General features: G+C 51.4%; 46 protein-coding genes and 1 riboswitch (2 of these 47 cut by a window edge). Of the genes, 33 read left to right on the top strand and 13 right to left on the bottom strand.

The features are described from left to right. The 4 genes from HH215_RS19690 to HH215_RS19675 all read left to right on the top strand — a co-directional run. Positions 1-1,075, top strand: partial view of a DUF4838 domain-containing protein gene (locus HH215_RS19690; protein ID WP_169281443.1) — the 3' portion only. It extends 896 nt beyond the left edge of the window; the window shows 1,075 of its 1,971 coding nt (coding positions 897-1,971); its start codon lies beyond the left edge, outside the window; its stop codon occupies positions 1,073-1,075. Continuing rightward, a complete protein-coding gene (locus HH215_RS19685; RefSeq protein ID WP_169281442.1) occupies positions 1,062-4,151 on the top strand; it encodes a glycosyl hydrolase in 3,090 nt (1,029 codons plus the stop codon). The genes HH215_RS19690 and HH215_RS19685 overlap by 14 nt, the downstream gene beginning before the upstream one ends. A gap of 244 nt (positions 4,152-4,395) precedes the next feature. After that, a complete protein-coding gene (locus HH215_RS19680; protein WP_169281441.1) occupies positions 4,396-4,698 on the top strand; it encodes an AbrB/MazE/SpoVT family DNA-binding domain-containing protein in 303 nt (100 codons plus the stop codon). Beyond that, entirely contained in the window at positions 4,695-5,033 is a 339-nt protein-coding gene (locus HH215_RS19675) for a type II toxin-antitoxin system PemK/MazF family toxin (RefSeq protein WP_169281440.1), read from the top strand. Before HH215_RS19680 ends, HH215_RS19675 begins: the two co-directional genes overlap by 4 nt. A gap of 47 nt (positions 5,034-5,080) precedes the next feature. On the opposite strand, the gene HH215_RS19670 is transcribed toward HH215_RS19675, so the two are convergent. Next, positions 5,081-6,604, bottom strand: coding sequence for a VanW family protein (locus HH215_RS19670; protein ID WP_169281439.1), 1,524 nt, complete (start codon positions 6,602-6,604; stop codon positions 5,081-5,083). A gap of 244 nt (positions 6,605-6,848) precedes the next feature. On the opposite strand from HH215_RS19670, the gene ftsE reads away from it, so the two are divergent. From ftsE to HH215_RS19635, 7 genes are all read left to right on the top strand, one after another. After that, positions 6,849-7,535 carry a cell division ATP-binding protein FtsE gene (gene ftsE / locus HH215_RS19665; RefSeq protein ID WP_169281438.1) on the top strand — a complete coding sequence of 229 codons (687 nt, stop codon included), beginning with the start codon at positions 6,849-6,851 and terminating at the stop codon, positions 7,533-7,535. After that, complete coding sequence (ftsX, locus tag HH215_RS19660; protein WP_169281437.1) at positions 7,525-8,442, top strand: permease-like cell division protein FtsX; 918 nt, start codon at positions 7,525-7,527, stop codon at positions 8,440-8,442. Before ftsE ends, ftsX begins: the two co-directional genes overlap by 11 nt. Before the next feature lie 54 nt (positions 8,443-8,496). Next, positions 8,497-9,666, top strand: coding sequence for a murein hydrolase activator EnvC family protein (locus HH215_RS19655; protein WP_169281436.1), 1,170 nt, complete (start codon positions 8,497-8,499; stop codon positions 9,664-9,666). A 137-nt stretch (positions 9,667-9,803) separates the two neighbouring features. Beyond that, on the top strand, positions 9,804-11,276 hold the full coding sequence (locus HH215_RS19650; protein ID WP_169281435.1) for a S41 family peptidase: 1,473 nt from the start codon (positions 9,804-9,806) through the stop codon (positions 11,274-11,276). Positions 11,277-11,396: 120 nt separating this feature from the next. Next, positions 11,397-12,809 carry a PDZ domain-containing protein gene (locus HH215_RS19645; RefSeq protein WP_169281434.1) on the top strand — a complete coding sequence of 471 codons (1,413 nt, stop codon included), beginning with the start codon at positions 11,397-11,399 and terminating at the stop codon, positions 12,807-12,809. Positions 12,810-12,850: 41 nt separating this feature from the next. Beyond that, positions 12,851-12,961, top strand: a riboswitch (guanidine-I (ykkC/yxkD leader). A 128-nt stretch (positions 12,962-13,089) separates the two neighbouring features. After that, positions 13,090-13,428 carry a DMT family transporter gene (locus HH215_RS19640; RefSeq protein WP_169281433.1) on the top strand — a complete coding sequence of 113 codons (339 nt, stop codon included), beginning with the start codon at positions 13,090-13,092 and terminating at the stop codon, positions 13,426-13,428. Continuing rightward, the gene (locus HH215_RS19635; RefSeq protein ID WP_169281432.1) at positions 13,428-13,745 is read left to right on the top strand and encodes a DMT family transporter; all 318 of its coding nucleotides are present in this window, start codon (positions 13,428-13,430) and stop codon (positions 13,743-13,745) included. Before HH215_RS19640 ends, HH215_RS19635 begins: the two co-directional genes overlap by 1 nt. Before the next feature lie 17 nt (positions 13,746-13,762). Here HH215_RS19635 and HH215_RS19630 read toward each other — a convergent pair whose 3' ends face one another. The 5 genes from HH215_RS19630 to HH215_RS19610 form a co-directional block, all read right to left on the bottom strand. Continuing rightward, on the bottom strand, positions 13,763-15,451 hold the full coding sequence (locus HH215_RS19630; RefSeq protein ID WP_169281431.1) for an alpha/beta fold hydrolase: 1,689 nt from the start codon (positions 15,449-15,451) through the stop codon (positions 13,763-13,765). A 39-nt stretch (positions 15,452-15,490) separates the two neighbouring features. Then, complete coding sequence (locus HH215_RS19625) at positions 15,491-16,177, bottom strand: SdpI family protein (RefSeq protein WP_169281430.1); 687 nt, start codon at positions 16,175-16,177, stop codon at positions 15,491-15,493. Continuing rightward, positions 16,161-16,448: an autorepressor SdpR family transcription factor gene (locus HH215_RS19620; protein WP_169281429.1), complete on the bottom strand. Its 288-nt coding sequence runs from the start codon at positions 16,446-16,448 to the stop codon at positions 16,161-16,163. The genes HH215_RS19625 and HH215_RS19620 overlap by 17 nt, the downstream gene beginning before the upstream one ends. A 203-nt stretch (positions 16,449-16,651) precedes the next feature. Beyond that, positions 16,652-17,752, bottom strand: coding sequence for a hypothetical protein (locus HH215_RS19615; RefSeq protein ID WP_169281428.1), 1,101 nt, complete (start codon positions 17,750-17,752; stop codon positions 16,652-16,654). Between the two features lie 12 nt (positions 17,753-17,764). After that, the gene (locus HH215_RS19610; RefSeq protein WP_254450151.1) at positions 17,765-18,820 is read right to left on the bottom strand and encodes an SPFH domain-containing protein; all 1,056 of its coding nucleotides are present in this window, start codon (positions 18,818-18,820) and stop codon (positions 17,765-17,767) included. A gap of 149 nt (positions 18,821-18,969) precedes the next feature. On the opposite strand from HH215_RS19610, the gene uvrB reads away from it, so the two are divergent. From uvrB to HH215_RS19590, 4 genes are all read left to right on the top strand, one after another. After that, positions 18,970-20,970, top strand: coding sequence for an excinuclease ABC subunit UvrB (uvrB, locus tag HH215_RS19605; RefSeq protein WP_169281427.1), 2,001 nt, complete (start codon positions 18,970-18,972; stop codon positions 20,968-20,970). Positions 20,971-21,236: 266 nt separating this feature from the next. Then, a complete protein-coding gene (locus HH215_RS19600; RefSeq protein WP_169281426.1) occupies positions 21,237-22,220 on the top strand; it encodes a diaminopimelate dehydrogenase in 984 nt (327 codons plus the stop codon). A gap of 144 nt (positions 22,221-22,364) precedes the next feature. Further along, the gene (gene uvrA, locus HH215_RS19595) at positions 22,365-25,223 is read left to right on the top strand and encodes an excinuclease ABC subunit UvrA (RefSeq protein WP_169281425.1); all 2,859 of its coding nucleotides are present in this window, start codon (positions 22,365-22,367) and stop codon (positions 25,221-25,223) included. Between the two features lie 25 nt (positions 25,224-25,248). Continuing rightward, complete coding sequence (locus HH215_RS19590; protein ID WP_169281424.1) at positions 25,249-25,473, top strand: hypothetical protein; 225 nt, start codon at positions 25,249-25,251, stop codon at positions 25,471-25,473. Positions 25,474-25,715: 242 nt separating this feature from the next. On the opposite strand, the gene ilvN is transcribed toward HH215_RS19590, so the two are convergent. After that, complete coding sequence (ilvN, locus tag HH215_RS19585) at positions 25,716-26,213, bottom strand: acetolactate synthase small subunit (RefSeq protein WP_169281423.1); 498 nt, start codon at positions 26,211-26,213, stop codon at positions 25,716-25,718. Beyond that, on the bottom strand, positions 26,210-27,958 hold the full coding sequence (gene ilvB / locus HH215_RS19580; RefSeq protein ID WP_169281422.1) for a biosynthetic-type acetolactate synthase large subunit: 1,749 nt from the start codon (positions 27,956-27,958) through the stop codon (positions 26,210-26,212). The genes ilvN and ilvB overlap by 4 nt, the downstream gene beginning before the upstream one ends. Before the next feature lie 129 nt (positions 27,959-28,087). Between ilvB and HH215_RS19575 the strand changes: the two genes are divergently transcribed. Both HH215_RS19575 and HH215_RS19570 read left to right on the top strand, forming a co-directional pair. Further along, entirely contained in the window at positions 28,088-30,115 is a 2,028-nt protein-coding gene (locus HH215_RS19575; protein ID WP_169281421.1) for a LuxR C-terminal-related transcriptional regulator, read from the top strand. After that, positions 30,112-31,014, top strand: a complete 903-nt coding sequence (locus tag HH215_RS19570) for a HEAT repeat domain-containing protein (protein ID WP_169281420.1) — start codon at positions 30,112-30,114, stop codon at positions 31,012-31,014. The genes HH215_RS19575 and HH215_RS19570 overlap by 4 nt, the downstream gene beginning before the upstream one ends. 59 nt (positions 31,015-31,073) lie before the next feature. Here the strand turns inward: HH215_RS19570 and HH215_RS19565 are convergent, their stop codons facing one another. The 3 genes from HH215_RS19565 to HH215_RS19555 all read right to left on the bottom strand — a co-directional run bounded on the left by HH215_RS19565 (position 31,074) and on the right by HH215_RS19555 (position 33,584). Then, positions 31,074-31,616 carry a hypothetical protein gene (locus HH215_RS19565; RefSeq protein ID WP_169281419.1) on the bottom strand — a complete coding sequence of 181 codons (543 nt, stop codon included), beginning with the start codon at positions 31,614-31,616 and terminating at the stop codon, positions 31,074-31,076. A gap of 76 nt (positions 31,617-31,692) precedes the next feature. Next, positions 31,693-31,842 carry a hypothetical protein gene (locus tag HH215_RS19560; protein ID WP_169281418.1) on the bottom strand — a complete coding sequence of 50 codons (150 nt, stop codon included), beginning with the start codon at positions 31,840-31,842 and terminating at the stop codon, positions 31,693-31,695. Positions 31,843-31,964: 122 nt separating this feature from the next. Continuing rightward, positions 31,965-33,584 carry a nitrite/sulfite reductase gene (locus HH215_RS19555; RefSeq protein WP_169281417.1) on the bottom strand — a complete coding sequence of 540 codons (1,620 nt, stop codon included), beginning with the start codon at positions 33,582-33,584 and terminating at the stop codon, positions 31,965-31,967. Between the two features lie 284 nt (positions 33,585-33,868). Here HH215_RS19555 and HH215_RS19550 point away from each other — a divergent pair, with 284 nt between their 5' ends. Beyond that, positions 33,869-34,078, top strand: a complete 210-nt coding sequence (locus tag HH215_RS19550; protein ID WP_169281416.1) for a hypothetical protein — start codon at positions 33,869-33,871, stop codon at positions 34,076-34,078. A 352-nt stretch (positions 34,079-34,430) separates the two neighbouring features. Continuing rightward, positions 34,431-36,953: a U32 family peptidase gene (locus tag HH215_RS19545; protein ID WP_174887692.1), complete on the top strand. Its 2,523-nt coding sequence runs from the start codon at positions 34,431-34,433 to the stop codon at positions 36,951-36,953. A gap of 94 nt (positions 36,954-37,047) precedes the next feature. On the opposite strand, the gene tnpC is transcribed toward HH215_RS19545, so the two are convergent. Further along, entirely contained in the window at positions 37,048-38,520 is a 1,473-nt protein-coding gene (gene tnpC / locus HH215_RS19540) for an IS66 family transposase (RefSeq protein ID WP_169281269.1), read from the bottom strand. Positions 38,521-38,832: 312 nt separating this feature from the next. Between tnpC and HH215_RS19535 the strand changes: the two genes are divergently transcribed. The 10 genes from HH215_RS19535 (at position 38,833) to pcrA (ending at position 51,674) form a co-directional block, all read left to right on the top strand. Continuing rightward, positions 38,833-40,200, top strand: a complete 1,368-nt coding sequence (locus HH215_RS19535; RefSeq protein ID WP_169281415.1) for a UDP-glucose dehydrogenase family protein — start codon at positions 38,833-38,835, stop codon at positions 40,198-40,200. A gap of 15 nt (positions 40,201-40,215) precedes the next feature. After that, on the top strand, positions 40,216-41,094 hold the full coding sequence (gene galU, locus HH215_RS19530) for a UTP--glucose-1-phosphate uridylyltransferase GalU (RefSeq protein WP_169281414.1): 879 nt from the start codon (positions 40,216-40,218) through the stop codon (positions 41,092-41,094). Between the two features lie 137 nt (positions 41,095-41,231). Beyond that, complete coding sequence (locus HH215_RS19525) at positions 41,232-41,891, top strand: hypothetical protein (RefSeq protein ID WP_169281413.1); 660 nt, start codon at positions 41,232-41,234, stop codon at positions 41,889-41,891. A 528-nt stretch (positions 41,892-42,419) separates the two neighbouring features. Continuing rightward, a complete protein-coding gene (locus HH215_RS19520) occupies positions 42,420-43,388 on the top strand; it encodes a LacI family DNA-binding transcriptional regulator (protein WP_169281412.1) in 969 nt (322 codons plus the stop codon). Between the two features lie 149 nt (positions 43,389-43,537). Continuing rightward, positions 43,538-44,845 (top strand): sugar ABC transporter substrate-binding protein, encoded by a 1,308-nt coding sequence (locus HH215_RS19515; RefSeq protein ID WP_169281411.1) that lies wholly within the window; start codon positions 43,538-43,540, stop codon positions 44,843-44,845. A 102-nt stretch (positions 44,846-44,947) separates the two neighbouring features. Continuing rightward, positions 44,948-45,823, top strand: coding sequence for a carbohydrate ABC transporter permease (locus HH215_RS19510; protein WP_169281410.1), 876 nt, complete (start codon positions 44,948-44,950; stop codon positions 45,821-45,823). Then, complete coding sequence (locus HH215_RS19505) at positions 45,823-46,659, top strand: carbohydrate ABC transporter permease (protein ID WP_169281409.1); 837 nt, start codon at positions 45,823-45,825, stop codon at positions 46,657-46,659. The genes HH215_RS19510 and HH215_RS19505 overlap by 1 nt, the downstream gene beginning before the upstream one ends. A 75-nt stretch (positions 46,660-46,734) precedes the next feature. Beyond that, positions 46,735-48,381: a glycoside hydrolase family 13 protein gene (locus HH215_RS19500; protein WP_169281408.1), complete on the top strand. Its 1,647-nt coding sequence runs from the start codon at positions 46,735-46,737 to the stop codon at positions 48,379-48,381. 193 nt (positions 48,382-48,574) lie between these two features. Continuing rightward, on the top strand, positions 48,575-49,294 hold the full coding sequence (gene pcrB / locus HH215_RS19495) for a heptaprenylglyceryl phosphate synthase (protein WP_169281407.1): 720 nt from the start codon (positions 48,575-48,577) through the stop codon (positions 49,292-49,294). After that, a complete protein-coding gene (gene pcrA, locus HH215_RS19490; protein ID WP_169281406.1) occupies positions 49,284-51,674 on the top strand; it encodes a DNA helicase PcrA in 2,391 nt (796 codons plus the stop codon). The genes pcrB and pcrA overlap by 11 nt, the downstream gene beginning before the upstream one ends. A gap of 53 nt (positions 51,675-51,727) precedes the next feature. On the opposite strand, the gene HH215_RS19485 is transcribed toward pcrA, so the two are convergent. Further along, on the bottom strand, positions 51,728-52,096 hold the full coding sequence (locus HH215_RS19485) for a hypothetical protein (protein WP_169281405.1): 369 nt from the start codon (positions 52,094-52,096) through the stop codon (positions 51,728-51,730). 170 nt (positions 52,097-52,266) lie between these two features. Here HH215_RS19485 and ligA point away from each other — a divergent pair, with 170 nt between their 5' ends. The 4 genes from ligA to HH215_RS19465 all read left to right on the top strand — a co-directional run. Next, on the top strand, positions 52,267-54,294 hold the full coding sequence (gene ligA / locus HH215_RS19480; RefSeq protein ID WP_169281404.1) for an NAD-dependent DNA ligase LigA: 2,028 nt from the start codon (positions 52,267-52,269) through the stop codon (positions 54,292-54,294). A gap of 216 nt (positions 54,295-54,510) precedes the next feature. Continuing rightward, entirely contained in the window at positions 54,511-55,509 is a 999-nt protein-coding gene (locus HH215_RS19475) for a glycosyltransferase (RefSeq protein ID WP_169281403.1), read from the top strand. A 31-nt stretch (positions 55,510-55,540) separates the two neighbouring features. Continuing rightward, positions 55,541-56,140, top strand: a complete 600-nt coding sequence (locus HH215_RS19470; protein ID WP_169281402.1) for a class I SAM-dependent methyltransferase — start codon at positions 55,541-55,543, stop codon at positions 56,138-56,140. A 34-nt stretch (positions 56,141-56,174) separates the two neighbouring features. After that, positions 56,175-57,671, top strand: partial view of an FkbM family methyltransferase gene (locus HH215_RS19465; RefSeq protein WP_169281401.1) — the 5' portion only. 3 nt of this gene lie beyond the right edge of the window; the window shows 1,497 of its 1,500 coding nt (coding positions 1-1,497); the start codon lies at positions 56,175-56,177; its stop codon lies off the right edge, out of view.

Raw genomic sequence — 57,671 nt, 5'->3', positions numbered from 1 at the left:
TTTTCTTAGCCGGCTTCGCCGGTCCTTCGCTTCGAAGGGCATAAGCGTGAACGTGGAGCACATCGCCTATAACGCGCAGTTGGAATGGAGCATGCTGGAGGAAGTTCCGGCAAGCAGCGAGTTGGATACGTTGATCGCATGCTGGGGACGGGACTATAAAGATTCGATAGCGTCGCCGAATCGGCCGCGCGACGTCCGGTTTAAGGAAATTACGGAGAAATGGGCGAATGCATGCGGCGGGTTCGGAACGAACTTGACCGTCTTCGAATATTATTCCGACTATTGGATGCTGACTTCTGTGTTCCCTCCGCTGCTCCGAACGATAGCGGAGGATATGGCTTATTATCGCAGCGTCGGAGCGAACGGCGTAATGAGCCTTATTTTGCCTTATTCCAAGGCCGTTAGAATTATAAGGGAAGATATTGGCGGTCAGCCGATTATCGAAGCGATCGACGGACGGGAAATGAATTCGGAGGACGTCGCAATGTGGCTAAATCTCTATGTTTTTTCTCGGTTGACATGGCAAGGGGAAGACGATGCGGATAGGGTTACCTATCGCTTCTGCAATCTCTTCTATGGCGAGCGCGCGAGCTTGTGCAAGGGGATGCTGGACCGTCTATCGATCGCGCTTGCGGGTCTATCGGCATACAACACGGAATTTTTCAAATTGAGATTCATAGATACATGGTTAAGGATGAAAGACGAGGAGATCGTCAACTGGAATCCTTCCAATGACAACGGATCCGTTCCCCGGGCTCGAATCGCCGAATGCCGTCGGGCGCTTGAAGTATTGGACAACGGCTTTGCAAACGTGCCGCTTGCAGGCGGCGGGAAGGAACCGGACGAGCAGCTTCGCAACGTGACCCATCTATTGTCCTACTACGAATTCATCGTCGTGAAACTAAAATCCATTCTCTCTCAATCTCTCGGGCAACTCGATTACATAGAGAACAGAAGAGAGGATGCCGTAAGCCATTGGCAGGAAGCTTTGCGATCGGAGGACGAAATAAACGGTTGGGATCGGGAAATTTGCCGGGAATGGCTGGAGAGGGCAATGTCGCATGATCGCGAATAACCGGATTTGGACGAAAGGAAATCTGTCGTTCTGGTCTTGGAACGACAAGTTGGAGAAGGCGGAAATCGCGCGACAACTGCGCGAATTCAAGGCGGCGGGCATTCACGGGGTGTTCATTCACGCCAGAGGCGGACTGCAGACGCCGTATATGGGAGAAGAATGGATGGACGCGGTCGCATCGGCGATCGAAGCAGCGCATAGGTTGGATATGGAAATCTGGCTATATGACGAGGATGCGTGGCCAAGCGGATTTTGCGGAGGCAGGGTGCCAAGCGAAGGGGAGCGGTATCAGCAAAAGTGGTTATGCCGTGAAACGGTCGACCCCGCGCGGCTTCAACTCACGGACCGAAGTCTTGCCTGCTATATCCGGGATGAAGCCGATGGCCGATGGCGGCAAATCCCTCTGGAGAGTGGCGTAAACTCGCAATCGCAAGTTCTGCATGTTTATTACGACGCTAACCCTTACTATACAGATCTGCTGGATCCCGATGCGGTGGCCTGTTTTATCGGACATACGCACGAGAAGTACAGGGAACGATTCGGGCACGAGTTCGGGCGGACGATTCGGGGCGTGTTTACCGACGAGCCCCAGTACGCCGTCGGAAAATGGCCTTGGTCCCCGGCGTTGGCCGCAACCTTCGAAGCCGACCGGGGATATGGCTTGTTATCGATTCTTCCGGCTCTTTGGTTCGATCAGGAAGGATCGACGAAAGCGAAGCATGATTACTGGCATGCGGTCACGCGGCAATTCGTATCCTCTTTCACGGCCCAGATCGGCTTATGGTGCGAGAAGAACGGATTATGCTTTACGGGGCATATGGCCGCCGAGGATACGCTCTCTTTCCAAATCTCGCAGATCGGCGCGGCTATGCCTCATTACGAATGGATGCAAATGCCGGGCATCGATCACCTCGGCTTGCGGCTGACCCGTCCCGTCTTAATCAAACAGGCAGCCAGCGCGGCCCGCCAGTTGGGAAGGAAGCAGGTGTTGGCGGAAACGTTCGGCTGCAGCGGCTGGGGAGCGGATTTCGAGGATCTGAAATGGATCGCCGATTGGCAGTTGGCTTTGGGGGTTAACGTGCAATGCCAGCATTTAGCCTCGTACTCATTGCGGGGCGCGCGTAAAAGAGACTACCCGCCGTCCCTTTCCTGGCATCAGCCCTGGTGGCGTGATTTCGACCTGTTTAATCAATATGTGACGAATCGTCAGAATTCGCTGACTTCGGGGACGGCCACGGCGAACATTCTGATCGTTCACCCGATCTCCAGCGCATGGTGCCTGTACGATCCCGATCGTCTTCATTCCGTGCGGGAGCTCGATCGGCGGTTCGGAGACCTATCGCAATTGCTGCTGGACATGCAGCGGGAGTTCGATTACGGAGACGAGATGCTGCTAAGCAAGTACGGCGAGACGGAACAAGGCTGGTTGAGGTTGGGAGAAAGCCGATACTCGCTCGTGATTTTGCCTGCGTTATTTTCGTTGGAAAAAAGCACCTTCGAGCTTCTGAAACGGTTCGTCGAGCAAGGAGGCAAAGTCATAAGCGCGGGAGATTTCCCGAAATGCATAGAGGGTGAACCATCGGAGGCGGTGATTCAGTGGTGCGGGGAACATGTCGAACAGATGATGCCGACGTTCAAAACATTCGAGCGAGCGCTAGCGGACGTGCCTTCAACTTATCGGCTAACGGACGCCAGAGGACGACAAGTGAAAAATGTGATAGCCCATCACCGCCGGACGGAAGAGGAACGGGAAGAAACGCTTTTTCTATTTCATTCGCAAAGGGATAACGCCTGCCGAAATCTGTCTCTCTCATGGGATGGAGCATACGAAGTGCGGATGGAGGATACTATCTCGGGTGACAGGATAGATTGCGCCGTGACGATGGAAGAAGGAAAAACGCTGCATGCCTTCGCGCTGAGACCCGGAGAATCCGTATTGTTCATTGCGAGAAGGAAACAAGAAGCGGTTGCCGCGGCCGCAACGATCCGGGGGCCCGAATTTCTCCGGAGTTCAATCGAGCTTGGAGGAACTTGGAGATTGGCCGAACCGTTTCCGAACGCGTTGACCTTGGATCGATGCCGGTACCGAATAGCGGGGGAAGAGGCGTGGAGCGATCCCGGCGACGTGCTGCACGTACAAGAACTTCTGGCCGCCCGAAGAGAGCGACTCGATATCGAAATGGAGTTTACCTTTGCCGTTCGTACGGATTACGATCTGAGGCAAGGACTGTTCATGGCCGGCGAGGAATTGCGATCTTGTAGTATTTCAGTTAATGGCCAAGAGATCTCCGGACAGGTGAGCGGGGAATGGCTCGACCCGGCGATCGAGAAGATCGAGATCGGCCCGTACGTTCGTCGCGGCAGGAACAGCATCGTCGTCCGAAGACCGTTCGAAGGGCGGATGGAGCACCGATTCCTGGACGATTCCGGCGCGTTCGAGACGGAGAGGAACCGGTTCGTCCATAAGACGGAATTGGAGAGCCTGTATTTGCTTGGTTATTTCGAGACGGCTGCCGACAAGTCCGTGCCGGTTTATTCAAGTCCTGAGGGAATTGTGGAAGTATCGGCGGAGACGTTTGCGATAAAAAGTCAAAGAACCGGATACCGGATCGAGGAATTGACTTCCCAAGGTTTGCACTTTTTTCAGGGAACGGTTTCTTTGGAAAAAGAATTCGCGTGGGACGGTACCGCCAAACGTGCGATCTTGCGACTCAGGGAGCCGACATCGTGTGTCGTTAGCGTCGACGTGAACGGCGTAAACGCCGGGCGGATCGCGTGGGAACCGTACGAGTGGGATCTCTCGGATAAACTGAAAGCAGGCGTCAATACGATTAAGGTTCATTTAACGAGTACGCTGCGCAACTTGTTAGGGCCGCATCATCACTACTTAGGGGATCCGTTCTTCGTCGGCCCCAGCACGTTCAAGGGGAGAAAAGGATGGGAGGATGCATTGACCGGATATGCGCATCCGAATGTAACTTGGAAGGACACTTATTTTTTCGTACCGTTCGGAACAGGCAAACCTCCGCTGCTTGAAGTGCTGCAAGAAGTCCGCGAAGAGGATATAAACGGATAGTCGCTTTTCGCATCGAGGGGCTGTACCGAAAGTAGTTCTGCTTCCCTTGGTGAATAGCTCGTTTGACAAAGACTGCATAATGACGGCGCAGGGGGAATCATCCCTAGCGCCGTCTTATTTCGATCTCGATCATCCGCCTGACCGATAGCGCATCTTTCGATTTTCCCAATTCGCTCGACGAAGTATCATTTTCACACATGGTGTATATCTTATGTATATACTTAGTTATGGGGGTGGGATATAATTGGATCACAAGAAGAGGAAGGATATGATCTTAATGACGACTGTCACGCTCAGCAAGTGGGGAAATAGCAGTGCTGTTCGCATACCGAATCAAATTCTAAAGCAGCTCAATTTGGAAGATGGAGCAGAGCTTCAGATCATGATGACATCCGAGAACGAAATTCTCCTTCGGCCGACTGCTAAACCGGAAGAAACGAACGAGAGCTTGCGAGTGCACCTGCAATCGTTGCTCGATGAGTTCAAACCAGATACGTCGCGACATGAAGAAATCGAATACGGTACTGAAGGAGACGAATTGATTTGATTATTCCTTCGCGCGGAGATCTCGTTGCTCTTGATTTCGATCCGCAAGCCGGTCATGAACAGGCCGGGAGAAGACCGGCCATCGTCATTTCCGAGCAAACCTATAACCAACTGACCGGTTTTGCGATTATGTGTCCGATCACGAGTATTGTTAAAAACTATCCTTTTGAAGTTGCGCTTCCGCAAGGACTTCCGGTGACGGGAGTCGTGCTCACGGATCAAATGAAGAGCTTGGATTATCATAAAAGAAAGCTCCGGGTTATAGGTAGCGTTATTCCTGATCATGAAGAATTTTTGAGAGCCGTGTTACGTAATACAAGAGCCATACTAGCGTAAAAAAGCCTTCCGAATACGCATCTCGGAAGGCTTTTTTTGCCGCATGTTTAAATCGGCTCCACGAAATCTACTACCTCATCGCCTTCCGGGCTCTTTTCAATCCCTTCGCCATCTCCGTTCCCTTTACCGCCAGGTGTCGGCGACGCGCCGGGCTCCTTCGAAGCCGCCCCGCCGGCAGGCTGCAAACGGGGATCGTCCGGATGGACGGCGATCAGCGTGTCCTGCGTGCGGTAAGTGTCCTTGGACAGCTTCTTGCGCTCCGCGAATTCGCCATCGACCATTTTAACCAAGAAGGCTTCGACCACGTAACCGGACTCGCCTTTTTGCAGCACCGATTGCTTCCCGAGCGCGATTTTTTCGTCGGCCATATAGACGGTTTTCGGAGCGTTTTCCTTCACGAGCTCGGTTTCTGTCTTGTAGGAAATATTTTCGGGCATCGAGCCGAACAGCTTGACCGTGACCGTCTTATCCTCGACGACCGTGCGGATCAACAATTGCTTGCCCGTGGAATTCCGGAATTTGAAGTTCACGTAACCGCTCGCGAACGTCGCGTCCAGTCCCTTGGGCAAATAACTGACGACGAGAGAATGGTTGCGCCGTTCCACGATGTCCAGTCCCGCTAACAGCGCGGCATTGTACAGCGTGCTTGAGACTTGGCAGATCCCTCCGCCGATCCCGGGCGTCAGCTTGCCTTTGAGAATGACCGGCGCCTCTTTATAGCCATACTCCTCTTCGGCCTTCGCGACGATTTTCCCGTACTCGAATATTTCCCCCGGCATCAGCAACGTGTCGTTGAGCGCCTTCGCTGCCGCGGTCACGTTGTGGGAACGACCTTCTCCGCTCGTCGCGAAGGAAGTCGTGAACTCGACGAGTTTGCGATCAAGCCCGTCTTCCCGTAGCTTGGCGACGGTTATTTCCGGAGCCGTCTCCGTAACCTTCGCTTGGAGCACGCGAGGTTGATCGGAAACCGCCGTCCCCGCTCCCGCGTTAAGCTCGATCCCTTTGATTTGATCAATCAAATCCTGCACCTCAAGCCGGCGTCCGAGTTTCTCCTCGGAGTAGACGACGAGATCCTGATCGGTAATCGTGCGGGAAGCATTCGCGGATTGGCCCGTAACCAAATTTCCCCATGCTTCCGAAGCGGCTTGCTTAAGCGCCTCTTCATCCCAATTCGCCTTTATTTCGTAGGAGGTATCGAAGTTGTCCTGGTACCGCACTTGCGCACGCTCCCACCACGGTAAGTCGCGATAATTCGCGATTGCGTTTAGAGCTTCCGCCGCGTCTACTTTCAAACCCAACTGCTTGAAGGATAAGGAAGGGATGTCCGTTCCAGACTTCGAGCCGTCTCCAAGGCTGTCGGGGTCCACGCTGACCACAGTCGATTCCAATCGGGCCACTTGCTCCTCGATCCGTTTCAGAGCCGTCTCGGGTAACTCCCCGCCAAGTTGCAAATCTCCGATCGACACTCCAACCGGCAGAGTCTTGTCGCTACCGTAGCTCATCGCTCCGCCTACTCCGACGCCGACGATCGCGAACGTCATCAAACCCGTAATCAGCCATCCTTTTTTCATGACGGAAACCCTCTCCAGTCGCTGCTTTTCTTTTACAAATGTTTCTAAATAGTTAGACGATTCATTTGGCGATTCGTTTTACAGGAAAATTAAAAAATTCTTAAAATTTACCTAAAATCCAAGCCTGATATAGGATGGCGGCCTATTTCTCGACATATTTCCCCAGAAGCGCATCGACAAAGAGAGGATTATCAGGCATGATGTCGAAGTAACTAAGGTCTGAATCTTAACAGGAAGTGATACCGTGATCGAAATGCAGGACATTTGGAAAACTTACGCCGACGGAACAACCGCATTGCAAGGCGTGAACGTTGTCATCGACCGAAACGAGTTCGTGTACATAGTTGGACCTTCAGGTGCTGGGAAATCCACCTTCATGAAGCTGATCTACCGGGAAGAAGTGCCGTCCAAGGGGCAAATTTCCGTTAACGGGTTTAATATAGGCAAGCTGAAGCACCGCAAAATTCCGTACGTTCGTCGCAATATCGGCGTTATTTTCCAAGACTACAAGCTTTTACCCAAACTATCGGCTTTCGAAAACGTGGCCTTCGCCATGGAAGTCATCGAGACGCCGCGCAGGATGATCCGCCGCCGCACGATGGAAGTGTTGGAACTCGTCGGCTTGAAACACAAGGCAAGCAGTCTGCCCGCCCAACTCTCGGGCGGAGAGCAGCAACGGGTCGCGATCGCCCGCGCCATCGTAAACAGTCCCGCGGTTATCGTAGCGGACGAGCCTACCGGAAACCTGGACCCCGAAACCTCATGGGGAATTATGAACCTGCTGGAGGAAATCAACTTCCGCGGCACGACGATCGTCATGGCCACCCACAACAAAGAGATCGTGAATACGATGCGCAAACGCGTCATCGCCATCGAGCGCGGAACCATCGTTCGCGATCAGCAGAGAGGGGAATACGGCTATGAAATTTAGTACCGTAACCCGGCATTTGCGCGAAGGCTTCTTGAATATCGGACGCAACGGCTGGATGACTTTCGCTTCCGTGAGCTCCATCGCGGTTTCCTTGTTTATACTCGGCATCTTCATGCTGCTCGCGCTTAACGTGAATAAGCTTGCCGACCAGCTCGACAGTCAAGTCCAGATCAACGTTTACCTGCAAGTGGATACGGAGAAACCGAAGGCCGAAGAGATCGAACGGACGATCAAACGCATTCCGGAAGTAAAATCGGTCACTTACGTTCCTAAAGAAGAAGGCTTGCAGCGGTTCCGCGAAAGCATGGGCGAAGAAGGCAAGGCAGCTCTGGAAGGTTACGAGAAAGAAAACAACCCGCTGCCGGACGCGTTCGAGGTCGAAGCGTTCGACCCGCAGCAGATCGCATACATAGCGAAGCAGATCGAAGCCATTAATCTAACCGATCCCTCCAAATCGATCGCGAAAGTGAAATACGGCAAAGAAACGATCGAGAAGTTATTCAGCATCACGAACGCCGTTCGCAACATCGGGTTCCTCATCGTGTTCGGCTTGGCCGTCATGGCGATGTTCTTGATCTCGACGACGATCAAGATGACCATCATCGCTCGCAGGAGAGAGATCTCGATCATGAAGCTGGTTGGCGCTACGAATAGTTTTATCCGTTGGCCGTTTTTTATCGAAGGCGCGATTATCGGATTTTTCGGATCGTTACTTAGCACGTCGATTCTGCTTTGGGGCTATTCCCAACTCGTGAAGTCGACAAGCGCGACCGTGGGACTATATATGATCCAATTCTCGACGTTGGAAGAGGTCATGGGGATGGTTGGCGGGTCGATTATGATAATGGGAACGCTCCTCGGTATTTTCGGAAGCACGATCTCCGTACGCAGATTTTTGAGAGTATAACGAACTTGAACCGATATTTGGGAGCGGCTGGCCCGTTCCCGAAGGAGGATAAATGTGAAAAGGAAATTAATGCTGCTCATTGCCATGCTGCTGACGGTCGGACTGCTTACGCAACCTTATAATGGACAAGCTCTTTCTGAAATCGAGAAAATCGATCAGGATCTGAAGAAGCTGAAGCAGGATATGGAACGCACCGCGCATAACCAACGGTACGCTGAGAACACGGTTAAAGACCTTACGGGTAAACAGGCCGCCACCAAAGAAGATATCGAGAAATTGCTTTCGCGGATCGATACCGTTCAGAAACGGTTGGAAAATACCCAAAGCAAAATCGCCGATGCGGAAGAGAAGCTCTATTTGACGGGCGAAGAGCTGCAAGAGGCGATAAAGCAACGCGATAATCGTCTTGAATTGATGGACTCGCGGGTTCGCATGGCTTACACGGCCGGTCCCGTATCCTATCTCGACGTCCTTCTGAGCTCGACGAGCTTCACTGACTTCTTGGACCGGTTCGATGCGGTCGAATCGATCGCCGCCCAAGACCGCAATATCGCGGAAGAGAAACAGAAGTACACGGACGAAGTCACCGAAATGAAAGCGCTAAGGGAAACAGAGCTGGCGGAAGTAAAGAAGCTCTACGAAGAGATGGAAAAGCATAAGTCCTCTCTGGAGCAAGACGAGAAGGACAAAGAGGTACTGATCTCCAAGCTGTCCAAAGAAATCGAAGAAATGGAAGAGATTAGCGAAGAGTCGGAGAGACAGTTGACGGAGCTCGCGAAGCAAGCTTCGGCGCTGGAAGCGAAGAAGAACCGCATCAAAAATTATTATAAGGGCGGCAAGCTCGGCATGCCTTTGAAATCCGAATATAGGCTTTCATCGCCGTTCGGATATCGGATTCATCCGATTACGGGCAAGAAGAAGCTGCATTCGGGCATGGATATGGCTGCACCCAAAGGAACGCCGATCTATGCCGCGGAGACGGGAGTCGTGACCGTAGCCCAATCCTGGAGCGGGTACGGTAACTGTATCATCATCGATCACGGCGGCGGATTGTGGACGTTGTACGGCCATCTCAGCGTCATTCAAGTGAAGAAGGGCGAGACGGTGAAGCGCGGGGAGAAAATCGGATTGGTCGGTTCCACGGGCCAATCGACCGGCAATCACTTGCATTTCGAAGTACGTAAAAATGCCGAGCCGGTCAATCCCGCTCCCTATTTGAAATAACGGCATGAGGGACAGCCGATCTCCCGACAGTTCAGCGGGGTGACGGCTGTTTTCTTATCCCGGATTTCATAACAAGGATAAGTAGGATATGCTTGTCATAATGTAATCATATGCCGTAATTCGAGGAGTGGGGTTAGGTGTGGTTTCGTGGTCGCACCGTTATAGCCATGATGGTGCTGACGGCAATTGCTGCCAGTATGGCGACGTATGCTTTTTTCGAGCTCCCCGATTGGGGATTTAAGCCTTCCGATCGGCAAGAGGGCTCGGCTTCTCTGGAAGGTTCGGAAGGATTACGGCAAGAGGAATTGGATAAATTGAATCGGGCGATAGGCTTGATCGAACGAAGATTCATCTTGCCGACCGATCGGGGCTTACTCATGGACGGAGCTATCCAAGGGATGGTTCAGTCGCTGCGCGATCCCTATTCCGTATACAAATCGGAGGAAGAAGCGGAGAAATTCAAGGACGATCTTCAAGGAGCGTTCACCGGGATCGGCGCCGAACTTAGGGTCGAGAACGGAGCGATCGTGGTGGAAGCGCCCATTCGGGGATCTCCGGCCGAGAAAGCGGGATTGCAACCGAGGGATATTTTGCTGTCCATTAACGGCGAGAGCTTGCACGGGCTTAAGTTAAGCGAAGCGGTCAGTAAAATTCGCGGCCCCAAAGGGACGAAGGCGAAGCTGAAAGTACAGCGCAGCGGAACCGCAGAGCCGCTTGATCTCGAGCTGGTTCGCGACAGGATCGACTTGGAAAGCGTGCACGCCGGGATGGAGCCGGACGGAGTCGGGCATCTAATCATTAATCAATTCAACGAGGATACGGCCGTTCAAGTCGCCGAGGAATTGCATGCGATGGAAGCCGGAGGGTTGAAGGCGCTCGTGATCGACGTGCGCGACAATCCGGGAGGATTGCTCAAATCCGTCATCGAAGTCGCCGACCAACTCATGGAGAAGAATAAGCCGATCGTCCAGTCCGAATATCGGGACGGTCAGCTTAAAGTCGATGTCGCTTCGAATGGCGCGAAAAATAAATTGTACCCGATCGTCGTGCTCGTGAACGAGGGAAGCGCCAGCGCGGCGGAAATCTTGGCCGGAGCGTTGAAGCAATCGGCGAATGCGACGCTTATCGGCGAAACCACGTACGGCAAAGGAACGGTGCAAGTATCGTTCAACGACGATCTCGGCGATCGAAGCTTAGTCAAGCTTACCGTCTATAAGTGGCTGCTGCCGGACGGTACGTGGATTAACGAGAAAGGAATCGTACCGGACGAGGTCGTTCCTCAACCGGATTATTTTCTCGCCTCGCGATTGCCGCGGGACTATATTCTCAAATACGATACGACGGGCGAGGCCGTCAAGAATCTCCAGAATATCTTGGCCGGCGTAGGTTTCCCGGCGGATCGAACGGACGGTTACTTCAGCCAAGCCACGAAGACGGCGCTCGAGAACTTTCAGAAGAGCGAGTCGCTTACGGTTACCGGAGAAGCGGACGAGGCAACGGCGCAGAGGCTGGAAGAAGTGCTGTACTCGAATATTCAAGACGCGGCTAACGACAAGCAATGGCAGGCGGCTTTGCACCGCGCGCGCGAATTGATCGGCGCGGGGTTGTAAATATTAAGAAAGCCTACGGTGAAGGAATTTTCTTGCTATTGTCGAATACTTAGGAGGTTGACCTTAGGTCAACTTCCTTTTTGACTTTATGAAGCACCTATAAGGAAAGGGGAAAAGAAAGTGGATCCTCTGCTGGATGTATTACGCGAAGCGGGACAAGCCGCGATCGGCTTGTTGGCGCAACCGTATTTCTATATCGCCGTCGTATTGGTATGGTGGCATGCGCGCCTCGGGGTAACGCTGCAGCGCAAGCTATTCCACGTCAGGTTGTACGGCTCGTTGTATTTGACGTTATCGAGAGTCGTCGCGGGCGTTGCCGTCGGTCTCGTTCTGTCGGTTGCCGGGTTCGGCGCCGGTGGATCGCTTACTTCGGAAACATTGCTGTTCCTCTGGGCGGCTATGGCGGTATTGGCGTTGTTTCGGCTGCGCTACGTCTGTCTGGCTTATGCGGCGGGCGCGTTGGGTTTGCTGCAGGCCGTGTCGGAATGGACGGGGTTGGAACGTTCCGAAGGAGCGCTATCCGATGCGCTTCAGACTCTTGGCGCGATAGACGTTCCGGGGTTGCTCTTCATGGCCGGTCTGCTGCATATCGCCGAAGGTTTCCTTGTTAGGCTGCAAGGCTCGAAGCAAGCGATCCCCTTGTTCCTGCAAGGAAAACGGGGGAAGCCGATGGGGGCATACTCGCTATCCGGCGTATGGCCGATTCCTCTGCTATGGCTCGTTCCGGCGACGGCGGACGGATTCGCGTTGCCTTGGGCGCCGATATTCGGAGGGGACGCGGCTTCTTGGAGCTTGCTGGCCTTCCCGGTACTTATCGGCTTCAGCGACCGCACGACTTCGTTCTGGCCGGAGCGCAAAGCCCGTACGTCGGGAAATACGCTCATTGTCTACGGAGCGGTAATCGCGCTGCTGGCGGTCGGAGCGGAATACTGGTCGCCGTTAACCGTAGTTGCGGCGATCGCGGCCTTCGCGTTGCATGAAGGGCTGCTTATGTATAGCCGTATGCGCGAAGCGGGCAGGAACCCGCTTTATTCCCAAGACGGCACGGGCGTTAGGGTGCTAGCGGTATTGCCGAATACGCCGGCGATCGAGCTCGGTTTCCAATCCGGCGAAACGATCAAGAAGGTTAACGGCGTATCCGTTCGCACGAAAGAGGAGCTTCATGCCGCTCTTCAGCGGCAGTCGGCATTTTGCAAGCTGGAGGTCGTCAATCGCGACGGGCATGTCAAGTTCTTGCAGCGCGCTAGATACGAAGGAGAACATTACCAACTTGGATTGATCCTAGCGCCGGACGAAGACGTGGAATTCGTCGCCGCCCCTCGTTCCTTCTCGATCTGGCAAGGCTTGAGAGAAGCGGGAGCGCGCAGATTGGGTAATTCTCCGACGATGAAAGCCCGCATGGAGGCTCGACAGGCGGCGGCCGAGCAAGCGGCGGCCGAAGAAGCGGCTCACGCTGCGGCCGCCGAACCGGAGCTACCGGCCGAAGATGCGGGACTCCCCCCTCGGGGAACGTCTTCGCCAAAAAAACCTTGACTTAACAGGCGATGTGAAGTATTTTGTAATGACATCATCAGTAATAGGCTTTCTAGGGTTCCACGGTGCTCAGCAAGGTACCGGTTCGGTCCGAGAGGAAGCGCGTCTTCCGATAGCGAAGATGAACACGGCGGGATAAAAACCCGGGAGTATCGATGACGGTTCGAGGGCGACGATTGTTCGTTGCTCGCGAGCCGGCGATGCTCTCGGGTTTCTTTGTATTTTTATGGCAAGTAATCCGAGGGTCTCGTCGGGGTAAAATACAAATCGGAGGTGCAGCATGAATCGGAAGTGGATGTTATTATTGGCAGCTGGATTGTGCGAGGTCGGATGGGTAGCCGGGTTGAAGCATGCTTCTACGGTCGGGGAATGGGCATTAACCGCGCTTGGAATCGCGTTAAGCTTTATTGGATTGATTTACGTGACGCGCGTTCTTCCGGTCGGTACGGCTTACGCGGTTTTTACGGGTATAGGCGCGGCGGGAACGGTGTTGGCGGAGTCTATTTTCTTTAACGTGGAATTGGACGCCGGTAAGTTGGCCTTGGTTATCGTCATGATTATCGGGATAGCGGGACTGAAAGTGACGAGCGATACGAAGGCGCGGGAGGTGGAAGAGTAATGGCATGGATCGTGTTGGTGTTCGCGGGTCTATTCGAGGTCGTAGGCGTATTGGGAATGAATAGGTTAAAAGTGAAAAAAGACAAGATGAGCCTCGTTCTGCTTATCGGAGGGTTTATCGTAAGCTTCCTTCTGTTATCCATCGCGATGAAATCCATTTCCATGGGCACGGCTTACGCGGTATGGACGGCGATCGGAACGGTCGGCGGAACTCTCGTAGGCATGCTGTTCTACGGGGAGTCCCGCCAAATCCGCCGGATCTTTTTCCTAAGTCTGGTCGTGGGAGCGGTTATCGGATTAAAGGTTCTTGAGCATTAGTCGCTTGTTTATCTTGTTTATTGCTTATTGATCCATTGGCCGATATCGAGAATAACCTGTTTATCGACGTTGCCGGGATGATTATACTCTTCAACCGTATTCTGATCTTTGCCCTCATAATTCACGAAGAAATGATTAAGGCCAGGGTAGAGCTTGAAGCTAGCCTTGGCATTGTTCTTGAGATGTTCTTGCCATTGGCTATAGTCTTTGGCGAACACTTGAAAGTCGTCTTCTCCTTGCATGATCAATATCGGCTTCGATAATCGGCTAACGAGACTTTGAGCGCCGTGCTGATCCATTTCCTTAAAGTATAACGCCGGGATTCCGAATAACGTCTGTTCGATCGCCTCTTTATCCGACAGGCTACTAAGTTTCTCGGCTCTGATCTTCTCGGCCGCAAGCCAAGTCTCGTTCGCCTTCTTCTTAGGATCTTTATCGTCCATGGCCCGAATGAAGTCGGCGTTCTGGTCGGCGATGATCTCCCATAAGGAACGCGTGGAGCCGGCTAGAATGACCAAACCGGCGAAATCACCGCCTTCGTTATCTATTCTCGGAGCCAGCATTCCTCCGAGACTATGCCCGACGACGTACACTTGCGAAGGGTCGATTCTCTTGTCGCCTTTAAGAAGCTTGGAAGCGGCGATTGCATCGTCGACCGTTTCTTCTTTTACGGTAAACTTCGTTAGCATCTCTGGGGTAAAGCTTTTCCCGTACACGAACGTTCTCTTGTCGTAACGGAGAACTGCGATGCCCTGTTGCGCGAGTCCCCATGCGATATCGCGGAAGGGCTTGTAACTGCCGGCGGTTTCATCCCGATCGCTAGGGCCCGAGCCTTGAACCAATACGACGGCGGGAACGGGACCGGTTGCGTTCTTGGGAAGCGTTAATGTGCCTTCCAGAGGATAGGCCGAGCCTGTTCCGACGGTAACGTCTTCCTCGGTCAATCCGGCAGGCAGAGCTGCTTCAGGCTGCAAGGGACTTAACCGCAAACCGATGATTTTGCCGGATTCGTTAAGATGGATAAGAAGGGCGACGTTCTCTTTGGAGAAGTTCAAGGTGACGTTGATCTCTTTGTTGACCGTATCGTTCGTATTCGATTGAATCTTGTGGATCCCGATAAAGTTTCCGGCCGTCGCAATCGTCTGCTCCCAACCGGCTTGCAAGGCTTTTACCGGAATAAGCGGCTTGATCGTCTCGTCGAAGTAGTTATCCGAAAGCTGTTGGTAAGCCCCCGTATTGAGGAACTCAACGATGGTCGGCGCGAAAATGTCGTCGAAATTTTTCGGTAAACCGATAACGACCTCCGATCTATCGTTGTCGTACGCGGTTTCGAATCCGAATACTTTCGAGAAGAAGGTTAACGGGACATAGATCCGGTTCGCCTTGGAGATTGCCGCCGCTCCGTAAGATACGGTCTGCTCTTCGTTCATAACGGCCGCATTGGTGCCGATCCGAAGGGAAACACGGAAGAGGGAATCGGTCAGTTGAACCTTATCGGTGCCTTTGGTTAAGCCGATTTTCATTCCCATCGCTTGCGCCGATTGCCGGAGAGGAATCCAAACGTCGGTTCCTTTCTTGAACGGCTGTGCGTCGCTAAATACGATCGGTTTGTTGTTCAGGATAACCTGGATACCGGAGGCGGCGGCCGTCATCGGCAATAGGGTCAGGAAGATCACGACGCTCAATAATAGGGATAGTTTTTTCATGAAAATGCATTCTCCTTCGCTTTTTGATCGGAATTGAAATTAGGAACTCGTTTTTTTCTTGAAAAGCATATAAGAATAGGCAAACGGGATCAACGAGCTAGCTAACGCGCAGGCTAACAGGATGCCAACGGTCCAAACCGAGGAAACGAACCATGCGCATATGAACATGATTAAACCCCCGATAACCCATAACCTAGCTCCCAACCGATGGGTTAGACGCCAATTGTTCTCGTCCAGCAATGCCCAGGGAGTTCGAATACCGATGAAAAAATTGCTTCGGACTTGCCCCATTCTGTTGCCGATGATGATCCATAGGACGCCTAAGCCTCCGGTAATCAGGTTGGGCAAATGGACGTCGTATCCGGCGTTATCGAGAATGACGAACAGCATGATGCCGTGGAGGAAAAGGCTGATGGCCCATCTCATGAGGTCGTAATACCCTTCGAAGCGGGCATAGTTGCTTTGGCGCGGATCGATATATCGCATGACCGACAATAGCGTCGGAAGGACGATGCCGATTCCCGCGTACATAAGCCAGAAGCTTGTTCTCGACATCATGCGGTCCGCTTCTCCGTTAATATTGTAATGGGCGGCGACCTCATCGGGAAGGCGGTTATTAAAAATGAAATAGAGGATCGCGAACACGAGCACGTTCGTTCCCAACAGTAACCAGTCTTTTTTCGTCCATTTGAATTTTGCGTCTTTCGTTTCATTTGCGTTCGTCATGCGTCGGCTCTCCTTTTGTTCCGATCATGCCGAGAAACCAGCCCATGGCTTCCTGCATGACGGATAGATTGATGGAATAAAGGATATTCTGTCCTTGACGCTCGTCTTGGACGAGGTGGGCTTGCTTAAGGATATTGAGATGGTGGGAAATGCTCGGCTTGGAAATGTTGAACTGATCCGCGATTTCTCCCGCCGTTAGATCTTTTTCTTTTAATAACTGAAGGATCTTTCTTCGGGTCGGATCGGACAACGCTTTGAAAGTATCGTTCATTATGCAAATGTCCTCCTTCCTCGAAGTATAATTCGATATTTAGACAATTATCTAAACGTTATATTTAGATGATAAGCTAAATATTAAATCAAGTCAACATGAACACGAGCAGGATTACGCAAACAGGCCGCCCCATAATTAAGAGGCGACCTGTTTGCTACTTTATTGTCGACTAACAACAATGAGACAAGATCAACTGCAGTCTATTGCTGATTATATATAAAGAAGAGAGCAATCGCGACCGCGATTCCTAGACACCCAAGCGTAAACAGGGTAATCTTGATCGCACTGCGAGGAACGTGGCCGGAAACCTTTCCCGTCTGCCCGTTTACCATGTAATAATACGGTTTGGATTTATAAATATAATTTGCGTTCCATACCGGAAGCAATAAGTGCTTATATGTGACGTCGTCGTATGAGGTGCGAATGTTTAAGTTGCGGATTTCGTCGCCGCCGATTATGTTTCTGACTTCCGACTTGATGTGGCCGTCCGCCTCATGTTGCGCTGCTTTCCAGCCTTTTTCACGAGAGACGGAGTACCTTTCGGAAGTATATCCGCTTAAATACTCGGGCCGGTAAACATGAAGCTCCTTGAGATTAAAATTCCCGAGTTTATCCAACAGGTTCGAGTCGTAATGTCCGGAGGCCGGAATCAGAATATCGTCGAAGCTGCGGTTGTAATCGCCCCGAGTAGAGTGCCACACCGTGTACCGTTGAGTGTCCGTATAGGTTTCCGTTTTTCCGTTGACGACTCTCGTGCGGGTCACCGTGCGATAGTGATAGATACCCACTTCGGCGGAATAAACGGAATAGGTTTCGGTATCGTAAGTCCAATAGGGGATGTAAATGCTGTTAAGCTGAGAGCTCACGTTCTGCTTTTTGAAAGTATTAGGCAGGAACCAACGCTTCTTCTTCCAGGTTGCGAAGGAGCTCAAGGCTTCGTCTCGCGAGATTTGGAATGGGATGATCGATTCCGGTCGAATGCTTCGGGACTCATTCTGCTGGAGCACCTTCGGCGAGCCGCAGAACACGCATTGGGAAGTGGTCTGGCCTGCGGGTATCAACGTTTCTCCGCCGCACGTCTCGCAATGGATGGCTTGCTGCTCCGTGCCCCAATCATGCAGGCTTTCCAAGTCTTCGTCACCGCAATTTAAAGAATACTCTTGCGGTTGCTCGATGACGGCGTCTATCGCTTGCTCTTCTCCGCAATATAGGCATTTCAAGTTCTGGCTTTCCGTATCGAAAACCATAGGGCCCGCACAGCTCTCGCATGGAAATCGAATAGCCGAAGTTTGGGTGTTCATAGCTGCCTCCGTTTAGGTTTTGCTGCCGCATTCGGAGCAGAATTTGGCGTTCTCCGTCAGCTTGCTGCCGCACTCGGAACAAAATTTCTTGTTGCCGGGCTGCTGTTGGAACGTAGGCTGTTGTGGTGCCGTTTGTTGCTGCGAAGCCTCAGCCTGCTGAGGCTCGGGGGACTTTCCAGTCATCTGGTTCATCATCTGACCCATCATCTGTCCCATTGCCATCCCGGCACCCAAGCCTGCACCCGTGCCGGCAACGCCGCCCGGCTGGTTAGCGGCATCACGGATGGATTCCGCAGTTTGGAACTTCATATATTGGTCAAGATTGCCGGCGATGTTCATAGAGGATCTGCGGTCGATCATCTTCTCGACATCTTCCGGAAGCGAGATATTCTCGATCGTTACGTTCGTTAACGTTAAGCCGATAGCCGAGAATTGCGGCTGCAACCGAGAGACGGAGAGGCGGCTTAGCTCATCGTAAGAGCTGGATAAATCCGCTACCGGAATTTTTGCTTCGCCGATCATGTCGCTGATGCCGGATACGACGGCAGATTTGAGAAAACCGGTAATCCCTGCCGTGGTCAGTTCTTGCTTCGTGCCGAAAATGTCTTTAAGGAAAACGACGGGATCGCTAATGCGGAAAGAATAGTTGCCGAAGCCCCGCATTCGGATAATGCCGAATTCCGGATCGCGGATAATGACCGGGTTTGTCGTTCCCCATTTCTGATCCGTGAAGTTCGTCATATTGAGGAAATACACATCCGACTTAAACGGAGAATTGAAGCCATACTTCCAAGAGTTCAACGCGGTTAACACAGGGAGATTCAGCGTGCCCAGAGTGTGGGTTCCCGGACCGAATACGTCGGCGATCTGTCCTTCGTTCACGAAGATCGCCGCTTGCGATTCGCGCACGATAAGCTTTGCGTCCATTTTGATCGCGTTATCGTATGCGGGGAAGCGGTAGACCAGAACGCCTTTATCATCCAGCCATTCGATAACCTCAATAAATTGCCCTTTGATAAAATCAAACAATCCCATCGATACTCTCCAGTCTGCTGCCGCCGTAGGCACGGAGGAGCTCTTTTCCATATATCATATCAGAAATAGGGTTATCTCTGTCGTAATAGGCGATATTTATGAGTAGATGAATTTTGACGGTGCCGACGGAAAAAGATATACTATACGGGAACGTATATTCTGTTATCGAGGGGATATCGGGGATGGAAGCATCGGAAGTGCAACAGAAGTCCTTCAAGCTGGTATCGGATTTTTCGCCTTCCGGCGACCAACCGGTAGCGATCGGGCAACTGGCGGAAGGCATTACGGCAGGAATGAAGCATCAGACTCTGCTGGGGGCGACGGGTACGGGGAAGACGTACACGATCGCGCAGACGATCGCCAAAGTGAATAAACCTACGCTGATCATCGCGCACAACAAGACGTTGGCGATGCAATTGTGCAGCGAATTTAAGGAATTTTTTCCGGAAAACGCCGTTGAATACTTTGTCAGTTACTATGATTACTATCAACCGGAAGCATACATTCCGTCCACGGACACATACATCGAGAAGGATTCCAGCATTAACGACGAGATCGATAAGATGCGGCATTCCTCGACGGCTTCGTTGTTCGAGAGACGGGACGTCATCATCGTGGCGAGCGTATCCTGCATCTACGGTCTCGGTTCGCCGGAAGAGTATCGGGATTTGCGCTTAAGTCTAAGAGTTGGCATGGAGAAGTCGAGGAACGCCATTCTTCATAAGCTTATCGATATCCAATACGAACGCAACGATTTGAACTTCGTGCGGGGAACCTTCCGCGTGCGCGGGGACGTCATCGAGATTTTCCCAGTATCTCGCAGCGATTCGGCGATCCGCGTCGAGATGTTCGGCGACGAGATCGAGCGGATTACGGAGATCGACGTGCTCACGGGCGAGATCACCGGACAGCGGGATCACGTGATCGTTTTCCCGGGGTCTCACTTCGTGACGGGAGAAGAGAAGATGAAGCGGGCGCTCGTGAACATCGAGCGGGAATTGGAAGAAAGGCTTGTCGAGCTTCGGGACGCGGGTAAGCTTCTGGAAGCACAGCGGCTGGAGCAACGTACGCGATACGATCTGGAGATGATGTCCGAGATGGGTTTCTGCTCGGGGATCGAGAACTATTCGGGCCCGATGACGTTCCGCGAACGCGGGGCGACGCCTTATACGCTGATGGACTTCTTCCCGGACGATTACATGATCGTCATCGATGAGTCGCACGTGACTTTACCGCAATTGCGGGCGATGTACAACGGTGACCAAGCGCGTAAATCGGTTCTCGTAGATCACGGCTTCCGGCTACCTTCCGCGAAGGACAATCGGCCCCTGAGGTTCGAAGAGTTTGAGGAGAAGGCGAAACAGCTCGTATTCGTTTCCGCGACGCCGGGACCGTATGAGCTGGAGCACTGTCCGACGGTAGTGGAGCAAATCATTCGTCCGACGGGACTGATCGATCCGATCATCGAGATCCGTCCGACCAAAGGACAGATCGACGATCTGCTCGGCGAGATTCGCGACCGGATCTCCAAGGACGAAAGGGTACTCGTGACGACATTAACGAAGAAGATGTCCGAGGACCTAACCGATTACATGAAGGAAGTCGGCATTAAAGTTCGTTACCTTCATTCCGATATCAAGACGTTGGAGCGGATGGCGATCCTGCGCGATCTTCGGCTTGGCGTATTCGATGTATTGATCGGGATTAACCTGCTTAGGGAAGGTCTCGATCTACCAGAGGTTTCTTTGGTCGCGATATTGGATGCCGACAAGGAAGGGTTCTTGCGCTCGGAGAGGTCATTGATCCAGACAATCGGACGCGCGGCGCGTAACGCGAGCGGCAGGGTTATTATGTACGGCGACAAAATGACGGATTCCATGGAGAAGGCGATCGGCGAGACGGATCGCCGCCGGACGATACAGTTGGCCTATAACGAGCAACATGGCATTACGCCGCAGACCATCGTTAAGAAGGTTCGCGACCTCATCGAAGCAACGAAAGCCGCGGAGTCGAAGAGTACTTACTTATCGGGAGCAGAGGATCTCAGCAAGCTATCGAAGAAGGAGCGCGCGTCGATGGTCGAGCGCCTGGAATTCGAGATGAAGGAAGCGGCGAAGAGTTTGCAGTTCGAACGCGCCGCGGAGCTGCGCGATGCGTTGCTTGAATTGAAGGCTAGTTTGTAACACATTTTTGCGAGGCTCCGGAGTGACGATTAGCGCTCCGGAGTTTTTCGTGCGCTTCATTACAAATTTTTTCATTTATATATGTTTTAGATAAAATTAATGCAAACTTTTTGTAGAATGATAACAAAAAATAAGCTTTTGCGCGTACCTCACTTGATGTAAAATAGTTGAGTGTCGTTATATAGGGAATCAGATTTTCGTATTTGATGGTTATAGAACGCATTCTAAGGATGCGATAATTGCACATTATTAGGAGGAAGACGAAATTGAGTAAAACGATCTCGGTAGGCATAGTCGGTTACGGAAATTTGGGTCGCGGGGTGGAGTCGGCGATCCGCCAAAATCCGGACATGGAACTCGAAGCGATTTTCACGCGTCGCAATCCGGAAGCGATCGAAGCGGGAACTCCGATGGTATCCATCTCGGATATCGAGCAATACAAAGGTAAAATAGACGTCATGATCCTGTGCGGAGGCTCCGCGAAGGATTTGCCGGAGCAAGGTCCTGCTTTGGCCAAGCATTTCCATACCGTAGATAGCTTCGATACGCACGCGTTAATCCCGGAATACTTCAATAAAGTGGACGATGCCGCGCAAACGAACGGCAACGTAAGCGTGATCTCGACCGGTTGGGATCCGGGCTTGTTCTCCTTGAACCGTTTGCTGGCGGAAGCCGTTCTTCCGGAAGGCAAAGAGTATACGTTCTGGGGCAAAGGCGTCAGCCAAGGCCATTCCGATGCGATCCGTCGGGTAGAAGGCGTAAGCAACGGCATTCAGTACACGATTCCTCACGATGCTGCCGTAGAACGCGTACGCAGCGGGAGCAACCCTCAATTGACGACTCGCGAGAAACATTTGCGGGAATGTTTCGTTGTGTTGCAAGAAGGCGCCGATGCCGAAGCGGTTGCGAACGAAATCAAGAACATGCCGAACTATTTCGCGGACTACGAAACCGTCGTTCACTTCGTGAGCGATGAAGTGCTTCGCGCGGAGCATTCAACGATGCCGCATGGCGGGAACGTCATACGGAGCGGGCAAACCGGTCCGAATAACGGAAGCACGCAATTAATCGAATTCAGCCTTAAGCTGGACAGCAATCCGGAATTTACGGCGAGCGTTCTCGTTGCGTATGCCCGTGCCGCTTATCGTATGGCGCAAGCAGGCCAAACCGGAGCGAAGACCGTATTCGACGTGCCTTACGGCTTGTTGTCTCCGAAATCCCCGGAGCAGCTTCGTAAGGAACTTCTGTAGTCTTTGACTGTAATTTACAAATCATTTGCATGACCAGCCGCAGTTCTGTATAATGAACGGGAACACACATTCTTATTTCGTGTGCGACTGCGGCGGGCATGTTACCAAGAGGCCCCGCGTTGTCGCGAAAGGGGCTTTTTCGTTTTGGCTAACGAGAAAATAATAATCAAGGGCGCGCGCGCCCATAATTTGAAAAATATCGACGTCACGATACCGCGGGATAAATTCGTCGTGCTAACAGGGCTTTCTGGTTCAGGCAAGTCCTCGCTTGCTTTCGATACGATCTACGCGGAAGGTCAACGGCGTTACGTGGAATCCTTGTCCGCTTATGCGCGTCAGTTTCTTGGCCAGATGGATAAACCCGACGTAGACTCTATTGACGGGTTATCGCCGGCGATATCCATCGACCAGAAGACGACAAGCCGCAATCCGCGTTCTACCGTCGGTACGGTAACGGAAATATACGATTATTTGCGGTTGATGTTCGCCCGCGTTGGACGGCCTCATTGTCCGGACCATGGGATCGAGATCACGTCCCAGACCGTAGAACAGATGGTCGACAGGATTATGGAATATCCGGAGCGGACGCGACTGCAAATCTTAGCTCCTATCGTTAACGGTCGTAAAGGCGAACACACGAAACTGCTGGCAGATATCCAGAAGCAAGGTTTCGTGCGGGTTCGCGTGAACGGAGAAATCCGCGATCTGTCCGAAACCATCGAGCTCGAGAAGAACAAGAAGCATTCGATCGAAGTCGTCGTAGATAGGATCGTCGTGAAGGATGACGTCGCTTCGCGGCTTGCCGACTCTTTGGAAACGGGACTGAAGCTCTCGGGCGGCCAGATCCTTGTCGATATTATCGACAAGGAAGAGATCATGTTCAACTCCAATTTGGCTTGTCCGGAATGCGGCTTCTCTATCGACGAGCTTGCCCCGCGCATGTTCTCGTTTAACTCGCCCTACGGGGCTTGTCCGGAATGCGACGGTCTTGGCGTGAAGATGGTCGTCGACCCGGAGCTGCTGATACCGGATCACTCGAAGAGCATAGAAGACGGCGCATTCGAGGCTTGGGCGGGGAGCACGTCCAATTACTACCCGCAATTTCTAGCGGCCGTATGCGCGCATTTCGGCATTCCGACCGACGTGCCGGTCGAACAATTGTCCGACAAGCACATGCAGATCATTCTATACGGCACGGGCGGCGAGAGAATTCGCTTCCGTTACGAGAACGAGTTCGGTCATACGCGCGACGCGCAAGTTCCGTTCGAGGGCGTCGTTAACAATTTGGAACGTCGGTACCGGGAAACGGGCTCCGAAGGCATTCGCGAGTTCATCGAGGTTTACATGGGCGCGAAGCCGTGCGCGAAATGCAAAGGCCACCGTCTGAAGAAGGAATCTTTGGCCGTAACGATCGGCAAGGAAAACATCTCTTACGTCACTTCGTTGTCCATCGGCGAGGCGCAGAGGTTCTTCTCCGGCCTTGAGCTTAACGAGAAGGAACTGGCTATCGCCAACCTGATCTTGAAGGAGATCAATAATCGTCTCGGCTTCCTCGTGAACGTGGGCTTGGAATATTTGACCTTGTCCAGGGCGGCGGGCACGTTATCCGGCGGAGAAGCCCAGCGAATAAGATTGGCGACGCAGATCGGCTCGAGTCTGATGGGTGTCTTGTATATTTTGGATGAGCCTAGTATTGGACTCCATCAACGGGATAACGACAGACTTATTCAAACTCTTAATCATATGCGCGATTTAGGCAACACGCTTATCGTCGTCGAACATGACGAGGATACGATGATGGCGGCGGATTGGATTATCGATATCGGCCCGGGAGCGGGAATTCACGGCGGTACGATTATGTCCGAAGGGACGCCGCAGCAAGTCATGGCGGACGAGAAATCGTTAACCGGAGCTTATCTCAGCGGACGGAAGTTTATCCCCGTGCCTCAGGAGAGGCGCAAACCGAACGGCAATTGGATCGAGATCAAGGGCGCCAAGGAAAACAACCTCAAGAACTTGAACACCAAGTTCCCGCTGGGCGTATTTACGGCCGTAACGGGCGTTTCGGGCTCGGGTAAATCCACGTTGGTCAACGAAATCCTGTATAAGACGTTGGCGCGCGATCTGAATAGAGCCAAGACGCGTCCGGGCGCTTATAAAGAGATGAACGGGCTGGAGCACTTGGAGAAGGTCATCGACATCGACCAATCGCCGATCGGAAGAACTCCTCGTTCCAATCCCGCGACCTACACCGGAGTGTTCGACGATATTCGCGACGTATACGCGATAACGAACGAGTCTAAGGTGCGCGGCTATAAGAAAGGCCGCTTCAGCTTTAACGTCAAAGGCGGCCGCTGCGAAGCCTGTAAAGGCGACGGAATCATCAAGATCGAGATGCACTTTCTGCCGGACGTATACGTCCCGTGCGAGATCTGCAAGGGCAAGAGATACAATCGCGAGACGTTAGAAGTGAAATATAAAGGCAAGAGCATTGCCGAAGTGCTGGAGATGACGATCGAGGATGCAACCGAGTTCTTCGTGAACATTCCGCGAATCCACCGGAAGATGCAGACCCTCATGGACGTCGGTCTTGGCTATATGAACCTGGGGCAGCCGGCCACGACGTTGTCAGGCGGCGAAGCGCAGCGGGTGAAGCTGGCGGCGGAACTGTATCGTCGCAGCACGGGCAAGATGCTGTACATTCTCGACGAGCCTACGACCGGTCTCCATGTCGACGACATCGATCGTTTGTTGCAAGTGTTGCACAGACTGGTTGACTCAGGGGAAAGCGTGCTCGTTATTGAGCATAACCTGGACGTCATTAAGACGGCCGATTATATTGTAGACTTGGGCCCCGAAGGCGGCAGCGGGGGCGGAACGATCGTGGCCACGGGTACGCCCGAAGAAGTGTCCAAGGTTAAAAACTCCTACACGGGCAAGTATCTCGGTCCCGTTCTGGAAAGAGACCGGGCAAGAACGGAAGCGGCGCTCGCGAAAGTTTAAACCATAGAATTAGGAGGAGGACCGGATGACGATGATCATCCGGTCCTCCTTTTTTTTCAACAGATCATTATCCCTTAGCCAGGGCTTTCGCATTAGGAGTTGCTCATTGTTCAGCGCAGTGCGTAAGTTTCATTCTAACGGAGCTGAGCGCCGTTATTTTGCTCATAAAGGCGCTTTTCAAAATCTAACGGAACTGGGCGCTCTTATTTTAGTATTCTCCAATGAAAACATGCCTTTTGAGCTCAAATAACGGCGCTCAGTTCCGTCAATTATTAAGCAATTGTTTTCGTCGAAATAACGGCCATGGCCGCCGTTAGTAAATAACTCTCGAATGCTGGTTGTCGCAAAAGCTATATACCGGTCAGAATAGCCATTTTCAATCGGCAAAGAACGATCAATCAACGAACTGTAGACATAAGTTAAAATTGGGTTGTTTTAGCAACGAATTATAGTGGGGTTTAACCGTTAAGCGTACTCGTTCTCATAGCCAGTCTAATGCGATTGCTCTGAGCCCCTAGCCATCGCCGTTTCCCCGGTTCGGGTGATTTCCAAGATACCGTAAGGCCGAATAAGCTGAAGAAAAGCATCGTTTTTCTCCCGATCTCCGATCGCTTGAACGATAACGGACTGCAAGCTGACGTCGATGACGGAACAACGAAAAGTGTTTATTAGATCGTTTAATTCCGCTTTGGTTGCCTGTTCATAGATTACTTTAACTAGCAACAGCTCTCTAGCGACGGTAGGTCTGTCCTCTAGATGCTCCACATGAATGACATCGATCAGCTTGCGTAGCTGATTGCATAGCTGCAAAATTTGACGAGAGTCCCCGTTCGCGACCACGGTCATTCGAGACAGGTTCTCTATCTCCGAAGCCCCGACCGTAATGCTGTCAATGTTATAGCTTCGTCTGGAAAATAAGCCGGATACGCGCTGAAGCACTCCGGGGTCGTCGCGTACGATAACCGCTATATGCTGCTTGTCGGATTTCATGACTTGTTTCCTCCCAGAATCATATCCTGCAACCCCGACCCGTGAGGAACCATCGGGAATACGAGCTCATCCTTCGAGATCGCGAAGTCGATCAGGAAAGGGCCCGGCGTATCAAGAGCTTCTTGCCATAGAAGCTCGGCCTCGGCTTTGTTCGTCGCCCTTCCAGCCGGAACCCCGTAGGCTTCAGCCAATTTAACGAAATCGGGGCTGCCGGACAAGTCGATATGGCTGTAACGTTTCGCGTGAATGAGCTCCTGCCATTGCTTGATCATACCCAGCGTTTCGTTATTCAGGATGACGATCTTGACCGGAATGCGGTGAATCGCGCATATGGCCAGCTCCTGCGCGCACATTTGCATGCCTCCGTCCCCATTAATCGATACGACGATTTTGCCCGGATTACCAACCTGCGCGCCGATCGCCGAGGGAAAACCGAATCCCATCGTTCCTAAACCGCCGGAAGTTATCAACGATCGGGGATGCTTATACCGGTAAAACTGCGCGGCCCACATTTGATGCTGACCGACGTCGGTCGTGATGATCGCTTCCCCGTTCGTCGTACGCGAAATCATCTCCACGACATACTGCGGCTTCAGTACCTCCTCGGAATCCTCATAGGCCAGTGGGAAGTCCCTCTTCATCGCCATGAGATCGTTTATCCAGCCTTGTTTTTCGGAAAGGTGACGACGAATTCGCTCTAGCTGTTGATTGATCTTCAATAGAATTTCCTTCGCATCCCCGCATATGGGGATCAACGTCGGAACTAACTTTCCGATCTCGGCTGCATCGATGTCGATGTGGGCAATGCGGGCATTCGGGGCAAACCGATCCAGTTTCATCGTGACCCGGTCATCGAATCTTGCTCCTATCGAGAGGAGTAGATCGCAGTGGATAAGCGCCTGATTGGCTGCATAGCTGCCGTGCATGCCGGGCATTCCCAACCACAGCCGCGAGTCGCTAGGGTACCCGCCTAGACCGAGTAAAGTGGTGACGATCGGAATTCCCGTCCCGTTAACGAATTCGATCAACGCTTCCGATGCTCCGGAGGACACGACTCCGCCGCCGGACAGGATCAGGGGTTTTTCCGCCGAATGAATAGCCGCCAGAAGCGCGTCGATTTGCGAGTGAACAAGGCTTTCATCCGGCAGTATCGGATTTCGCGTTTCAATATGTTCGGGATAGGAGAATGTCGTCCATGCGGCGGATACGTCTTTCGGAATATCGACGAGAACGGGCCCCTTGCGGCCGGTCTGGGCAATGCGGAAAGCCTGGCGAATCGTTCTGGCCAAATCCTCGACTCTGCGGACGAAGAAGTTGTGCTTCGTAATCGGCTGGGTAATCCCGACGATATCGGCCTCTTGGAAAGAATCGGTACCGATTAAGTCCGTTGCGACATTTCCCGTAATGACGACTAACGGTACGGAATCCATATAGGCCGTCGCGATCCCCGTGACCAAGTTGGTTGCTCCGGGACCTGAAGTGGCAATGCATACCCCAGTTTTACCGGTTGATCTGGCATATCCGTCTGCCGCGTGAATAGCGCCTTGTTCATGCCTGGTGAGGATATGGCGAAAGTCCGGATTATCGTGCATGGCATCGTAAATATAGAGAACGGCTCCTCCGGGATAACCGAAGACGCAATCGACGCCCTCCAACAACAGCATGCGCAACAAAATTTCCGAACCCGTAATATAGGCATCTTGCTTTAGTAGATTCCGGTCGTGAATCCTCTCCGTCGTTTTCATCCCGAGCTCAACTCCTCCATCTGTTAGGTGTAAGGTTAAAGTAACATGGGAGGGGTTGAGGCGAGGCTATCCTTTTGGTTACTTTGATAGTATACTTTTCGATAAAATGGGAATTACAGGGGTGGAAACATGGGTGAAACGTTCGGTCATCGGATGAGGGAGCTCATGGAAGATCATTTCGTGGGGCGTGAATTCGAGCTTCGCTTTTTCGAGCAATTTCTGACCGGCATGACGGAACGATCCGAGCGGATCATTAACGTCTATGGAACGGCGGGGATCGGCAAAAGCTATTTACTGGACAGATACGAGCGGATATCGCGTCAAGGAGGAGCCGCAACCGTATCCATCGACGTCCGGGAAGCTTATGGACGGATCGAAGCCTTCTGCCGGATGATTCTATTTGCTCTAGAACAAGATGAGGGCCCCGGTCATCAAGAGAATGTTGAGCAACGAGCGGTAAACGCCATTAACGATTCGGCATCTAAACGAAAAACCGTGTTGCTCATAGACGGGTATGAAGAAATCGGCGGATTGGACTACGAACTAAGGCATCGATGGCTTCCTCGTCTGGATTCGAATGTCCTGATCGTCATCGCCGGCAGATTTCCTTTGGAAGGTCCGTGGAGATACTCTCCTGCTTGGAAGAGACTAATCGCTAGGTTAGCTTTAACCGAGCTGAGCTATGAGGATATCCGTATGTATTTGTTGGGATTAGGATTTCAAGATGACCAAGTTATCGATACCCTGTGGTTAAGGACGTTAGGACATCCGTTATCGCTTTCCTTGCTGATGCCCGCCGGAGAAGGGGAGCAGGACCCTCGACCTTCGGAGTGGGAGCCGGTAGACGATCGGATCCATCACTGGCTTCAAGAAGCGCCCGACGAGGAGTTGCGCCAACTTCTCTATGCGTGCTCCGTCCCGAGAACCTTTCATCAAGATTTGCTGACGGAGATCATCGGCAAGGAGGTTACGGCGACTCTTTTCAGTAGATTGATCGGGCTGAGCTTCATGATGCGCAATGCGAGAGGCTGGCAGTTAACGCAGATCGTGTGGGAATCCATGCGAGGCTCGTTCAAAGAAAGAATGCCGGAAACTTTCAAGGTTTATTCCGATAGGACCATGCGTCATTACGAACGGAAAGTAGACGAAGGTTTGAGGTTGCAGGAGGAGAGGGCATGGGAAGTTGCCCAAATGATGAGGTTTTCCTCTAACGCTTTACTCCGGGCTCATTTGCGACACTCGCGCGAATCCAATCATTATCTGGAACCCGTAGACTCAAGCAACCTTAATGAGGTTAAAGAATATGTTCGACGCAGACTGGGTAACGCCAATCCTTTGAAGATTCGTTGCTCCGATACCGAGTCCGGTACGATGTTCAGGTTCGAGATGACGGGGGAGCAGAGCGTTCGGAGGTTGAGGATTATCGAGGTTGACGAGCTATTGAACTTCGGATCGAATGCGTTACAACTACTCAGATCGCGGCAGGGGGAAGTCGTCGGGGTATTCGCCATCGTTCCCATTCACGGACAGACGTTGAATTATCTTCTGAATGCGCCGCTATCGCGAGCGTATTTCCGAAGCTTGGATCCGAAGCGGATTCAAGAGCTGAGAACTCCGGCCGAGAGCCCGGCGGGTTGGTACGTGTACGGGATCGACATCACTCGGTTAGAGGATGAGCGGCTTCGTTCGGACATCGTCCATACGTTGTTCGAGAAGATGCTTTCGGGAGGTTTACTCGTTCAATCTCCTCCGCCTTTGGACTATTATCATCACGCATGCGAAGGATTGGGTTTCGAGAAGGTGCAGGGCTGCGACCATTTCGCTTATGGCGACGGAGAGGAAGCCTCGACGTTCATCATCGATACGAGAGGCGAGCGGTTGAAAGACTACTTGCGGAAAATGATCCCGGAGCTAACCCTTATCGAGGAGAAACGCGAGATTGCCTCTATGCTCGAAATAGGGGGGCTACATGAATTGACGGCCAGGGAGAGGGAAGTTGCCGAGCAGTTGGCCAAAGGGTTGTCCAATGCCGAGATCGCGTCTATCCTGTACATTAGCGAAGCGGCCGTCAAGAAGCACATCAATACGATGTTATCCAAATACGGTTTTAAGAATAGAACCCAATTGGCCCGTAAAATACTAGGAGGATCAACATGATTCGAAGCTTGTTCGTAATACTGATCGGGGCTTTCCTAATTACGGGATGTTCGAACACGAATTCAGATCGATCGGCTTTGCCTTCAGCCGTCGAAAGCGGAGTAGGCAGCGTGGATGCTTATTGGGATGAAGTCGCCAAACAAGGGCTAATGATGTCCCCTTTTGTTGATCCGGAACCTCCAATGGAGTACGTTCGAATAGGGCTAAATCATGATAATCCCGACGTTAGATGGTTCTGCGCCTATGAACTGCTGAAATATCCTTCGGGGATCGATCAAGAAACTCGGAATACGCTCGAACGGCTGACGAAGGACGAATCGGAAGTCGTACGTAAAGCCGCTTCGTTCACGATGGCGGTTCTCCAGGAAAAGTTTGAAGATGAGCGTTTTCAACTTTCCCCAGCAAACAACCAAGCTGCTTTTCACCTTTACCGGGAATCGAGGTACAACGATGGGGGCTTATGGATCGCGGAAGACGGCCGACTGGAGAGGCTTGCTAAGCTAGACGGAAGTATCGCGCAAATCGCTTATTCTCCTGACGGAAATCGGATCGGAGCGGATTACGGAGGCAGAACTTGGGGATCGCTAGCGATTGTCGATCTGGAGTCCCGCAAAGTCGAATTGCCCGAGATCATCAGCGCTATTCTTGCGGACAAGAGGAACGGGTACGATGTCGATCCGCAGAAGGCGGATCGATTCGACCCGTATGTCAGGCTGATCGAATGGAGCCCGGATAGTACCCGTTACTTGGTTTCCTATGAGTTCAGCGGAGGACCTGATCAGTATGACTACGGTTGGGCCGTTTGCGAAGCCGAAGGAAATACGGTAGTAGAAGTCTATAAGTCGTCGCAGGATACCCGCGATAGCAAGCCTGAAGGTTTTACATGGTCTAACGGATAACCTAAAAAGACGAATCATCCTTCGAGAGGACGATTCGTCTTTTTCTACGTTTCAGAGGGTTATTCCTCGGTATGAATATGCGATTCGTGAGAAGGATTGATCAACGTAATTAACTGTTTCTGCAGCTTGACGATGGTATGTTGATTCTCGAGAATTTGCCGCTTCTGTTTAATAATCGTCTGCAGGTCTTTCTTAGCCGTACTCCATTGCTGCTTAGTCGCGTGTTCGTGGAAGCTGTTCCAGGATTCGTGTTTCTTTTCGCGCATATCGTGAATGGCGTCCCGGGATGTTTTCATTTGTTCGATGAGTTGCTTGGCCGGTTTCTTTAACGTATTCCGTTGATCGGAAGTTAGCGTCTTGCGAGCTTCCTTAATGACTTCGCTCTGGGATCTCATCTGATGGAATAGGCTCTTCTGTTCCGTTCTGATTTGATCCAGCTCCGACTTAAGCGCCTGGATGTCGGCGGGGTACGAGCTCCAGTCTATTACGGGATGCTTATCGGAGCGATGATGCTCATGCTCGCCCGGAGATGCAGCGGCAATAGCCGGCATGGAGATCGTCAGGAAAGCTAGCGTCAGCAGCGTTAACAGCTTGTATTTCATAGTGGGTTCCTCCCGGTGAATGGATTCCCCATTAGTATGGACGAAAAAATGTTTTCCATTCTTTGGGCGAACTTCATTAATCGGGTTTTCCGCTTGAGATATCGGCTTGATAAGCCACCAGACTTATGCGTTGTCCGAATTTCTCGGACATTTGTCGTTCTATTTCTTTAAGCTCGTCAATCTCCTCCGGTCTTAGCGTAGCAAGCGAATACAATTCTTCATACATGGCGATTCCTCCCGATGGTTGTTAACTTATAGATAGTATGGAACAAGATCAGGGGTTTAACACCGTGCCGGATACGAAAAAGTTCCCCATCAGCGATGGGGAACCGTACGTAGCTTATTATGTTATACGGCAACGGACAAAATTTCCGTCAACTTGCCTTGCATCGTTTCGATCCCGACGCGTTGTACGAATTGGTGGAAAGATTCGCCGGTTTGGCGAGATTCCTTATAGAAGTTAATGAGTTGCTCGAGCACGCTGTTAACGTTATCGGCTTTGACTCGACCTTTCAACGCCGTATTGTATTTAGCTCCGGGTCCGAGCGTACCGCCGACCGCGATATCGTATGCGGAAACCATTCCTTCCGGAGTTTTGACCAAGGAGCCTTGAAGACCGATATCGGCGACATGCTTCTGGCCGCAGCCGTTCGGGCAACCGATGAAGTGGATGCGAACAGGCTCGTCCAATTCGACATGCTCATCTAGATAGAGAGCGACTCTGCGCGCGAATTCTTTGGTTTCGACGATCGCGAGATTGCAGAACTCGTTACCCGTGCAAGAAACGGTCCGGCTCATGAAGAGGTTCGGGTTCGGATTCAGGCGCTGCAGCAACGGCTCGTTCAGCAGAGCTTCTACTTTATCGTCGGGTACGCCGGATAACATGATGTTCTGGGCAATCGTCGTGCGAATCGTACCGTCACCGTACTTGTCGGCCAGATCGGCCAAAGTGTCGAACTCGTCGCTGTTCGTACGTCCTACGGGAATATTCAAGCCCACATAATTGAGGCCAGGCGTATTCTGCGGATGAACGCCGTCGAAATAAGAAGCGTTCCATCCGACCGTGCGGTCGTCGCCCAAGGAAGGCATTTCGCCGATCAATTTAATAAGCTCCTCTTGGAACTTCTCGACGCCCCATTCCGCCACGAGATACTTCAAGCGGGCGTAATGGCGTTTCTCCCGGTAACCGTGGTCGCGGAACAAAGTCGTCACGCCCATGGCTACTTTAAGAGCTTCCTCGGGTCTAACGAACATATCCATCTGGCGAGCCAGGTGCGGCTTAGCCGACAGACCGCCGCCGACCATGACGTGGAAGCCGAGCACTTCTTGACCGTCGATGACTTTGGAAGCGGGAGTGAAGGCCAAACATTGAATTTCGGCGTTCGTACTGTTATAGATATTGGTGGAAATGGACATTTTATATTTCCGAGGCAGGTTGGAGAAGTCTCGATTGCCAAGGAAGAATTGTTCGAACTCGTCAACTACGGGAGTCGTATCGAATAGTTCGTTCGGATCGATACCGGCCAACGGGTTGCCTACGATCGTGCGCGGGCAGTCTCCGCAAGCTTCGAAAGCGGACATGCCGACGGATTCCAACCGGTTGAAAATGTCGGGCATATGCTCGATCTCTAGCCAGTGGTATTGAATCGCTTGACGAGTCGTAACGTCGATCAAATTACGTCCGTAGTCGCGGCCGAGCGCGGCAAGCTCTCGTGCTTGTTTGCTCGTCAAGATACCGCCGGGAATGCGGATCCTCATCATGAAGTGGCCGGTGTTGGGCTTCTGTTGATATACGCCAGCCCACTTGAACAGATTGAAATCGTCTTGGGGAATCGAGGCGAAGCCTTCCTTGGAATACTTCTCGACGATGTCGCGGATAATGTCCAGTCCGTCTTTCTCCATCTTATAGAACTCGAATTTATTCAATTTGGACGGATCGCGTTCCATCCACACCGCTTCGTATGCCATTAAGTTGTTGCGACTCCCTTCATCGGAATATCAATCCATTCCGATACCCTTTGTTTGAAATAGTGGTTAAATCGTAACATAGTTTGTCCTAAGCGACAATCGAACTATTGGAATACGTTTCATAAAAAATACTGATACTACTTGTAACCGTTACTTATAGATCAGAGTGGTAAAAAGTGTGACAAAGTTGTTACGGCATGAACTTCGGACTTGCAAGCGAGGCGTCCAGAAGCTAACATAGGTAAAGATGGGTTTATTAGGTCAGATAAAGGAGGTCCCCTTTTATGTTTCTAGCCGAGAATGTGACGGAGGTTGTGGAAAGTACATATTCACACTTCGATATTTTTATGATCGTGTTCACGATCCTTATAGCCATTGGGCTAGTGCGTCTTCTTATGCAAAGGCCTCGGAAAAACATGCTGGCGATCGGATTTTCGACGGTAGCTCTTCTCATTTTTCTGGCAGCGGATTATAAGATGGTAACCGGTTGGTAAACGGGACGTATGTAATGCAAACGGGTTCGGAAGCTATGGCTTCCGGACTCGTTTTTTATTTGGGGTTATGCAAATTAATCCTAGTAGAATCCCGCGAGACAGGGATGCTTCTCTTGCGGTTAGCAGGACGTTTAAGGAAGCGGAATAAACCTTTTAGCAATTGGCAATAACGTTGAATGAACGACGATATTTCCAAATCTGCTCAGGGAGCCTATTTAAATGCATTAACGCCAATAGAAATGATGGACAATCTATACGGAGTTTGGGACGAAAACAGTTGACCTCCATTGTCGTTAACGCAATAATGAGAACAGCATTGTCGCGTTAGGCGCGGCTTGGAGGGGTTATGAAAATGATAGAAAAGGCCGTAATGCGGCGTGAAGATATAGAGTTATTGGCACCGGCGGGAGATTGGGAATGCATGCGGGCTGCGGTGGCGAACGGAGCCGACGCGGTTTTTTTCGGGGTCGAGAAATTTAACGCCCGCGCTCGCGCGCACAATTTCCAGACGAACGAATTGCCGGAGATCATGGCTTTCTTGCATAAGTACGGGGTTAAAGGCTTCCTTACCTTTAATATTCTCGTATTCGAGGATGAATTGCCGGAAGCTCGCAAGCTGATCGAAGCATGTATCGATGCCGGGGTGGATGCGGTCATCGTTCAGGATCTCGGGCTCGTTAAAATGATCCGGGAAATTTCTCCCGACTTCCCGATTCACGGTTCGACTCAGATGACGATCACTTCTCCGGAGGCGGTCGAGTTTACTAAGCCTTTCGCGATGGAGAGAGTCGTTCTTGGCCGGGAGAACAATCTGAAGCAAATTCGTAAAATCGGAGAGCAAGCGAAGCTTCCGATGGAAGTGTTCGTGCACGGTGCGTTATGCGTGTCCTATTCGGGACAATGTCTGACTTCCGAAGTATGGGGAGGCCGTTCCGCCAACCGCGGAGAATGCGCGCAAGCTTGCCGCTTGCCTTACGACTTAATGGTCGACGGCGTCCATCAGCCGATGGGGGATATCGCCTATTTGCTCTCGCCGAAGGATCTGGCAGCAATCGATATCGTGCCTGAGTTAATAGAAGCGGGAGTCACCTCGTTTAAGATTGAAGGACGGCTGAAGAGTCCTGAATATGTGGCTAACGTAGTCAGTAAATATACCAAAGAGATCGACAAATATTTCGCCGGAGACGAATCCGATCCTTCCAAGGAAGAAGTGCGGGAGCTTCAGCAAAGTTTCTCGCGAGGTTTTACTCACGGCTTCTTGGATGGTACGAACAATAAGAAGCTCGTGGAAGGAACGTTCCCGAAGAGTCGCGGCGTCTATCTTGGAACGGTAGAGAAAATTCTCCGCGATGCGATCGTTTGCCGGTTGGAGGCTCCGCTTAAGCGTGGCGACGGCATTGTTTTCGACGCGGGAGATCCGACCAAGAAGGAAGAGGGCGGAAGAGTCTACGATGTGCGCAACAACGGAATGAAGCTGGAAGGCGAAGCGGCCGAGGGCGAGCGCATCGAGATCGTTCCGGGGCGCAACGACGTGGACTTGACTCGAATCCATGAAGGCGACCGGATTTGGAAGACTAGCGATCCTGCTCTGGACAAGAGGCTACGCAGCAGCTACGAGACGGAGAAGCCTTATCGGACGTTCCCGATCGCGGTATCGGTATTCGGGCAAGAAGGCTCTCCTATGCGTACGATATGGACCGATATCGGTAAAGGCACGACGGTAGCCGTGGAATCGGAAATTCCGTTGGAACGGGCGGAGAAACGCCCGCTTGGTCACGAAGTGTTGCAGGATCAGCTAGGCAGGCTGGGAGGTACGTTGTACTATCTGGAGCAGCTTGAAGTGCAACTTAAAGGCGAAGTCATCGTACCGATGCGCGAACTGAACCGGATGCGCCGGGAAGCCGCGGAGCAGTTGGAGATCCTTCGCGAGCAACCGCCGAAATATATCAAGCGCGCGGTAGAAGAATACGCGGATTCGTTCGTTGCCGAGAGAGACGTATCCGTGCAGCCGAGCGAAGTGGAGCTGACGGCGCTCTGCCGCACGTTAGAGCAGGTCAAAGCGGTCGTGAAGACGGACGTCTCGCTCGTCTACGCAGATTTCGAATTCATCAAGCAATTCCCTGATGCGATTAAAGTATGCCGCGAAGCGGGCAAAAGGATCGCGCTCGCGACTCCGCGCATTCATATGCCGGGAGAGAACGGATACCACCGCAATATTCTGAACTTGAAGCCGGATGCCGTACTCGTTCGCAATACGGGCGCGCTCTACTATTATTTGAAAGACCGGATGGAAAACCCCGGAGCGGAGCATCCGATGTTGATCGGAGACTTCTCGCTGAACGTGGCGAACCACAAGACCGTGGATCTTTTCCGCGAAGCGGGCTGCGACTGGGTTACCCCGTCTTATGATTTGAACATCCAGCAGATGGTCGATATGCTTCGCCGGGCGGATACTTCACGTCTGGAGATGGTCATCCATCAGCACATGCCGATGTTCCATACCGAGCATTGCGTTTACTGTACGTTCATGAGCGAAGGCACGGATTTCACGAACTGCGGACGTCCATGCGAAGAGAAGCGGGCATCGCTGCAAGACCGGATCGGCATGTCCCATCCCGTCCGAGTCGACGAAGGCTGCCGCAACACCGTCTACAACGCCATCGAGCAGTCCGGCGCAGAGTACCTTAGCACTTTCATGGAACTAGGAGTTCGCTCGTATCGCGTCGAATTCCTCGAAGAGAACGCGGATAAGGTGCGCGAAGTGCTTACGCTCTACCGCGCGGCCATCGACGGCAAGATCGGCGGGCCCGAAGTTTGGCGGAAGCTGAAAGCGACCAACCAGCTCGGCGTCACTCGCGGGCAGTTGGTGAAGTGATAAACCAACTCGGAGCCAAATAGTACCGTCACGCGGCTCTAATCCAAGCTGCCGAGTACCATGGAGTCAAATAGTACCGCCTCGCGGTTACTACTTACGTAGCACTAAACTGAAACTGACCGCGAAGAACGGAAACGAGTGATTGGTGCAAAGGGAGGGATTGTTTCAGAAGTGTGGAAATAAACCCGCGAATGCTGGCAAACTGCTGTCCGCCGATAGCTGTCCGAAAGCAACCCGAGATCTTTTGTTTCACCTTGGACATGCGAATGTCTCGTTCAGCCAGATTGTTATCAAATGGGATTTGGTCATCGTAAAGAAAGCGGAGTACCGACGCCTTGTGGCGCGTAAGTCGGTCTCCAAGGTTCGCTGCAATACTTTTGCATTTCCGCCCTCGTGGCCCCGTTTTCTCGGGAACCTTATCTGTTGACCATTCGTTTGCTCCAAGCACCAGAATGTCGTCGTACTGACGGTCAATCTCAGCGAGGAGTGCATCTGACATTCGCGTGCCGGAGGCTCTAGCCGCTTTGGCCATTTTCCAACTTCGGCGAAGCAATTCTTTCATTTGGGCTGCCCATTGATGTCGATTGTGATCTACGATGCCCTGGCAGTCACGCAGGAGATGCGCATTACAGAGCGCATGGGAGAACGTTACGTCTGATTTGAAATACGAGGAAAAGCAGTCATGCACGACGATCCCCTTATAGGCAGGCAGCACATCCATTTCGGTGAACGCCGGCCCGCATCGTTTTTCGTTCATATGCAGTAACGTCCATTCGGCGCTCGAGTGCGTATGAAGATGTTGTTGTTTCCCGTTCAAACGCATGGGCGTTTCATCGCAGCAAATGAAGGGTTCTTTGCGCAGTTGCGCTTTGATTACCGGTTCATGCTCCGCTACACGGGATGCCATCGTATTCAGTTGCTCAAGCAAAGTGCGTTCGCTCGGGCGATACCTGGTCAAATCGAAAAAGAACTGAGCAATGCGCTTCAAGGGGAGCAACTGATAGACGCTCAGATACGTCGTCCAAGCAGCAAAGCTTTCCCCGTATTGAACAGGTGCTTTAACTGCGCTGGGAAACTCGGCTCTTTGCAGGGTGCGACAACAAGGACAGCGCTTCTCTTCGGCGCGATGCTCGGTGGTGATGAGCGGAGCTAGGGGTAGGTCAAGCACCTGCCTTTTGATCCAATCCTGCGCAGGTAGTTCAGCCATGGAATGATTGCAGTTTTTGCAGGTGGTAAGGGGATGGACGACAACTTCGTCCGGCTCCAGATGAAAACGAAGGGTATGCCCTTCATGCCCTTTAGGAGCGCCTTTCTTGCCTCCGGGCTCGCGTAAGTTGTTCTTTTTGCGCAGTCCATCACTCGAGGGTGGTTTGCTGCTGTTGTTGCTATTTTGACCGATCTGGCGTTCTAGCTCCTGTACGCGATTTTCGAGCTTCTTGATTTGCCGGGTTTGCGTTTCCACGATCTCGGTTAACTTTTCGTTTTGGGCTAGGAGCGCGGAAATAAAGCCAGCAATCTCGGTATCTCCTTTGCTAACGTGTAGTACCTGTTTCGATGTTAGCTTCACTGTACGCGCTCCTTCCACAAAATCTGATAAGAGAATACTTCTACATCGCCCACTGAAAATCCTTTAAAACAGAAAAAAATCTCCCCAGTTTCAGGGAGACGTAAGTAGTAACCGCCTCGCGATACTAATCCAAGCAGAGCTTTCTCGACACGTCGATTCCGACCGATTGAGAAAGCTCTTTTTTGCGTGCTGCCCTCCCCGACAATTTACGTTCCTCTAACACAAATCAAGAAGTTTGATTTCATTTCGATGCTACAATCGGAACGAAAGCTAATTCGCGGTTTGCGCGATCGATATATAGAGGAGGAATGAATGATGAAGATGGCGGTCGTAGGGGCAGGTATCGTGGGGTTGACTACGGGAGCGGGGTTTGCGGATCTTGGGCATTCGGTGCATTGCGTGGACATCGATACGGGGAAGATCGCCCAGTTATCCCGCGGGGTCGTTCCTTATCACGAGCCCGGCCTAGAAGCTTTAATTACGCGAAACGCTTCATCGGGCCGGTTAACGTTCGGTCATGATTCTTCGAAGCTGTTACAGGAAGCCGACCTCGTGTTTCTGTCGGTTGGCACGCCTTCTTGCGATACGGGCGAAATGTCGTTGGCCGCTTTGTGGTCCGCTATCGATCAGATGGAAGCGTGGCCGGAATCCGAATCCGGTAACAGGAAAATCATTGCCATCAAGAGTACGGTGCCCATTGGTACCGCGGAGCGTGCTGAGACGCGCCTTAGAAGCCGATTACCGGAGCATTGTCTCGTTGAAGTCGTTTCTATCCCCGAGTTCATGAGAGAGGGCACCGCGGTAAGGGATTTCTTCGAGCCGTCCCGAATGGTGATCGGAAGCGCATCGGCGGAAACGGGCGAGCGGCTGAAGCAGCTCCACCAAAGATTACCCGGTCCGATTATGGTTACGGATCGCCGGAGCGCGGAGCTTGCCAAACTTGCCGCCAATGCTAGTCTCGCCGTTAAAATCTCTTTCGCGAACGAGATCGCCGCGCTAGCGGAACAAACAGGCGCCGACTACCCTGCCGTAGCCCACTCTCTCGGGTTGGATCCGCGGATCGGTCCGCATTTTCTGGCTGCGGGCCTTGGTTTCGGAGGCTCTTGCCTACCTAAGGATGCGAGGGCGCTCGTTCGAATCGCGGATGAAGCCGGAGCTCCGCAGACGCTTGTCGAAGCAGCAGTAAGAGCCAATGCAATGCTGCCGCTGCGCATGGTTCGTAAGCTAGAGGCTGCGCTATCCGATCCAAGTCGCCGGAGGGTTGCGCTACTCGGGCTCGCCTTTAAGCCAGGTACCGACGACATGCGGGAAGCTCCATCCTTACGGCTCGTTGCGGAGCTGAACCGTCGTCATCCTGGCATTACGCTAACGGCATACGATCCGGAGGCCAATCATACGGCGCGTAAAGCGCTGCCGTCGGCGGTAACGATATGCGAATCGGCGGAAGAGGCATTAAGAGGCGCGGATGCGGCGATTCTCGTAACCGAGTGGAGAGAGTTTCGACAAATCAAGGCGGACGACTTTAAAAACTGGATGAATCGCCCTATAATTATGGATGGAAGAAATGCGCTCGACGCAGCTGCGCTTAACGCGCAAGGCGTCGTATGCATTGGGGTCGGACGTTTGCCCGTCGTTCCGGAGAACGCCCGGAAGGCAGGCGATTTTGTACCGAAAGTCTAGAGAGGATGCCAGTAAATGAGAATTCGCAAGGCCATCATCCCAGCAGCGGGAATGGGTACCAGATTCCTTCCGGCGACGAAAGCCATGCCCAAGGAAATGCTGCCTATTATCGACAAACCCGGCATTCAATATATCGTCGAGGAAGCGGTCGCATCCGGCATTGAAGATATTCTTATCGTAACGGGTAAAGGGAAGCGCGCGATCGAGGATCATTTCGACAGCTCGTATGAGCTGGAACAAAGCTTGCTGCAGAAGGGGAAGCTGGATCTTCTTTCCGAGGTTCAGAAGCCTTCCGATCTTATTGATATTCATTATATTCGCCAAAAAGAGCCGAGAGGACTCGGTCATGCGATCTGGTGCGCGCGCAAGTTTATCGGCAACGAACCGTTCGCGGTTTTGTTAGGGGACGATATCGTTCAGTCTGACGACGTTCCATGTCTCAAGCAGATGATGGACGTTTACGATGAAGTGCAGAGCTCCGTGCTCGCGGTGAAAAAAGTGTCCGAAGCCGAAGTATCCCGATACGGAATCGTGGATCCCGATCCGGCGGGCGGCGACGGCGATCGTATTCTTAAAGTTCGGGGCGTCGTCGAGAAGCCGGCACCTAAAGATGCACCATCCAATGTGGCCATCATCGGACGATATATTTTAACCCCTGCAATTTTTGATATTTTGGAAAATCAAGAAACCGGCGCCGGAGGAGAAGTCCAGTTAACCGATGCCATCTACCGTCTAATGCGGGATGAATCCGTCTATGCCTACAAATTTCGCGGAACGCGTTACGATACGGGGGAGAAGCTCGGATATCTCAAAACGATCATCGATTTCGCTTTGGAGCGTCCGGATTTAAAGGATGAGGTACGGGCTTATTTGGAGGAGAAGTTGGGTCGATGAGGGGTACTTTTCCTATCTTGATAAAACCTCGTCAACTTATTACAATATAAGTAAATATTTTAGCGTGAAGCACACGCCGCTTGTCTCCTTATAGGAGCAGGTGGCGTTTTTTATTTTCTAACGAGGAGGCAGTAATTATGTTCGAGAAGCAGTTCGCGGAGTATTTCAAAGAACAGAAACGTACGGCTAGCAGCAGGAGACTCGAGATGTTGAATAAAAAACTGACGGGTGAAATTAGTTTGCTTAAAAATGTGATATATCCCGTTATAGGTTCCTTCGATGGACTGGTGATGGAGTATGAGATGGTGAGTTTGAACGGAATGTTAATATTCGGCGACTTCTTCTACAAACCTATCGAGTCTATCGTTGAATGCGAGGGTTTCGGCTCCCATGCGGAGATGATCACGCGGGATAGATTCGATTTCGAGAAGATGCGTATGAGAACCTTTGCCGAATACGATTATCCTTTCATTCCCTATAGCTGGGACGATATCGACAAAAGGCCGGAAGTTTGTAGACGCCACTTGTATGTGATTTTAGGAAAACACGGAGGGCTTTCGAACAAGCAACAGTATGACATACCTGTGTACGAGAGGGAGTTGATTCGTTACGCGCTCCGTATCAATCGTCCATTCGGGGTGAAGGATGCGTGCGACTGCCTGCAACTTGGGAAATCATCAAGCTACAACTTACTAAGGAGTATGCGCGAAAAAGGTTTAATTAGGCCGGTGGGTGTTGCCAAAGAAAGAATTTATTATTACGTCTTGGAGGATAAAGCGAGATTGTTGATGATGTAGGATGCCATAGTGCCAAAAAGCAACGCTACAGCTCCGATTCCGAGCACGGATGGTGCCATAGTGCCAAAAAGCAACGCTACAGCTCCGACTCCGAGCACGGATGATGCCATAGTGCCAAAAAGCAACGCTACAGCTCCGACTTTGGGTTCGGATGGTGCCATAGTGCCAAAAAGTAACGCTACAGCTCCGACTTTGGGTTCGGATGGTGCCATAGTGCCAAAAAGCAACGCTACAGCTCCGACTCCAAGCACGGATGGTGCCATAGTGCCAAAAAGTAATGCTACAGCATCGATTCCGAGCACGCATGGTGCCATAGTGCCAAAAAGCAACGCTACAGCTCCGACTCCGAGCACGGATGATGCCATAGTGCCAAAAAGCAACGCTACAGCTCCGATTCCGAGCACGGATGGGGCAAATTTCGCAATGTCGAATCCTAAAAATTATCTTGTAAAATGAAAAGTAAATTTTATATAAAACGACATCCATGTTATATTAAAGTGACAAAGTCGGCGGAGGAGAGCAGCTATCATGGATGGAATGAAGAAAATCGCTAGCATTGCGGGCGTTTCGGTATCGACTGTTTCAAATGTGCTGAACGGTCGTAATAATGTAGGACAGGCGACAAGGGAGCGCGTGCTGCAGATTTGCGCGGAAAACGGGTATTACCCAAAGACTTTGCGAGAACAAACGAAGACGGAGAAAATGAAAGTTATCGTGTTTATTTTCAGCGACTTCGATCGCGAGTTTTACTTGAAAATCATTAACGGAATGAGCGATTGCCTTACGGAAAACGGGTATGACCTGATCATATGCACGAACAAATCCAGCGCGAACTTCATGCGCAGCAGCTTTGCGAACGGCGCCATCGTTCTGGACAGCAAGATGAGCGATGATTACGTGGTTTCCGTAGCTAAGCCCGACTTCCCCGTTGTTCTAATGGACAGAATCATTACCAATCCTCTCGCGGCTACTAAGAGCGTAATCGTCGACAACTATCCCGTCATGTGCGATATGGTGCAGGGGCTGGTCGATAAAGGGTTTAAGAGGTTCGGGTTCATTGGCGGAATCGAGTATACGTTGGATAATCAAGAACGCTTCGCCGGATTTACCGATACTTTGGCGAAGAATAATATCGAGTTTGACCGTAAACACTATTTTCACGGAAATTATCGCGAGAAAAGCGGCTATCAAGCGGCGAAGATCATGATCCTGGGCAACTCGTTGCCCGAAATGCTCGTTTGCGCGAATGATAATATGGCCATCGGGGCTATGAGAGCGCTGGAAGAAAACAATATCAGAATCCCGGAAGATATATCCGTCACGGGTTTCGACGATTCCGAAGCCGCGGCCAGAGCGGGATTAACGACCATCTCCATTCCTCGGTACGAAGCCGGATATTTGGCGGCCAAAGAATTGCTGGAGCTCATAGAAGGGGCGGTAGACAGGAAACCCTTCAAGCTAAGCGCAACGATCGAATGGCGGAAAACGGTGAAGTAGCAACATTGTATTTTAGTAAAATTAAGTAAAATTAATAAATATTCAGCCAGTATTATACTAAAATATTGTAAAATTTTATTGACTCAACCCTAAGATGGCGGTACAATGTGGTTGTAAGCGTTTTACTTATTTTCAAGGGGGCGTACAAATTGAAAAAAACAAAAAAGGTTTTTGGTTTACTGACGGCTACGGCTTTGATCGCGGCAATGGTAGGCTGCGGCAACTCGAATGGCAACGGTTCTAGCACGGGTTCCAATTCTCCTTCGCCTTCTTCTTCTCCTACGGCTCCTGCGTCTTCGCCTGCAGCGCCAGCGGAAAAGTTGAAAAAGATCTCTATATTCCAATCAAAAGTCGAAATCGCGGAGTCGTTGGAAGCGCTGACAAAGAAGTACACGGAAGAAACGGGCAACGAAGTCGAAGTGTGGGGTTCCGCGGGCGACGCTTACAGCACGCAATTGCGAGCTAAGCTTGCCGCTAACGAAGGACCGAATCTTTTCAGCGTCGGAACGGGCTCGGATGCCGAGAAATTCAAGTCTTATTTCTACGATCTAAGCAATGAACCGTATGCGAGCAATATCGCCCCTAACATAGCGTTGAAATTGGACGGCAAAGTCGTCGGCGTACCTTACGGGGTAGAGGGTTTCGGGCTGGTGTACAACAAGAGCTTGGTAGATCCGAATAACGTCAAGGATCTCGCTTCCTTCACTGCGGCGCTCGAAAAGCTTAAAGCGGACGGAAAGAACGGTCTGAGCCTTTCTCAGGAAGCCTACTTCTTGATCGGACACATTATTAACTACCCATTCGCGTTGCAGCCGGACTCGAAAGCCTTTATCGAGAAGCTGAACAAAGGCGAAGTTAAGATGGCGGAAACGAAAGAGTTCCAGGAATTCGCGAAATTCATGGATGCCATTAAGGCGAACACGGGCAATCCGATGGAAGTGAAATACGACTCCCAGATGGGAGACTTCGCGACAGGCAAAACGGCAATGGTTCATCAAGGGAATTGGAGTTACGGAATGCTGAAGGATTTCGGGGATCTAGGGTTTGAAATCGGCATGATGCCGTTCCCGTTAGCCGGCAATAGCAAACTATCCATCGGCGTAGCGAGCAACTGGGTAATCAACGGAACTTCCGGCGCGGACGAGATCAAAGCGGCTAGCGCGTTCCTGAACTGGCTGTTAACGAGCGAAACCGGCAAGAACGCGATCGTGAACGAGTTTAAGTTTATTCCGGCCATGACGAACATCGAAGCGAACGAATTGGATCCGTTGTCCAAAGACGTATTCGAAGCGACGAAAAGCGGCCAAACGATTCCTTGGGCGTTTAACGACTTCCCGCAAGGAATCATCGTTAACGACTTGGCGCCGGCTACGCAAGAATTCTTCCTTTCGAAAGACATGACGGGCGAGCAATTGTTGCAAAAGCTGGACGCTTTGTGGGCTAAAGCCGCGAAGTAATAAGAATTTACAATGAAATAGGGGACGAAAGCCTAACGGATACCAATGTTAGGCTTTCGTTTTTCCAACCATCCAATATCGCCGGAAAAGAGTTGAATGACGATGAGTAAGAGGAAGGACAAAGCTTGGTATGCCTTGTTTACGGTACCGTTGTTATTTGTCTTTACGACCGTTGTGATCATCCCGTTCGTGATCGGGATCGGATATTCCTTCGTGAAATGGGATGGGATTCCGGCTAATCCCAAAGTATTCGTCGGATTCGATAATTTCGTCCAATTGTTCCAAGACGATCGGTTTATCGCCTCCTCGTGGAACACCGTTCAATTTACGGTTTTATCGCTGATAGCGGTTAACGTATTCGGACTTTTGTTATCTCTGCTCGTTACGACCAAACTTCGCGTTAGCAATGCGGCACGAACGTTATTTTTTATGCCGAACTTGATCGGCGGTTTGATTCTCGGGTATATTTGGCAATTCATCTTTACCGACGCATTCAAATTAATCGGCCAGAAAACGGGCCTTGGAAGTATATTTTTTAACTGGCTGCTCGATCCGCAATTCGCGCTGTACGCCATGGTTATCGTTTTCACCTGGCAAATGGCCGGGTATACGATGATTATTTATATCGCGGGCATTCAGGGGATTCCCGACGACATGATCGAAGCCGCTAAAGTAGACGGAGCGAATATGTGGCAACGGCTGACCAGAATTATTTTCCCGCTATTGATGCCTTCGTTTACGATTTGCTTCTTTTTGACGCTTTCCGGCGCATTCAAGATGTTCGACGTGAACTTGAGCTTAACTAAGGGAGGACCGAATAACTCCACGGAAATGTTCGCGATGAATATTTTCAACGAAATTTTCGGTTACGGGCATTATGGGCTCGGTCAGGCTAAAGCTATCGTATTCTTCTTGGTCGTGGCGATTCTTACGTTGACTCAAGTGGCCATCACCAAACGGAAAGAGGTGCAAATGTAATGAAGAGATCAAGCAAATGGATATTCGAAATTTTGCTTGCCGTTATTGCGCTTGCCTTCTTGTCTCCCGTTTATATTATGGTGGTGAATTCATTCAAGAATCGCGCGGAATTATATGAGAATGCCTTAGCGTTGCCCTCGACTCTAAGCTTCCAGTATTATTCCAAAGCGATGGAGAAGATGAGTTATCTCACCGCTTTCGGCAACTCGTTGTTCGTGACCGTCGTCTCCGTCGTCATCGTCGTCGTTTTGGCTTCCATGACCGCGTGGATGCTGGTCAGAACGGACAATAAATTAAGTAAAGTCATCTTTCTGATCTTAGTCTCAACGATGCTGATTCCTTTCCAAACGTTAATGATGCCTCTTATGCAGGTAATGGACTGGATTCGCAGCAATCTCCATATCCCGATGCTGAATACGCACGGGGGTTTGATTTACATGAACGTTGGATTTCATGCCAGCATGGCTGTATTTCTCTATCACGGCTTTATCAAGTCGGTTCCTATCGCTCTGGAAGAAGCGGCGACATTGGACGGCTGCAGCAAGTTCGGCGTGTTCTGGCGCATCGTGTTTCCGATGTTGAAGACGATTACGATCACCATTGCGATTCTGGACGTCATCGCGATATGGAACGACTACTTGCTTCCGTCTTTGACGTTATCCGATAAAGGCTTGCGTACGATTCCGTTGTCGACCTTTTATTTCTTCGGAGAGTTCACCATTGTGTGGAACCTGGCGATGGCCGGATTGACTTTGACGATTATACCGGTAGTCATTTTCTACTTTTTCGCGCAGAAATACATCATTAAGGGCATTGCGGCCGGAGCGGTAAAATAAAACTTCCATTCTGGATCCAATAACATCTCAGATTGTCATCTAAAGCTGCATCAAGAATAACGGAGGATTAGTTCAATGGCTGAGCATATTAAAAAATGGTGGAAAGAAGCCGTAGTGTATCAAGTGTATTGGAGAAGCTTTTACGATTCCAACGGGGACGGCTATGGCGATATGGAAGGTTTGATCCATAAGCTGGATTATATTCGGGAGCTTGGCGTCGATATCATTTGGTTGAACCCGATCTACGATTCTCCGGACTTGGACAACGGTTACGATATATCCGGTTACGAAACCGTCATGCCGAAAGCCGGTACGATGGAAGTTTGGGAGAAGCTGCTCGCCGAAGTTCATGCCCGCGGGATGAAGCTGATCATGGACTTGGTCGTCAATCACACCTCCGACCGACACCCGTGGTTTTTGGAATCGAAGTCTTCAAGGGACAACCCCAAAAGGGACTGGTATATCTGGAAGGATGCGAAGGACGGAGAAGCGCCTAACAATTGGCGTTCTTACTTCTCTCCATCGACGTGGGAATGGGACGAGCAAACGGAGCAGTATTATTTCCATTCCTTCGCGGTAGAGCAACCGGATCTGAATTGGGCAAACCCCGAACTGCGCGAGGAAATCTATCGGACGATGACGTATTGGATGGATAAAGGCATCGACGGTTTCCGGTTGGATGCGATTGCTTTATTGGCCAAGCCGGACGGCTTCCCCGATGCGGACAATCCGGCGGACATTCACTATTTAACGAATCATCCCGGGTTGCATGACTATATGCGGGAGATGAATGAACGGGTATTCCGTCATTACGATATCGTGACGGTAGGCGAGACGGCGTTCGTTACGCCGGAGGAAGGGTTGAAGTTCGTCGGCGAAGACCGCCGGGAATTAAATATGTTGTTCCATTTTGAAGTATGCGACGAGATGCCTTCGTGGGACATGCTTCGATTCAAGGATATACAGCGGCGTTGGTATAAGGGACTGTGGGGCAAAGGATCGAATTCCCAGTTTTTGAACAACCACGATCACACTAGGCAAGTTACCCGATTCGGAAACGACGGCCCTTACAGGGTGGAATCCGCGAAGCTGTTAGCCACCATGCTGCACACCTTGCCGGGGATTCCTTATATTTATCAAGGCGAAGAGATCGGCATGACCGGCGTGCGCTTCGACTCGATCGAGGATTACGATGATATCGCGATGCGAAACCGTTACGATGAAGAGGTCGCGAAAGGCGGAGATCCGCAGGAAGTTCTCCTAAGACTTCAACCTCTTAGCAGGGACAATTCCCGTACCCCTATGCAATGGGATGATTCGGCTTATGCCGGGTTTACGACCGGGACCCCATGGATTAAAGTGAATCCGAACTACGCGGAGATCAACGTTGCCCAAGATCTAGCGGATCCAAGTTCGGTTTATCGGTATTATCAGCAGTTGATCGCGTTACGCAAAAATAACGAGGTCATGGTGTACGGCGATTTCGAAGAGTTGCCGGAGTGGTTGGAAGACGAGCATCTTTATGTGTATACCCGTACCTTGGGAGAGACTCGCTGGTTAATCGTGCTCAATCACTCGGATGAGACATCGTTTATACGCTTGTCTTCGGAATATATAGGGCCGACTAGAAAGTTACTGATATCAAACTATGCGGTCAGCGAAGCCGAATCGGTGGACCGAATCGTGCTAAGGCCTCATGAGGCTAGAATTTACGAGTTATAGAGGGAGTTTGCTTTTTGAACAATAGGTAAGCAACAAAGCCTTCGGCGCCGATGCCGAAGGCTTTGAATTTCGTTAGGACCGCTTCGATAGACGTTCCTACTTTATCCAAGGACGGAGATAGCCGTTTTTGCTTGGAAGAAACACCGAATTCCTGTAGACTAGAAGGTAACCTATCAATCGACATGGAGGCTATATGCTCCCCTTATTTTATAGCAATTGGAAACACGTATTTAAGCTAGACCCCGACCGTCCCATCGACGACGAAACGCTGGACGCGATATGCACTTCCGGAACGGACGCGATACTGGTAGGCGGCTCTAGCGGAGTAACGTTCGACAACACGGTCGATCTGATGTCGCGCATTCGCAGGTACGAAGTGTCGTGCGCCTTCGAATTGTCCGATCCGTCGTGCGGCGTGCCCGGGTTCGACGGCTATTTTATCCCGAGCGTGCTGAATACCAAGCGAACGGAATGGCTGATCGGCCATCATGTCGAGGCTCTGCGCGATTATGGGCATCTGCTTCCTTGGGAGTCGATCGTGGGCGAGGCGTACCTTGTCCTGAACCCGGATTCCACCGTTGCCAGAATTTCGGGCGCGGAGGCGAATATCTCCGCCAACGAAGCTCTCGCCTACAGCCAGGTGGCGGATCGCTTATGGAACGTCCCCGTGTTATACGTAGAGTACAGCGGAACGTTCGGTGATATGGAGCTGTTGAAGCGAATCAAAAACAATCTCAAACAGGCGCATTTGTTCTACGGCGGCGGAATCGACAGCGCGGAGCGGGCGGCGCAAGCGGCTAGCCATGCGGATACGGTCGTCGTGGGGAATATCATCTATCACGATTTGGATGCCGCCCTGGCTACGGTCAGCGCGGTTAACCTTTCATTAAAGGAGCACGGACATGTTTTTTGAACGGGATAATACGAACGCGATCGATATCGATGCTTCAATTAATAAGCTAAATCCGAAACAGAAGGAAGCGGCCATTGCGACCAATGGTCCGTTGCTGATTATGGCCGGAGCGGGAAGCGGTAAAACCCGGGTTCTTACGCACCGTATCGCTTATTTGATTTCCAAGCGCCTTGCCGCTCCGTGGAGCATATTGGCGATCACCTTTACGAATAAAGCCGCGCGAGAGATGCAAGACCGGGTTTCCAAGCTGATCGGTCCGTCCGGCAGAGACATCTGGGTAAGCACCTTCCACTCCATGTGCGTGCGGATTTTGCGCAAAGACATCGAACGTATCGGATTCGGCTCGAATTTCAGCATTCTGGATTCTACGGATCAACTGTCCGTCATTCGTAACGTGATGAAGGACAACAATATCGACGTGAAGAAGTTCGAACCGAAAGCGGTGCAGGCGGCGATCGGCGCGGCGAAGAACGAACTGCTAACCCCGGCCCAGTATGAGCAACGGCAAGGCGACTTTTTCGAAACGATCGTGGCCAAGGTTTACACGCAATACCAACGGAGACTTAAAGCGAACAACTCGCTTGACTTCGACGACCTTCTTCTTCTGACGATTCAATTGTTCAAGGACGTTCCTGAAGTTTTGGAGTTTTACCAGAACAAATTCAAATACGTTCACGTCGACGAGTATCAGGATACGAACAGAGCGCAGTATACGTTATGTAAAATGTTGGCGGAGAAGCATCACAACATCTGCGTGGTCGGGGATAGCGATCAGTCGATCTACCGCTGGCGCGGAGCGGACATTACGAACATTCTGAACTTCGAGGCCGATTATCCGGAAGCGCAGAGCATTTTGCTCGAGCAGAATTACCGTTCGACCTCTAATATTCTGGACGCGGCTAACGCGGTCATTAAGAACAATATGGGTCGCAAAGCGAAAAACTTGTGGACGGACCAGAACGGCGGAGACAAGATCATCGTGTATCAAGGCGATTCCGAGCATGAGGAAGGTTACTTCATTGCCGGCGAAATTCGCAAAAACCGTCAAAACGCTCGCCGTTACGGAGATCATGCGATTCTCTATCGGACCAATGCGCAGTCCCGGGTCGTGGAGGAAATTCTGATCAAATCGGAGATTCCTTATCAGATCGTCGGCGGCATCAAGTTCTACGATCGCAAAGAGATTAAAGACATTCTTTCTTATCTTAGATTAATTTCCAACCCGGATGACGATAACAGCCTTAACCGGATCGTGAACGTGCCGAAGAGGGGCTTAGGCGATACGACGATGGCTAAGGTTCAGGAAGAAGCGACCCGTAAAGGGGTGTCGATGCTTAAGGTGCTGAACGAAGGAGACGGCTTGCTTGGCGACGGGCTGTATCATTTGGACATTCAGACCCGCGCTAAGGCCGCATTATCGGAATTCCGCGATCTCATTCGTAACCTAAGCGCAATGGTCGAATATTTATCCGTGACGGAACTGACGGAGAAGTTGCTCGAGCTCACCGAATACCGGTTAGAGCTGCAGCGCGAGAACACGTTGGAATCGAAGTCGAGGCTGGAAAATATCGAAGAGTTCCTATCGGTAACGCAAGAGTTCGAGAAACGCAACGAAGACAAGTCGCTTGTTTCTTTCTTGACGGAATTGGCTTTGGTTGCGGACATCGACTCGATGGACGACGACGATGAAGACAGCGGAGACGCGGTCACTCTCATGACGATGCATAGCGCCAAAGGCTTGGAGTTTCCCATCGTGTTCATCGTTGGAATGGAAGAGGGGTTATTCCCGAGCAGCCGTTCGTTCATGGACAATGAGGAGATGGAAGAAGAGCGCAGGCTAGCTTACGTGGGGATTACGCGAGCGGAGAAGAAGCTTTACTTAACTTGCGCCCGAATGAGACTTCTGTACGGTCGGACGAGCACGAATGCGCCTTCGCGTTTTCTGGAAGAAATTCCGAGCGAACTGAAGGAAGCGGTCGAGCCTGCCGGAGGAGGACGCTCGGGATCCTACGGGGGTTACAGCTCCCGCTTAGGCGGAGGTAACGGCGGCGGAGGCGGATATGGTGCGCGTTCTGCCTCGCCGAGTTCCGCCGGAGGGGGGTATCCGCCTTCAGGGTTCGGCGCTAGGCCGACCATTGCTCCGACGAACGGAGGTAGCGGCGCTTCGGTCGTTCGACCGCAGACGCCTTCCGCTTCCAAGCCCGTAGGGGACGGAATGGCCATCGTGGCCGGAGATAAGGTTCAGCATGCGAAGTGGGGCGTCGGCACGGTCGTTGCCGTGAAGGGGACGGGCAACGATGCCGAGCTGCAAATTGCGTTTCCTGCGCCTACCGGCGTTAAGCGGTTGTTGGCCGCATTTGCCCCGGTGACGAAAATATAATAAAAATCGCCGTAATGAGGCGATTCGAAAAGCGGGCTCCCGAGAGCCCGCTTTTATTTCGATTTTCCGTTCTCTTGTGTGCCGTTGCGTTCGCGCGGGTTATCCCGCGTTCGCGTTTGCGGCAGAACATCCATGTATTCGATATGCCGTTTCGTCTCGATCGTGCCGATCTTATAGATGTAGCGATAGATTTCGGTTCTATTACCGTTATATCCGGTTGCCATTTTATCGTAATCCGCCGATTTGTACGGAAGTTGTTCCCGGATATACATTTGCTCCATCGCTTGCTGTTCCCGGCTCAGCAGCGCGAGCAAGTGGTTGCGTTCGTCTTCGGTAGCCAGTACGATGAACTGATCCGTCAACGACGGTTCTTTGCCTACCATATAGGTGGAGACGGAGACGTAATAACGCTCTTTATCCATCTTCCTCACCTCCTCTGTGATGTGGTACCCTTCATTAAACGCCGAGAGTCGGGCTGAAACAAGAGGCAGGCCATGAACTCTTTTGCGCATGCGATTTGACACTGTTCTGGCGCTGAAATAGACTAGTGGGGAAGCCTACTATCTTCATATTAAAGCGAGGTAAAAAAGGAATGGCGCACAAGGAATCCCTGGAGCGGATGCGGGAGCTCGTCGCTGAGCTCAACGCGCATAGCCACCGATACTATACGGAAGACAATCCAACGATCAGCGATAAAGAGTATGACGTTCTTTACGATGAATTAACCCGCTTGGAATCGGAGAGCGGAACCGTATTGCCGGATTCTCCTACGCGGAGGGTCGGCGACGATATTCTGAAAGCATTCGAGCCTCACCGTCATCTATCCCGGTTGTGGAGCTTGGATAAAGCGCAGAATATCGAGGATTTGAATGCATGGGCGGCCCGGGCTAATCGTCTGATCGCCGATTACAATGCCAAAAATCCGAATGAGCCCCTCCCGCCCGCCGAGTACGTCTTGGAGCTGAAATTCGACGGCTTGTCGTTGAATTTGACCTACAGCGGAGGCGAGCTATCGCAATCGGCAACGAGGGGGAACGGAGAAGTCGGGGAAGGAATCCTCGCCCAGGCTCGCACGATTCGTACGATCCCGCTGACGATCGGATTCGAAGGCGGAACGATCGAAGTGCAGGGCGAAGGCTTCATGCGCTTGTCCGTGCTTGAAGAATACAACAAGACGGCAGCCGAACCGCTCAAGAACGCCCGCAACGGAGCCGCCGGAGCGCTGCGTAATCAGGACCCTAAGATCACGGCCGCACGGAGACTGGACGCCTTCTTCTACAACATCGGATATTCGGAGGGAGTTTCTTTCGGCAACCATCGCGAGATGATGGCGTTCCTGCGCGATAACAAGTTCCCGGTTAATCCTTATATCGCTTATTTCTCTACGATCGAAGATCTGATCGCAGAGCTAAGCGCGATCGTGGAGAGGCGAAACCAGCTAGACTATCTTATCGACGGTGCGGTAATCAAGCTGACCGACATGAGGACGCGCGAAGCTCTTGGGTATACGGATAAATTCCCGCGTTGGGCCGTAGCGTTCAAATTCGAGGCCGAGGAAACGACGACCGTATTGGAATCGGTATCTTGGGAGTTGGGCAGGACGGGGAAAGTGACCCCGCTCGCTCGCGTCGAAGCGGTCGAGCTTGCCGGAGTGACGGTACAGAATTGTACGTTGAACAACATCGGAGACATCGAGCGCAAAAATTTGTCCCATGCGCTCGGGACTCGCGTGTTCATTCGTCGCTCGAACGACGTCATTCCCGAGATTCTTGGCAAAGCGGACGATGAAGAAGGCGGAACGATCGAGGTTCCCGTCGTCTGTCCGGGATGCGGTTCGCCTCTGGAGATGCGCGGAGCGCACTTGTTCTGCAATAATCGGCTGGGCTGCAAGCCGCAGATCATCGGGCGGATCACCCATTTTGCATCTCGCGATTGCATGGATATCGAGACGTTCAGCGGCAAAACCGCGGAGCAGCTCTATGACGAGTTGAACGTACGCGAGCCTGCTGATTTATACGGTCTTGGATTTGACGATCTGGTTAAGCTTCAGCGATTCGGCGAGAAGAAGGCCACGAACTTGCTTGCTGCGCTTGAGAAATCCAAGTCGCGCGGCCTTGCTTCCTTCCTCAATGCGCTTGGCATTCCGAATACGGGCAAAGCAACGACGAAAATGCTGGCGGATCACTTCGGGGATTTGGATCGGTTAATGGCTGCCGAGGCGGAAGAGTTAGTCGGATTGCCGGATGTCGGCGGGATCGTAGCCGAGAGTATCCACTCCTTCTTCCGCGATCCTCTCGTTCAAGAGAGCATCGCGCGCATGCGCGAATTCGGAGTGAAGGCGGAAGCGTCTATGCCGGCAGCGGTAGCCGCGGATGCAAGTCATCCGTTATTCGGCAAAACCGTCGTGTTGACCGGCACGTTATCCGTCATGACGCGAGACGAGGCCGCGCAGAAGCTGGAAGCGTTGGGAGCGAAGGTATCCGGCAGCGTCTCCAAGAAAACGGATCTGGTCATTGCCGGCGAAAGCGCGGGAAGCAAGCTGACCAAAGCTCGCGATCTCGGCGTTCCGGTACTCGAGGACGAGGCGGAATTGGTACGTTTGTTAGGCGGAACTATTTAGACTGCGAGTGTCAACGTAGAACCCGATTTATTAACTCAATTTCAAAGGCTGTCTCTAGGTTAATACTCTAGGGGCAGCTTTTTTTTAGAGACACATTATCGGTTCATTATATAATTATATAACAATACTTAAAATACGATTTGAAAACAGGGCTAAGAAATAAGCGTTTCAATGCAGCGCTTCATATGATGGTTTGGATAGGAAGGGGGGATATGCTTGAAAATTTTGTATTTATCCGTTCATGGCGTGCTTGAGTACGATGAATTGAAGTTATTTACCGAGTTAGGCCATGAATGCTACTCCCACGGAAGTTACATCAATCCGCACGTCGACAATGCATATCGTCCCGCCATTCCAGAGATGAAATATGACCCCGCATTCGCCGAATTAGCCAATCGGCATCCCGCAAGTCATTTACATCCCGATATGATCGAAGATAAAGACGTCATTATCGTTATGCATATGGTTCATTTTATTACGAACAATTGGGATAAAATTAAACACAAAAGAGTCATATGGAGATCGATCGGCCAATCCGAGCCTTTGCAAGAGAGCATGCTTTCCCCCTATCGGCAGCAAGGTTTGCAGATTGTCCGATATTCGCCCAGAGAAAGACAAATCCCGAATTATATCGGCGAAGACGCAGTCATTAGGTTCTACAAGGACCCTAACGAATATTGCGGATGGACGGGCACTAGCGGTACCGTGATGGCTATGAATCAGGCAATGAAATATAGAGGATTAGCGCTGAATTATGAATTTTTCCATCAAGCCTGCGACGGTCTGCCCGTTAAGCTGTTCGGCCCGCTTAACGATAACGTGCCCGAAAACGCCGGTTTCTTAAGCTATGATCTCATGAAGCGGGAGTTAAGGGAAAATCGAGTGTTTTTATATACCGGAACTAGAATAGCCAGCTATACTCTCGGTTTTATCGAAGCCTTCATGACTGGCATTCCGATCGTTTCGGTGGGAGAAGTAGCAGGCAATAACCCTACGCTTCAACAAAAAACCTTTGAAATTCCCGATTTGATCGAACATGGGGTAGACGGGTTCGTTTCCGATGATATCGCCGCGATAAGAGCGTACATACTCACATTGCTATCCAATTATGAGTATGCGAAATACGTTAGCTCGAACGCGAGACGCAAGGCGGTTCAGCTATTCGGGAAGGAAACCGTTAAGTCGAAGTGGAAAAATTTTTTGGAAATGGGATGAGGGCGCTAAATTGTGATTTGGAGGGCTTCGGATGAGCGTGATATTAAGAGATACTTTTTTTAAAATATTCGGGGATGGTCATTTCCAAGGGGATGCTCCTATATTCGTCGGTCATGATGTTGAAGCTTTGATCGCTTTTTCGCGAACTTTTCATATAGAGACGTTTATTGAAATCGGCATTCAGCGCGGCGAAACCGCGAGATGCATTCTGGGCAACAGTCCTTCGATTAGAAATTATATCGGAATCGACATCGCTCCGACCGCATTAACGAATTTACCGATCCAACAAGGCGAAATCCCCATCGTCGCAGGCGAGTTGGTCCATCATGATCCTCGGGTTAGTCTCATCGTAACGCCGAACGGTTCAAGAGACTTAACGGCGCTAGATCTTCCGAAAGCGGATTTGATCTTTATCGATGGCGACCATTCGTTTAACGGAGTGATATTGGATACGATTCTGGCTCGGCAAACGGTAAAAAAAGGAGGGATCATTTGTTGGCACGACTTCGGAAATCCGTTAGTTCCTAGCGTATCGGCGGCAATCAACAGCATGAACAACGCCGAAGGCGATCATATTTGTTTAATCGACGGCGGGACATTGTGTTTTCAATTTTACGGCGAGGGGAGATAAATCCCCGCGTTAGCTAGGAAGGAGGAACCGCCGCGTGTTGCCATTTATTAAGACCGATCTCGTGGTCAACGGAATTCCGTTAAGTTTCTTGACTCATCGCGATGACTTGGCAGTCGGTAAATATATAAGAATGGGCATTTCTTGGGATATCAATCTTGAAGTTCTGCAAAGTCATTTGAAGCCGCACGCACGCGTGTTGGATGCTGGCGCTAATATCGGCATGACGGCTGTTTTTATGGCTAAATGTCAACCGACGGCTACGATCTATGCTTTCGAGCCGGATCCTCTGAATTTCTCTCTTCTTAATATGAACATCGCTTTGAACGAGGTTAGTAACGTCTTGGTCTTTAATTGCGCTTTAGGCAAGTCGCAGCAATACATCAGCTTCTATAGAAATAACATCAATCATGGCGACCATCGAAGCTCTAGACCGTTCGCCCATGAGGAAGCCGCCTATTTTTCAACGCATTCCAACAAAGTGCCGATCGTGAATCCCGTAGATTTTCTGAGTCAATGCCAAGGCGATCAAGCTCCGTTGTATTTCGATCTCCTTAAGGTGGACACCCAGGGAGCGGATCTCGATATTATCGAAGCCTGCCAACCCCTGCTTAGGAAAGATTCCGTCATCGTCGCGGAATTTTCCCCTCCTCATCTGCGCAGCAACGGAACTCTCAAGGAGGATGTGAAGCGGGTTATCGGCCGTTTTTCACGTATCGAGAAAATCCATCATCAGCCTCCGGCTCTGGCGCATGAGATTCAATTGCAAGATTTGTTAGATGACTACGATAATATTGAAGGGTTCCATGATCTCGTTCTGAGGCATAGCAACCCATTCAACTCATTCGAGAAATCCGTTCATTCCCAGAATGGCGAGGATGGCTTAATCGAACATATCTTTTCGGTTATCGGGAATAAAAATCATTATTTCGTAGAGTTCGGAACCGGAGGCGGACTGGAAAACAATACGGCTAATCTGATTCTTAACCATCGTTGGAGCGGACTTCTTATTGAAGGAAGCGAAACGTTGCACCGACAAATTTCTGTCTTGTACGCCCACAGTCCGCAAGTAAAGGTCATTAACCGCTTTATTACGAAAGAGAATATTTCGGAGATTTTCGGTAGCATGTATGTACCGACGGAGTTCGATTTGCTATCCATAGATATAGACGGCAACGATTATTGGGTCTGGCAAGCGCTGCACCGTTATAAGCCGCGGGTGGTCATCGTCGAATATAATGCCAGCTATCCTCCTCCTCAGAAGAAGGTTATCGCGTACGATCCGAATTTTGCTTGGAACGGGACCACTTACTACGGCGCAAGCTTGACGTCCTTATCGTTGCTGGGCAAAAAGCTAGGGTACGCGTTGATCGGAACGGAATCCCGCGGCGTGAATGCTTTCTTTGTTCGGAGAGATCTCTTATCTGGGAAGGGATTACGGGAGGTGACCCCCGAAGAGGCCTATCATTATCCGGCTTATGGCCTTTACCAAGGAGGGCACTATCCGGCCGTCGGCGGATCGTTCTATGAAGGG

The sequence above is a fragment of the Cohnella herbarum genome (genome assembly GCF_012849095.1).
Lineage (GTDB): Bacteria > Bacillota > Bacilli > Paenibacillales > Paenibacillaceae > Cohnella > Cohnella herbarum.
Note: the sequence above shows the minus strand (reverse complement) of the source record. Positions and strands in the feature narration are given on the sequence as shown.

What these genes read in the sequence shown, in the direction of transcription:
- ilvB (WP_169281422.1), bottom strand. Translation starts at nt 27,958, where the DNA reads ATGAAAACGACGGAGAGGATTCACGACCGGAATCTACTAAAGCAAGAT.
- HH215_RS19685 (WP_169281442.1), top strand. Translation starts at nt 1,062, where the DNA reads ATGATCGCGAATAACCGGATTTGGACGAAAGGAAATCTGTCGTTCTGG.
- uvrB (WP_169281427.1), top strand. Translation starts at nt 18,970, where the DNA reads ATGGAAGCATCGGAAGTGCAACAGAAGTCCTTCAAGCTGGTATCGGAT.
- HH215_RS19550 (WP_169281416.1), top strand. Translation starts at nt 33,869, where the DNA reads ATGTTTCTAGCCGAGAATGTGACGGAGGTTGTGGAAAGTACATATTCA.
- HH215_RS19560 (WP_169281418.1), bottom strand. Translation starts at nt 31,842, where the DNA reads ATGTATGAAGAATTGTATTCGCTTGCTACGCTAAGACCGGAGGAGATT.
- HH215_RS19510 (WP_169281410.1), top strand. Translation starts at nt 44,948, where the DNA reads ATGAGTAAGAGGAAGGACAAAGCTTGGTATGCCTTGTTTACGGTACCG.
- HH215_RS19545 (WP_174887692.1), top strand. Translation starts at nt 34,431, where the DNA reads ATGATAGAAAAGGCCGTAATGCGGCGTGAAGATATAGAGTTATTGGCA.
- pcrB (WP_169281407.1), top strand. Translation starts at nt 48,575, where the DNA reads ATGCTCCCCTTATTTTATAGCAATTGGAAACACGTATTTAAGCTAGAC.
- HH215_RS19620 (WP_169281429.1), bottom strand. Translation starts at nt 16,448, where the DNA reads ATGAACGATACTTTCAAAGCGTTGTCCGATCCGACCCGAAGAAAGATC.
- HH215_RS19570 (WP_169281420.1), top strand. Translation starts at nt 30,112, where the DNA reads ATGATTCGAAGCTTGTTCGTAATACTGATCGGGGCTTTCCTAATTACG.
- HH215_RS19590 (WP_169281424.1), top strand. Translation starts at nt 25,249, where the DNA reads ATGACGATGATCATCCGGTCCTCCTTTTTTTTCAACAGATCATTATCC.
- HH215_RS19575 (WP_169281421.1), top strand. Translation starts at nt 28,088, where the DNA reads ATGGGTGAAACGTTCGGTCATCGGATGAGGGAGCTCATGGAAGATCAT.
- ftsX (WP_169281437.1), top strand. Translation starts at nt 7,525, where the DNA reads ATGAAATTTAGTACCGTAACCCGGCATTTGCGCGAAGGCTTCTTGAAT.
- HH215_RS19520 (WP_169281412.1), top strand. Translation starts at nt 42,420, where the DNA reads ATGGATGGAATGAAGAAAATCGCTAGCATTGCGGGCGTTTCGGTATCG.
- HH215_RS19565 (WP_169281419.1), bottom strand. Translation starts at nt 31,616, where the DNA reads ATGAAATACAAGCTGTTAACGCTGCTGACGCTAGCTTTCCTGACGATC.
- HH215_RS19485 (WP_169281405.1), bottom strand. Translation starts at nt 52,096, where the DNA reads ATGGATAAAGAGCGTTATTACGTCTCCGTCTCCACCTATATGGTAGGC.
- HH215_RS19635 (WP_169281432.1), top strand. Translation starts at nt 13,428, where the DNA reads ATGGCATGGATCGTGTTGGTGTTCGCGGGTCTATTCGAGGTCGTAGGC.
- HH215_RS19615 (WP_169281428.1), bottom strand. Translation starts at nt 17,752, where the DNA reads ATGAACACCCAAACTTCGGCTATTCGATTTCCATGCGAGAGCTGTGCG.
- galU (WP_169281414.1), top strand. Translation starts at nt 40,216, where the DNA reads ATGAGAATTCGCAAGGCCATCATCCCAGCAGCGGGAATGGGTACCAGA.
- HH215_RS19505 (WP_169281409.1), top strand. Translation starts at nt 45,823, where the DNA reads ATGAAGAGATCAAGCAAATGGATATTCGAAATTTTGCTTGCCGTTATT.
- pcrA (WP_169281406.1), top strand. Translation starts at nt 49,284, where the DNA reads ATGTTTTTTGAACGGGATAATACGAACGCGATCGATATCGATGCTTCA.
- HH215_RS19630 (WP_169281431.1), bottom strand. Translation starts at nt 15,451, where the DNA reads ATGAAAAAACTATCCCTATTATTGAGCGTCGTGATCTTCCTGACCCTA.
- HH215_RS19625 (WP_169281430.1), bottom strand. Translation starts at nt 16,177, where the DNA reads ATGACGAACGCAAATGAAACGAAAGACGCAAAATTCAAATGGACGAAA.
- HH215_RS19670 (WP_169281439.1), bottom strand. Translation starts at nt 6,604, where the DNA reads ATGAAAAAAGGATGGCTGATTACGGGTTTGATGACGTTCGCGATCGTC.
- ilvN (WP_169281423.1), bottom strand. Translation starts at nt 26,213, where the DNA reads ATGAAATCCGACAAGCAGCATATAGCGGTTATCGTACGCGACGACCCC.
- HH215_RS19470 (WP_169281402.1), top strand. Translation starts at nt 55,541, where the DNA reads ATGAGCGTGATATTAAGAGATACTTTTTTTAAAATATTCGGGGATGGT.
- ligA (WP_169281404.1), top strand. Translation starts at nt 52,267, where the DNA reads ATGGCGCACAAGGAATCCCTGGAGCGGATGCGGGAGCTCGTCGCTGAG.
- HH215_RS19640 (WP_169281433.1), top strand. Translation starts at nt 13,090, where the DNA reads ATGAATCGGAAGTGGATGTTATTATTGGCAGCTGGATTGTGCGAGGTC.
- HH215_RS19500 (WP_169281408.1), top strand. Translation starts at nt 46,735, where the DNA reads ATGGCTGAGCATATTAAAAAATGGTGGAAAGAAGCCGTAGTGTATCAA.
- HH215_RS19555 (WP_169281417.1), bottom strand. Translation starts at nt 33,584, where the DNA reads ATGGCATACGAAGCGGTGTGGATGGAACGCGATCCGTCCAAATTGAAT.
- HH215_RS19535 (WP_169281415.1), top strand. Translation starts at nt 38,833, where the DNA reads ATGATGAAGATGGCGGTCGTAGGGGCAGGTATCGTGGGGTTGACTACG.
- HH215_RS19525 (WP_169281413.1), top strand. Translation starts at nt 41,232, where the DNA reads ATGTTCGAGAAGCAGTTCGCGGAGTATTTCAAAGAACAGAAACGTACG.